Here is a 41,068-nt window from a genome sequence, read left to right as displayed (position 1 = left end):
TTGAACTCGCCGAAGTACTTCGTGATCGCTGCCGTCAGCGACGTCTTGCCATGGTCAACGTGGCCAATCGTGCCAATGTTAACGTGCGGCTTGTTGCGCTCAAATTTGCTCTTTGCCATGGGTACGTTTCCTGTGGTCAAGTATGATTGATCAGCCGGCGGGGCCGGTTTGTGGAGCCGTTTAAGGGTTTCAAGGGATTTGCGCAAGACTTAATTGCGTGCGCCCGGACCAGCCACGGCGGCCTCTTCCTACCATCATGTAGGAACGGCGCATCAGAGATGCAAGTTGGACAGATTCCCGAATCATCTCGTCGAGCGACGAAAGAACAAACAACGGCTTACGAAGAGCAATTGAAGCGTAACGTTAAATAGCAGAAGAAGGTCAGCGCTGCTGGAGCGGGTAGCGGGAATCGAACCCGCGTATTCAGCTTGGAAGGCTGCTGCTCTACCATTGAGCTATACCCGCGGGCCTTCGATCCAGAAGCAGAATGGTGGAGGGAGTTGGATTTGAACCAACGTAGGCGAAGCCAACGGATTTACAGTCCGTCCCCTTTAACCACTCGGGCATCCCTCCATTATTCTGTCGGGATCAAGTCGACCAAGCATTTGAGATCGTGAGACATCCAGCGATTTGTCGTTGCCGCCTCTCAATCTGCGCCGGGTATATGACCGCCCGCCCTGCTCCTGTCAACACGCCAAAACCGAATTTTTGTGAAATTCTCCACAGGCCCCCTTTGTCCACTGCCATCGAATTCCGTTCCCAGGCCAAGCGAAGCGCTCTATAAGGCGGGCATGAGCAAAGATAACGCAGGCGACAAGAGCGCCAAGAACACCCATTACGCCACTCTCAGACGCGCGCATCGCGACGCCAAGCGCGAACGCGGGGAAATCCCGACGCCAAAGCAGGAGCGTTGGCGCAAACAGCCAGGCGACTGGAAGCCGCCGGCGCTCGCGCCCGAGCAGGTGCTTCTCTACGGCCTGCACACCGTGCGGGCCGCCCTCGACAATCCGACGCGCCAGATCGTTCGCCTGTGCGTGACGCAGAACGCTGCGGCGCGGCTCGAACTCGGCGAACTCTCGGAACTCCCCTTCCCGGTCGAGACCGTTGCGCCGCAGGATATCGACAAGATTCTCGGTCCAGACGCGATCCACCAGGGCGTGATGCTCGAAACAAAGCCGCTGCCACTGCGCAAACTTGAAGCGCTCAGCGAATGCCGGCTGATCCTCGTGCTCGATCAGGTCACTGACCCGCATAATGTCGGCGCGATCATGCGATCGGCCGTGGCATTCGATGCGGGGGCGTTGATCACCACGATCCGCCATAGTCCGACCGAATCGGGCGTTCTTGCAAAATCGGCCTCCGGCGCTCTGGAAATGATCCCCTATATCCAGATCACCAACCTCGCCGACACGATCGAGGAGTTGCATCGGCTTGGCTTCCACACGATCGGGCTCGATTCGGAGGGACCGGCCCCGCTTGAAGGCAGCTTCGCGGGCGACAAGGTCGCGCTGGTGCTCGGATCCGAGGGCAAGGGCCTCCGGCAGAAAACACGATCGACCGTCAAGGCGCTCGCCCGCCTCGACATGCCCGGCGCGATCAAATCGCTCAATGTTTCGAATGCGGCTGCGATCGCCATGTATGCGGCGCGCCAGTTCCTGAACAAGTAAGTCCCGGTCGTTACAGCGCCGCGCGTCTATTTAGACGCGCAAAGGTCGCTGTAACACTTTGAGTTGATGCATAATTTTGTCCTTAAATCGATTCCGATTTAAGGAATTATGCAGTAAGGCCGCCGAACACCTGCAAATCTCTCCGGCTGCGCGCAACCGGAGAGATTGGGGCATCTGTCGTAACGGTTGATTGGGTGTGTTCGACCGATTTACGGGTCTCTGCACCGATGCAGCACGACGCAATCCTCGCCTCGCAGCCGATTGTCGTGCAAGCCGTCGCTGTCGTCAGAAACGCATCGCTATATCTTTATCCACGCGAAGCCATAGGGTCTGGCTGTTCGCCGTGGGGCAGCCGTCGCGAAGTTTCTTCCATGTGGTGACGTTGAGGTTCATCTCGCAGCGGGCGAGATAAGAGATGCCGCCGACGCGAAGGCAGGCGATCTGGCCGAGCTCGTATTTGGCGCCGTCCCGGTTGCGGCAGGTGCAACGCGTGTCAGGTGGCGACGCATAACCGACGTCGGCAGCCACCAGTGCGACCACCGCAGCGATGACAGCCAAGGGCCTTCTCCGCCGGTCTCTCATGAGCGCATCATAATACAAATCAGCCCATGCGAAAACGGACAATGCCGGCTGCATGTGCAACCGGCACCGTCCGCAATGGGGGCCAACGCCCCTTCACCGGACCACTGACGTGATCCGCTGAACCCTTGTTTTAGCTTGCCAGGCGAAGGACGGTGCCTTCGGCAATGGTCTTTTCGGCTTCGGCGATCGCGAACTGCTTGGAGTCGGCGCTGAGGTTCAGGCCTTCGGCGCGGACGAATTCAACATCGGTGATACCGAAGAAGCCGAAGACCGTCTTCAGGTAGGCTTCCTGGTGATCCATTGCAGAGGCGGGGCCGGCGGAATAGTGGCCGCCACGCGTCGAAGCGACGATTACCTTCTTGCCCTTGGCGAGGCCTTCCGGGCCGGATTCGGTATAACGGAAGGTCTTGCCGGAGACAGCCAGGCGATCGATCCAGGCCTTGAGCTGGCTCGGAATGGAGAAATTGTACATCGGCGCACCGACGACGACCGTATCGGCAGCAAGGAATTCTTCGAGCATCTCGCGGCCGATCTTGACTTCGGCAGCCAGGCCGGCGTCAACACCTGCGAGATCGGCAGGCGCCATGATCTGGGCGCCAGTCAGATGCGGGATCTGGCTGGTGGCGAGATCGCGATAGGTGACGTTGGCATCCGGGCGGTCTGCCTTGATCTGGGCGGTGATCGCCGCGGTCAGGCGACGGGAAACGGAGTGATCACCCAGGATACCGGAGTCGATGTGAAGGACGTTCATGTGGAGCACCTTTGTGTTGGCGTTGCGGTGCATCACATATGATTGGAAAACAATCGCGCGATAAGTCAGCGGTTGTTTGACATACTGTTTCCAAATGGAAACAGTGAGACCGGCGATCCGGCGATGGGAGACGAAAAACAGATGCAGGACCTGAACGACCTCGCCCTCTTCGCGGCTGTGGTGCGCAACAACGGCTTCAGTGCCGCCGCGCGCGATCTGAATATCCCTAAATCCAAGCTCAGCAAACACGTAGCACGCCTCGAAGAGCAGCTCGGCGTCCGGCTGCTGGAGCGCTCGACCCGCAAACTTCGCGTCACCGAGATCGGGCAGGTGTTCTACGAACATTGCCAGGGCCTGCTCGATGGCATCGCCATGGCGGAAGCCGAGATCGCCGCCGTCAAGGCCGAGCCGACCGGCACGGTCAGGCTCGCCTGCCCGCTCGGCTTCACGCCGATGCTTGCCGACATCCTGCCCGCCTTCCATCGCCGCTATCCCGGCGTCCGTCTGCTGATCACCGCCACCAACCGGCGGATTGATCTTATCGAGGAGCGGATCGACGTGGCGCTGCGCGCCCGCGATCAACTGGACACCGACAATCAGCTGATCATCCGCAGATTCGGAGAGGTGCGTCAGAGGCTGGCGGCAAGCCCCACCCTGCTCGCGCGCTTCGACGACGTCACGATCGACAATCTGAGCGAGATGCCGACGCTGTCGATGAACGAGCAGCACGCCGCCGATGTCTGGCGCCTCGTCGATGGCGAAGGAAATGCCACCGAAATTTCGCACCGGCCGATCATCGGCTGCAGTGATTTCCTCATCCTCGAACGCGCAGCGATCGAGGGCATGGGCGTGGCGTTGCTGCCCGACCACATCTGCGAGCGCGCCTTCCGCGCCGGCGTGCTTGCGCCCGTGCTGCCGGAATGGAGTTCCGGCGACGTCGTCGTCCATCTCGTCTTTCCGTCGCGTCACGGCATGCTGCCGGCGACGCGTGCCCTGATCGACTATCTCGCCGACAATCTTCTGAACGCCCTGCAAAAGTGCCGGGAGATTACGCCGAGGAGCGCCGGATCGTTCGAGATCTGAGCAGGCACGTGGCGCCGCAGGCAGGCGCCGCGAAGCGCGTCGCCCAAGGTCAGAGCATCTTTGGTCAAGGCGCGGTCAAGATACGGCAAACGTTCGGCCAACTTCGCCCTGCCGGCGTCCGCCAAACACCACCTATGCGCCGGATCGAGGCGGCGCAAAGACAAATACTATCTTGGAAAAAAGTGGTGCCCCCAGAGAGACTCGAACTCCCGACCCTCTGATTACAAATCAGATGCTCTACCAACTGAGCTATAAGGGCACTTTCAGCGGTGGGAGTTATCACAATCTCACGGCGTGTAAAGCAAAATTGCGAATTCTCCCAATTTTTCAGATGCGTTTAGGGCCATGTCGTGCCAGAAACGAAGCCTAGGCTCGGCCACCGCGGCGATGCTCAACATGTTGAACGGACTGAAAATTCATGGCCCGCACGTTCACTTCTCTCGCGTTCCTGGCTTCGCCCGCCGAAGAGGCGCAAAAGGCGGCGGCCGATCTGAAGGCGATCTACGGCGATCATGATGCCGACAAGGCCGACGTCATCGTCGCGCTCGGCGGCGACGGCTTCATGTTGCAGACGCTGCACCAGACGATGAACTCGGGCAAACTAGTCTACGGCATGAACCGGGGATCGGTCGGGTTCCTGATGAACCGCTACAGCAGCGAAAACCTGACGACGCGCATCTGCAATGCCGTCGAGAACGCCTTTCACCCGCTGGAGATGCAGACCACCGACAGTGAAGGCTCGACATTCATGGCGCTTGCGATCAATGAAGTTTATCTTTTCCGGCAATCCTACCAGGCGGCCAAGCTGCGCGTCGTCATCGACGGCAAGACCCGGCTCGAAGAACTGACCTGCGACGGTCTGCTGCTCGCCACGCCCGCGGGCTCCACCGCCTACAACCTCTCCGCCCATGGGCCGATCCTGCCGCTGGAAGCGCCCCTTCTCGCGCTGACGCCCGTCAGCCCGTTCCGTCCGCGGCGGTGGCGCGGCGCCCTGCTGCCGAACCATGTCACCGTCGAGATCGAGATCCTCGAGGCCGACAAACGGCCGGTCAACGCCGTGGCCGACCACCAAGAGGTCAAGTCGGTGGCGAAGGTGCGCATCGCCGAATCGGAAAACATGACCGCCCGCATCCTCTCGGATCCCGATCATTCCTGGTCCGACCGCATCCTGGCCGAGCAATTTTCCAATTGAGCCGACGGTCTCAACGCGCGATATGGTATAATTTCTGCGATCGCCGGGCACTCGGCGAAGGATCAATCTTGGAACAAGCACCGCGTCGCGGTTCGAACAGGAAATCAAAGCGATGCACAAGCCTCTCCTCCTTGCGCTTCTTCTCGCCCCGGTCGGCGTGAACGCCAATTCGGAGAATGCGAATGTGGTTTCGCCCGAAGTGACCTTCGTCACCAGCACCGGCTATTGGGAAGAAAGCGGCGATCCACTTTCGGCACTGGACCCGAACGGCACGCAGGCGGAAACACCTGCCGAACCGGGGAGTGCCGAAGGTGCGCGGCGCGGCTACTACAAGCTGATCGCTGTTAGGCAACAGGACGGCACCGCACAGATCCATCTGCAGCAGATCGAGGCGACGCCCGCCGGACCGAAGGTCGTCTCCTCTGCGGAACTCGAGGAGTTCTCGTCGCTGAAGGCTTATGTCACGGACATACGGCCGGAAACGTCAACAGGTGTGACCGCACAACCCGGCATGTTCGCAACCGTCTATCTGAAGACCGACCCTGCCGCACGCGAGCCGGAGAGCTGGACCGTGCTGATCGACGATCTCGGCGACATCAAGGTCGAGCGGGCATCGAACTGATGTCACAAAAAAGGGCCGAATGAAAACACCCGGCCCTCTTCGTCTCGTACTCACTACGTCATGCCGGCGCGAACGCCGCCGCAGTGAGGTTAGTTTAGGTCATCCACGGCGGCGTCAGCACCGCCGCTGACGCGGTGAGCAAGTGCGGCTTCCATGAACTCGTTCAACTCGCCGTCCAGCACATCGCCCGGCGCCGTGCTTTCGACACCGGTCCGCAGGTCCTTGACCAGCTGGTAGGGCTGCAGCACGTAGGAGCGAATCTGATGGCCCCAGCCGATATCGGTCTTCGATGCCGCCTCGGCGTTGGCCGCGTCTTCGCGCTTCTTCAGTTCGGACTCGTAAAGACGGGCGCGCAGCATGTCCCAGGCCTTGGCCCGGTTCTTGTGCTGCGAACGTTCCTGCTGGCACTGCACGACAATACCGGACGGCATGTGGGTGATGCGCACGGCGGAGTCGGTGGTGTTGACGTGCTGGCCACCGGCGCCCGACGAGCGATAGGTGTCGATACGGCAGTCGCTCTCGTTGATGTCGATCTGGATCGAGTCATCGACGACCGGGTAGACCCAGATCGAAGAGAACGACGTATGGCGACGCGCGTTGCTGTCATAGGGCGAGATGCGCACCAGGCGGTGAACACCGGATTCCGTCTTCAGCCAGCCATAGGCATTGTGGCCCTTGACCAGCAGGGTGGCCGATTTGATGCCCGCCTCTTCGCCGTCCTGAATTTCCATCAGCTCGACCTTGTATCCCTGGCGCTCGGACCAACGGGTATACATGCGCAACAGCATGTTTGCCCAGTCCTGGCTCTCGGTGCCCCCGGCACCGGAATGCACTTCGAGATAGGTGTCGTTCTGATCGGCTTCGCCGGACAGCATCGCCTCGACCTGCTTCTTGGCCGCTTCGTTGCACAGTTCGCGCAGCGCCTGTTCGGCGTCGGCAACGATGGCTGCGTCGCCCTCTTCTTCGCCGAGCTCGATCAGTTCGATGTTGTCGCTCAGCTGCTGCTCGAAACGGCGCAGGCCGTTGATGCCATCGTCGAGCTGCTGGCGCTCGCGCATCAGCTTCTGCGCCTCGGCAGCATCATTCCACAGCGACGGATCTTCCGCCTTGTTGTTCAACCAGTCCAGTCGTCTTACCGCCTGATCCCAGTCAAAGATGCCTCCTCAGCAGGCTTATGGCCTGCTTGATCTCGTCGACAATATTCTCGATTTCGCTGCGCATGATCCTGCTTCTTGTGAACCCGATTTAACGTGAGCGTCAAATAGCGATGCCCGCCGCTGATGTAAAGGCGGCGGGCATCGCAAGACGGAGGATAGGTCTAGAACAGGCCGTTGGAACCGGAGGTAACGGCCTGGTTAGCCTGCGGGGAATTCTTCAAGATTTCCTCCGGCGGCACATACTGGTCGAGGCCGCCGATGACCGAGAAGGTGTCGGCCGGTCCGGTGCCGGGCTTGAAGGCCTCGATGATCGTGTCCGGCTCGCCTTCGTAGGCGGCCATGCCTGTCTTGCGGTTGACGGCGATCATGTTCATGCCTTCCGGAACCACGAACTTGCCTGGGCGCGTGCCCTTGACGGCTTCCTGCATGAAATTGTTGAAGATCGGCACCGCAAGGCTGCCGCCGGTCGCGCCGCGGCCGAGCGGAGCGGGGTTGTCGAAGCCGAGGTAGAGGCCGGCAACGAGATCGGGCGTGTAACCCACGAACCAGGCGTCCTTCTCGTCATTGGTGGTACCGGTCTTGCCTGCAACCGGACGATCGAGCGTGATCTTGCCGGCCGCCGTGCCCCTGAGAACCACGCCCTCCATCATCGAAGTGATCTGATAGGAGGTCATCGGATCGAGAACCTGCTCGCGGTTGTCGGTGAGCACAGGCTCTTCCTGGTTACCCCAGTCAGCCGCGTTACAGTTGTCGCAGGTCCGGTCTTCATGACGGAAGATCGTCTTGCCGTAGCGGTCCTGGATCCGGTCGATCAGCGACGGCTTGATCTGCTTGCCGCCATTGGCAAGAACCGAATAGGCCGACACCATGCGCAGAACGGTCGTTTCGCCCGAGCCCAGCGACATCGCCAGCAACGGCGGCATCTTGTCGTAGATGCCGAAGCGCTCGGCATATTCGGCAACGATGTTCATGCCCATGTCGTTGGCGAGGCGAACCGTCATCAAGTTACGCGATTTTTCGATGCCGAGGCGCAGCGTCGACGGGCCGGCCGAGCCGCCGCCATAGTTTTCCGGGCGCCAGACCTGGCCACCGGCGACGATTTCGATCGGCGCATCGAGAATGACGGATGCAGGCGTATAGCCATTGTCGAGCGCGGCAGCGTAGACGAACGGTTTGAACGAGGAACCCGGCTGGCGCATTGCCTGGGTCGCGCGGTTGAATTCCGACTGACCGTAGGAGAAGCCGCCGACCATGGCCAGCACGCGGCCGGTCTGCGGGTCCATCGCGACGAGACCGCCCTGGACCTTCGGCGGCTGACGCAGGCGGTATTCGCCCTTGTCCGCCAGCGGCTCGACATAGACGACGTCGCCCGGGCCTAGGATACCTTCCGGCGACTTGGCGGATTTGCGCTCGCCGCCGGCCGAGCGGTAGGCCCACTGCATGTTCTTTGCGGAGATATGGCCGGTCACGCGCTCGGCGATGATCTTGCCGGACGCTTCCTTGTCCGGCTGGATGCCGATCTCGACACCCCGGCCATCGGCCGAGAGGACGACGGCCAGCTTCCATTCCGGCACGTCGGCCAAGGCCACGACCTTGCCGAGCGGCTCGCCCCAGTCGCCGCCGATCTCGATCGACTTGACCGGACCGTGGAAACCACGGCGCTCGTCATAGCTCAGCAGCCCTTCCTGCAGTGCCTTGCGCGCCGCGATCTGCATGCGCGGATCGAGCGAGGTGCGGACCGAAAGGCCGCCCTCATAAAGGGCGTTGTCGCCGTATTTCTGGATGATCTGCCGACGCACTTCCTCGGCGAAGAAATCGGAGGCGAAGAGATGCGCGCCACCGCGGCGCGGATTGACGCCGAGCGGCTGCTTCTTCGCGTCTTCGCCATCCGTCTTCGTGACGTAACCGTTTTCGACCATGCGGTCGATGACCCAGTTGCGCCGCTCGATCGCAGCATCGGCCTTGCGGAACGGATGGTAGTTGGCCGGGCCCTTTGGCAGAGCCGCCAGGTAGGCGGTTTCGGCAACGGTCAGTTCCGTGACCGATTTGTCGAAATAGGTCAGCGCTGCGCCGGCGATGCCGTAGGAATTCAGGCCGAAGAAGATCTCGTTGAGGTAGAGTTCGAGAATACGGTCCTTGCTATAGGCCTGCTCGATGCGGAAGGAGAGGATCGCTTCCTTGACCTTGCGGTCGATCGTCTGGTCCGACGAGAGCAGGAAGTTCTTGGCGACCTGCTGGGTGATCGTCGACGCGCCGACAGGACGGCGACCCGATCCGAAATTCTGGAGGTTGACGGCGATGGCGCGCGCGAGACCGGTGATATCGACGCCGGGATGCTGATAGAAGTTCTTGTCTTCAGCCGAAATGAACGCCGCCTTGACGCGGTCGGGGATCGCCTGGATCGGCAGGTAGAGGCGCCGCTCGCGGGCGTATTCCGCCATCAGCGCGCCGTTGCCGGCGTGAAAGCGCGTGGTGACCGGCGGTGAATACTTCGCCAACACCTCGTAATCCGGCAAATCTTTGGTGACGCTGCCGAGATAGATGGCAACGGCCGCGGCGACACCGAGCAGCAAGAACGCACCAATGCCGAAGAAATATCCAATCAGTCTGATCATCAGTCAGATACCGGTACCTTATTATCGTCCAATCGCCAGGCCACATAAACCGATCGAGACGCTTCCCGTCCCAACGGTCCGCATTTCGTCGGCCTGGCCAAACGCTTCTATCAGAAATCGTCTGGCATTGCGGCTACACGCGCCCACCCAGTTCCTCATATGGCGAGGGGCACCGGGCATCAACACTGTTTCCCAACAAATCCGGGCGCAATTCGGGTTAGGTCCCGGATTGTGCGTAAAATAGGGCTTGTTTCCGATTATCGAGTGCGCATCCTGTTGAAAAGCATATCGCTGTTACCGGAGCGACACAAATCACTTCGTTCGCCGCGCCGTCAAGCAGATCGTCGCGATCAGACGTCAGCCGCCATTTGCGACCGCTTGTTCACGGTAGCGCTTGATGGCAACGGCAAGCAGACCGGACACTTTCTTGCGCCACTCCGGATCGAGCAACAGCTTCTCGTCGTCCTTGTTCGACATGAATCCGAGCTCGAGCAGGATCGACGGAACATCCGGCGCTTGTAGCACGCGGAAGCCCGCGTGACGGTGCGGATTGTTGATGAGATTGATCTGTCCCTCGAAAGACGACACCACGGTACGCGCCATGTTGACCGAGAAAGCCTGGGTCTCGCGACGCGTCAGATCGATCAGGATATCGGCGACTTCTGCCGGCTCGCTCTGGAGCGGTACACCGGCTATCTCGTCGGAGAGGTTTTCACGCTGCGCCAGGTCGGCGGCCAGATGGTCGGACGCCTTGTCGGAGATCGTATAGACCGTCGCGCCGCGGATGTCCTTCTGCCTGAGCGTGTCGGCATGGATCGAAATGAACAGATTGGCGCCCTTGTTGCGGGCGATCTGCACCCGCTGCGGCAGCGACAGGAACACATCCTTGTCACGCGTTAGAAAGGCTTCGGCGCCGCTTTCGCGGTTGAGGGTGGCGACAAGCTCCTGCGCGAAGGCAAGCGTGACGTGTTTTTCCTCAGTTTTCGTGCCGCTGCCGATCGCGCCGGTGTCGATACCGCCATGGCCGGCATCGATGGCGATCACGAAGGCGCCGGTCCTTTGCGCCGGGGCAATTGTCGGCCTGTCCGTCTTGGCGGCGACGACCGAGCCGGTCCACTGCTGGTCGCCCAAAAGCGCGTCGAAACGGGTCTGGTCCACCTTCTCAGCGTCGACGACGAGGCGATAACTTTTGCCGCCCTCCTCCTCGATGACTTCGGCACGGGTCACCGCGACCGGCCCTTTGGCCGACAGCACGAGGCGCGAGCTGCCGGCGCCCATGCCGCCATATCGAATGGCTTCGAACAACCCACGGGGCTCGAGGCTCTCGGGCTTCAGGCCGAAGGCGGTTTCCGGCAGATCGACGACGACACGCACCGGGTTTGCCACATAATGAATGGAAAAGTCGGGTTTCCGATCGAACTCGACGACGACGCGCGTGCGTGCGTCGTCACCGGCAACCCGTGCACCGAATGCCAACAACGGCACGGGCTCGGCCGCGTATGCCATCGGCAAAGTCCCCAGCAAGGTGCCCGCAACGAACACTGAAGCCACGATGCGCGCGCCGCCGCGCAGCAGTGCCGACAATAGCGAAGCGCGCATATGAATAGCCGAAGGCTTCACGCCGGTCTCTCCGTCAATCCACGAAATCCGAGCGGCAGATGCGTCGGGCGTCCGCCCGCGCACACCGCGACATCCCTTGATCAATGAACCCTTATGGTTAACCAAAGCTTGACAGCGCTCCTTCAGCAACGCGGCCAAGGCATGCGATTCGCCGTCCCCCGACCTACTCTACCGGGGCAAGCGAATCGATCATTATTGTGGCGGCACAGGCTTTTCCCTTGCCAATGTGACATAGAAAACATAAAAGCATCACAAGGAGAAAGTGTTGACGGGATAGAATCGTCGGCCGGGCAGCCGGAGCTTTCCAGAGCTTGGCGCCAGGGAGTGATCGAGCCGGAATTGCCGGTTGCAACCGTATCATCTTTCCGCGGCCGCAAGGTGTTCATCCGCCGTCGCTGCATTTCCTCCCTGTACACTGGATCGTAAATTTCCGGCGGTGGCCGGAGTTCTTAGCGGTGATTTTCACCGGCAAGCCCGCAAGCGGGCGCATTCATCGGGTCTTTATGAGGCCTTTGACATTGGCATTCTTGTTTGGTCATTGATGTTGACTCAGCGGTATCGGTCAGAAGTAGAGAGGCCCCGGAACGTAACCGTTCCGGCTGCCATCTGGCTGCTGCACCATCACCTGCACCAGACAGGACCTTTCACATCCGGCGCAACCTCTGACGCGAGTGGCAGTCTTCCCATGGAAGAACGTCTGCCGCCCGTTCCGTTGTCGCGCCGAGGAGCACAACTTAGATGGCAGAGAAAATGCTTATCGATGCGTCTCACTCTGAAGAGACGCGCGTCGTTGTCGTTCGCGGGAACCGCATAGAAGAATTCGACTTCGAATCGGAACACAAGAAGCAGATCCGCGGCAATATCTACCTGGCAAAGGTGACGCGAGTGGAGCCTTCGCTCCAGGCGGCCTTCGTCGACTACGGCGGCAACCGCCACGGGTTCCTGGCCTTCGCCGAAATCCACCCTGACTACTACCAGATCCCCCTCGCCGACCGTCAGGCGCTGTTGAAGGCGGAAGCCGAAGAAGCGCGCCGCGACGACGATGTCGAGCACGTCGAAACGGCAACGCCGACCCAGAGCGCGCTCAGCGTGCCGGTTGATCTGGAGATTGCGGCCGAAACGGAAGTCGTCGCCGAAGCCACCGAGACGGCAGTTGAAGCTGTCGTCGAGGCCGAGGTGCCCGCCGAAAAGCCCAAGGCAAAGCCGAAGCGCCCGCGCCGCACGAAGGCGAAGATCGCTGAAGAGGCCGCTGCAGCTGCGGCAACCGAAGAGGCGGAAGCAAGCGAAGAAGGCAATGGCGGCGAGATGGCCGCCATGGTCGATACCGATTCGATCTCCGAGGACGTCGACAGCCGTCGTCGCCGCGATGACGACGACGATGATGACGACAGCCACGACGGCGAGAAGGAAATCATTGAATCCGTCGGCGCTGAAGACGCGATGGAAGAGGTTCCGGATCGCCAGGTTCGCAAGCCGCGCAAGCAGTACCGCATCCAGGAAGTCATCAAGCGCCGCCAGATCCTGCTCGTTCAGGTTGCCAAGGAAGAACGCGGCAACAAGGGCGCAGCGCTGACGACCTACCTGTCGCTTGCCGGTCGCTACTCGGTATTGATGCCGAACACGGCACGTGGCGGCGGCATTTCCCGCAAGATCACCAACCTGCAGGACCGCAAGCGCCTGAAGGAAATTGCACGCGGCCTCGAAGTGCCGCAGGGCATGGGTGTCATTCTGCGCACGGCCGGTGCCAACCGCACCAAGGTCGAGATCAAGCGCGACTTCGAATATCTGATGCGCCTTTGGGAGAACGTCCGCACGCTGACGCTCAACTCGACTGCCCCCTGCCTGGTTTACGAGGAAGGCAGCCTGATCAAGCGCTCGATCCGCGACCTCTACAACAAGGACATCAGCGAGATCGTCGTTTCCGGCGAGGAAGGCTACAAGGAAGCCAAGGGCTTCATGAAGATGCTGATGCCGAGCCACGCCAAGGTGGTTCAGCCCTACCGTGACGTGCACCCGATCTTCTCGCGCTCCGGCATCGAAGCACAACTTGATCGCATGCTGCAGCCGCAGGTAACGCTGAAGTCGGGCGGCTACATCATCATCAACCAGACGGAAGCTCTGGTTTCGATCGACGTCAACTCCGGTCGTTCGACCCGCGAGCATTCGATTGAGGACACGGCACTTCAGACCAACCTGGAAGCCGCGGAAGAAGTCGCCCGCCAGTTGCGCCTTCGCGACCTTGCCGGCCTCGTCGTCATCGACTTCATCGACATGGAAGAAAAGCGGAACAACCGCTCGGTCGAGAAGCGGCTGAAGGATTGCCTGAAGAACGATCGCGCCCGCATCCAGGTCGGCCGCATCTCGCATTTCGGTCTGCTCGAGATGTCGCGCCAGCGCATTCGCGCTTCGGTTCTCGAATCGACGATGCAGACCTGCCCGCATTGCAACGGCACGGGTCACGTCCGCTCGCAGTCTTCGGTCGCGTTGCATGTGCTGCGCGGTATCGAAGAGCATCTACTCAAGAACACCACCCACAACATCACCGTTCGCACGATCCCCGATATCGCGCTCTATCTGCTCAACCAGAAGCGCGGCACGATCATGGATTACGAACAACGCTTCGGCGTCTTGATCATCATCGAGGCTGACGCCCATGTCGGCGCGCAGCACTTTGCGATTGATCGCGGCGAGCCGGTTGAAAACCCCGTCAAGATCGAACAGATCCTGCACTTCGAGCCGGAGCCAGAGGACGACGACATCGTGATCGAAGAGGATCTCGATGAGGAAGAAGCAGAAGAAGTTGTCGCCGAACAGCGCCAGGAGCAGCCGAAGGCCGCCGCCCAGGCCGACGACCAGAACGGCCGCAAGCGCAAGCGCCGCCGCCGTCGTCGTGGCAAGGGCAGCCAGCAGGCGGAAGGCGCCACCGCGCAGGAAGCCGATGCTGCGGATGACGCCGATGACGCCGCCGAGACCGATGGCGACGAGGACGAAACCGATACGGATGCGCTGACCGCCGACGGCGAACAGAAGCGCAAGCGTCGCCGTCGCGGCAAGCGTGGCGGTCGCCGCAATCGCCCGGAACTGGGCGAAGGTGAAGTCGAGGGCGAAGAGCAGACTGCTGCATCCGGCGATGGCGAAGCCGGCGAGCAAGGCGACGTGGAAGCACCGGCGGCAGCCGAGGTTGAAGCAGTAGCCGTGGTTGCCGAAGCCGAGGTCATCGCGGAAACCGTAGAACCGGTCGTAGAGAAGGCCGCCAAGCCGAAGCGCACACGCAAGAAGGCCGTCAAGGCCGAGGAGGCTGTCATCAGTGTCGACGAGGCAGCGCAGACCGCGGTCGAAGCACAGCCGGAAGCGGCTGAGCCGGTGCCGGCAGCAATCGAAGACGCTGCCGCTGACCTCGAAGAAGGCAAGCCCGCCCGGGCAAACCGCGACCTTTCGACGATCGCATCGGAACCGGTGCTGACCTCGACGGTCACGAACAAGAACGAAGGCACCGAAGAAGACCAATCCAAGCCCAAGAAGGGCGGATGGTGGCAGCGCCGCGGCTTCTTCTAAGCCACGCCTGAACTTCGGACGAACAGAAAAGCCCGGACCTCGGTCCGGGCTTTTTCGTTTCCATTTGGCGACAACCGCAAGCGCCCATTCAGCTGCGAGTTTGAATCAAGGGCTTCTCAAAAAGAGTCCGGCAACGGCCGCAAGTTCCTGAAACTGCAGAAGATCAGGCGATCCAGCGGGCGATCCTGTCCATCGCTTCGCTCATGTCGGCCATCGACCCGGCATAGGAGAAACGCATCGTGCGATGCCCTTCAAGCGGATCGAAATCGAAGCCGGGTGTTGCCGCGACGTTGATTTCCGCCAGCATGCGGCGGGCAAGGGCCATGCTGTCGTTGGTGAAGCGACTGACATCCGCATAGGCGTAGAAAGCGCCATCCATCGGTGACGCGATCGAAAAGCCGATCTCCGGCAGGCGCTTCAGCAGCATGTCGCGATTGGCCGCGTAGGCCGCCTTGTAGCCGTCGAGTTCGATCGTTGCACCGAGCGCAGCCTCCGCCGCAATCTGCGACAATTCCGGCGGCGAGATGTAGAGGCTCTGGGCGATGCGCTCGAAGCCGCGAACCTGCGTCTCCGGCAGTACCATCCAGCCGATCCGCCAACCCGTCATGCAATAATATTTGGAGAAGGAGTTGATGACGAAGACGTCGTCGGTCACCTCCAGAGCGCTTGCCTCTTCGCCGGCGAAGGTCAACCCATGATAGATTTCGTCGGAGATGAAGGCGATGTTTTCGGCGCGACAATAGTCGGCCAGCGCCTTGAGACCCGCCCTGCCGGTGACCGTTCCCGTCGGGTTGGCCGGGCTTGCCAGAAGAACCCCCTTCAGCGGCCGCCCTGCCTTCGCGGCTGCACGCGCCAGATTTTCCGGCGTCAGCGTGAAGCCGCTCTCGGCATTGGCTTCCACCTCGACGACCGTCAGGCCGAGCGCTGCGAGGATATTGCGGTAGGCGGGATAGCCGGGCCGGGCGATCGCCACGCAATCGCCGGGATCGAAGAGCGCGAGGAAGGCAAGATTGAACCCGGCCGACGATCCGGTGGTCACGGCAATGCGCTGTGGGTCGAGCGCGATACCATGGCGCTTCTGATAGTGGTGGGCGATCGCGGTTCGCAGCGACAATGTGCCAAGCGCATCGGTGTAGCCGAGCCGACCATGCTCGAGCGCCTTGCGCGCCGCATCCAATGCGGCCTTCGGCGCAGGGTGCGCTGGTTGCCCGACCGCCATTGAGATCACCGGGTGCCCGGCGTCGCGTCGACGCGTCGCCTCTGCCAGTACGTCCATGGCATGAAAGGGTTCGACGGCGCTGCGGTTCGACAATTCTACCAAGGCAATATCCTCAAAAAGCGGCTCACATGTCGCCCCTTTGCCCGATCGCTTAGAGCTTCACAAGTGCGCGAGCGCCGTATTTCCGCCGATTTTGCCGTTTCGTTTCACCGGGGCCCACCCTATGCTGCCCGCGTGTTGCGGTGTTGGAGATTCCTGTTGTCTTTTACAAGCGCGCATTGACGCCGTATCGCGACATGGACGACAGACAGGGCAGGCAGAGACAACGAGGTAAAAATGAATTTCAGCACGAAAATGATTGCCGCCGGAACGCTTGCCGCGTTCATGGCAGGGGTGAGCTTGCCGCAAAGCGCACTCGCGCTCGACCAGAAACAGAAGGAAGAGTTTGGCGCCTTCATCAAGGAGTACCTGCTCGCCAATCCGGAAATCATGCTTGATGTCCAGGAGGCGCTGGCCACAAAGCAGCGTGCCAAGCAGCAGGAAGCGGCTGAAGGTGCGATCACCGAAAACAAGAAGGCGATCTTCAACTCAGACTACGACATGGTGCTTGGCAATCCGGACGGCGACGTCACGGTCGTTGAGTTCTACGACTACAACTGCGGCTACTGCAAACGGGCACTGACGGACATGGACGAAATCCTGTCCAAGGACAAGAATGTCCGCTTTGTGCTGAAGGAACTGCCGATCCTCGGCCCGGATTCGCTCGCCGCCCACAAGGTCAGTGCCGCGTTCCGGCTGGTTGCACCCGAGAAGTACGGCGAGTTCCACCGCGCCCTGCTCGGCGGCGAGGACCGCGCAACCGAGGAAACGGCGATCGCCGTTGCGGGCAAGCTGGGCGTCACTGAAAAGCAGCTGCGTGCCAAGATGGAGAAGGAGCCGCATGACGCGGCCGTGCGCGAGGCCTACACCCTTGCCAACGATCTCGGCATCACCGGCACGCCGTCCTACGTGATCGGCAACGAGGCCGTGTTCGGCGCAGTCGGCGCCGAGGAAATCAGCACCAAGGTGTCCAATATGCGCAGCTGCGGCAAGACCGCCTGCTGACCGCCTGCATTGGACGACCAGTCCCAACTGTGGACAAATCCCGCGAGGACCCAAAGGGCTTTTCCTCGCGGGACCATCAGTCTATAGGTAACCCTCTATCACTGGACCGGAATCCCGCATGCCCACCAAAATTTTCGTGCTGAACGGCCCCAACCTGAATGCGCTCGGCAAGCGCGAACCGGGGATCTATGGCGGCCAGACGCTCGCCGACATCGAGGCGATGTGCACCGCGGAAGGCAAGGCATTGGGACTGGAAGTCGATTTCCGGCAATCCAACCATGAAGGCACGCTCGTGGACTGGCTGCATGAGGCCGGCGAAAAGGCGGCAGGCGTCGCGATCAATCCGGCTGCCTACGGCCATACGTCGATCGCGCTGCACGATGCCATCCGCGCGATCGGCATCCCGGTGGTCGAACTGCATCTTTCCAACATCCACGCGCGTGAAGAATTCCGCCACAAGTCGATGATCGCCCCGGCGGTCAAAGGCGTCATCTGCGGTTTCGGCGCGCAGAGTTACATTCTGGCGCTGCATGCGCTAAAGAACCTGACAGAAACGTCGAAATAAAAAGAACACGAGGCTCATATCCCATGGCTGACAAGAAACCCGGTATCGACCAGGCGCTGATCCGCGATCTCGCCAATATCCTGAATGACACCGACCTCACCGAGATCGAAGTGGAGCAGGAAGACCTTCGCATTCGCGTATCGCGCGCCGGCACGCCCGTCGCCGTCTCGATGCCGACCTACCAGGCCCAGCCGGCGGTCAACGCTGCGCATCCCGTCGCGGCTGCCGCTCCGGCCGAGACCAGCCGCAACTCCAAGAACGCCGTCACGGCCCCGATGGTCGGCACTGCCTACCTCGCACCGGCTCCAGGCGCCCGCCCGTTCATCGAGGTCGGTACCGTGGTCAAGGAAGGCCAGACAGTCCTGATCATCGAAGCGATGAAGACCATGAACCAGATCCCTGCCCCGCGTTCGGGCAAGGTGACAGAAATCTTCGTCCAGGACGCAGCCCCCGTCGAATATGGCGAGCCGCTGATCGTAATCGAATAAGGCGCCGCTGCGATGATCTCGAAAATTCTCATTGCCAATCGCGGCGAAATCGCCCTTCGCGTGCTGCGCGCCTGTAAAGAGCTCGGCATCGCGACGGTGGCCGTCCACTCCACGGCCGACAGCGACGCCATGCACGTGCGCCTCGCCGACGAAAGCGTCTGCATCGGTCCTCCGCCGTCGCGCGATAGCTATCTGAACATTCACCAGATCGTCGCCGCCTGCGAAATCACCGGCGCTGATGCCGTGCACCCGGGCTATGGCTTCCTGTCGGAAAACGCCAAGTTCGCCGAAATCCTCGACGCGCACGACATCACCTTCATCGGGCCGACGGCGGAACATATCCGCATCATGGGCGACAAGATCACCGCCAAGAAGACGGCGCAGGAACTTGGCATCCCCGTGGTTCCGGGCTCGGACGGCGAAGTGAGGCCGGAAAATGCGCTCGAAGTCGCGCGCAAGATCGGCTTCCCGGTTCTGATCAAGGCGACTGCTGGCGGCGGCGGCCGCGGCATGAAGGTCGCAAAGACCGAGGCTGACCTCGACGAGGCTGTGTCAACCGCTCGTTCCGAGGCGCTTGCCGCCTTCGGCAATGACGCGGTCTACATGGAGAAGTATCTCGGCAGGCCGCGCCACATCGAAATCCAGATCGTCGGCGACGGCGAAGGCAATGCCATCCATCTCGGCGAGCGTGACTGCTCCTTGCAGCGACGCCACCAGAAGGTCTGGGAAGAGGCAAACTCACCTGCCCTTAACGTCGAACAGCGCATGAAGATCGGTCAGGTTTGCGCCGATGCCATGAAGAAGCTGAAGTACCGCGGTGCAGGCACGATCGAGTTCCTCTACGAGAACGGCGAGTTCTATTTCATCGAAATGAACACCCGCCTTCAGGTAGAGCATCCCATCACCGAAGCAATCACCGGCATTGACCTTGTGCACGAACAGATCCGTGTCGCATCGGGCGGCGGGCTTTCGGTCAAGCAGGAAGACATCGTGTTTTCCGGCCACGCGATCGAGTGCCGCATCAATGCCGAAGATCCGCGTACCTTCGTCCCCTCGCCGGGCACGATCACGCATTTCCACGCACCGGGCGGTCTCGGCGTTCGTGTCGATTCGGGCGCCTATCAGGGCTACCGGATCCCGCCCTATTACGATAGCTTGATCGGCAAGCTTATCGTGCATGGCCGCACACGTGTCGAATGCATGATGCGCCTTCGTCGCGTTCTTGACGAGTTCGTCATCGACGGCATCAAGACGACGCTGCCGCTATTCCAGGACCTGATCAACAATCAGGATATCGCAAACGGCGAATATGACATCCATTGGCTGGAGCACCATCTGGCCATGTCGTCCGAATAGGACCGTGCATTGAAAGGGACGCGCAGCAAGCAACCCGACGTAACACCGGACATGCTGCTGCGCGCCTATTCCATAGGCCTGTTTCCAATGGCCGATTCGGCCGACGATCCGGAGCTTTTCTGGGTCGAGCCGGAAATTCGCGGCGTCATTCCGCTTGATGGCTTTCACGTCTCGCGCAGTCTCGCAAAGACAATCCGCAAGAGCCACTTCGACATCCGCTTCAACACGGCCTTCGAGGCCGTCATGGAAGGCTGCGCCGCGCCGGCGCCCGATCGTCCGACCACTTGGATCAACAACAAGATCCGCAGCCTCTACGCCACGCTCCACTCGATGGGCTACGCACACAGTGTCGAAGCCTGGGAGGACGACGTGCTGGTCGGCGGCCTCTACGGCGTCTCTCTGGGCTCGGCATTCTTCGGCGAAAGCATGTTTTCCCGACGCACGAATGCCTCCAAGATCTGTCTCGTGCATCTGGTGGAACGCCTGCGCGCCAGGGGCTTTGAACTGCTGGACACCCAGTTCACCACAGAGCATCTGAAATCCTTCGGCGCGATCGATGTGCCGAAGGCCGAGTACGAGATCATGCTCGCCAACGCGATGAACTCGCCCGATCTATCGTTTTGAGCGCATGGCCGATATTGGCCATCCCAACGGATAAGTCGTTTCGATTGCGAGCGCGCCCTGTTCAGGCATCCAGCAAGGAGACGCACGCCTCAGTGAGCGCGCTCCTTGCTGCACGCACGACCCCGCGTGCCGCAGGCGTTTCAGGACAGAGCGAGTGCAGGAAAATCGATGGAGGATATCGGTGCCGCTTTCGATCGCGGCGGGCAAGACAACGCTATTTCTTGGAGGCGGTGTCTGGTGGCGGCAGGTCCGACGTTGCCTTGCAGGACTGCAGCCAGACGTCATAGACCGGGTGCTCGACGGCGTTAAGGCCGGGGCTGTCGGCAAACATCCAGCCGGTGAAGATCCGCCTGATCTTGCGGTCGAGCGTGATCTCGTCGACTTCGACGAAGGTCGTGATCTTCTGGGCTTCGGTGTCGTCCCGGTTATAGCAGACGCGTGGCGTTACCTGCAGGGCGCCGAACTGGACGGTCTCGCCGATATAGACGTCAAACGTCGTGATGCGGCCGGTGATCTTGTCGATGCCGGAAAACACGGCGACGGCGTTGTTTATCCGCGCGGCCTCGGCCGTACCGGTCGCGGAAACCAACGGCAGCGCGGCAAGCGCGGCGACACAGAGCCGGCTCGACATCTGGCCGATTGTTTTCCGCAGATAAGAACCCGCCATTCCCGCCTGTCTCCCGCGCGCTTTTCATTCACCGTTGATGGATATCAGGCGCTAAACATGAAATGTGGCCGCCCCGTGGTCACTGGACCTTTTCACGGGCGGCGCACCTTCTCCGACGACAAGCGTCTCAGGAACCCGGCGTCCAGGCGTCGTAGTCGCCCGTCACGCGCGGGCGTGCTCCAGCACCTGCAATCGAGCCCTGCGGCCGGTAGGCGTTGGCCGTACCGGTCGGGTTCGGGCGATGCGGCTTCTGCCACTCGCGAGCGACGTATTTTTCGTCTGCAGGCGAAATGTCGGTGCGGTGATGCATCCAGCCGTGCCAGCCGGCCGGAATGGCAGAGGCTTCGGCATAACCGTTGTAAATCACCCAGCGGCGCGTACGGCCCTCGGAGTCCTTGCCGCCCTGATAATAGACGTTGCCGAGCTCGTCTTCGCCGACACGTTGACCGTTACGCCAGGTATGAAACCGCGTTCCGATCGTCTGTTGGTTCCACCAGGTGAAAATCTGCAGCAGGAGCTTCATGGATGCCGTCCTCAACCGACCGTTGGGAAGGCGGCCGGATACCAAAACTATGTCCCCGCTTATGCCCCGCCACTCCAGGCTTGTCCAGTGATTCCGAGGCAACCGCGGTCATTTCAACGGCATGTGAAAGCTGAAATGGCTGCGCACAAAACCGAGACGCTCGTAGAAGCGATGCGCAGCCGTTCGCGTCGCATTCGAGGAGAGTTGCACCTTTCCTGCCCCCTCCTCACGTGCACGCTCGATCGCGTGGCGCATCATGCACGCGCCAATGCCGCGGCCGCGCATGTCTTCTCGGGTTTGCACCGCCTCGATCACCAGTCTTGGCTGGCCGCGCCCAGGAAGAGACGTCAACAATGCCGTCTGGAAAGTACCGACCACTTCTTCGCCGAGGCGGGCAACATAAAGCGTCTGAAGCGGCGATGCTTCGATCCGCGCGAAAGCGGCGAGATAGTCAGCGAAAGCCTCAGGCTCGGTCGTATCTCCGTGTCCACCAACCTCGTCGGCGGCAAAGAGCGAGATGATGGCAGGAAGATCCGCTAGTTCGGCCTTGCGGATCTCGAAGTCGGTTGTCGCGTCCATGTGTCCTCTCGAGGCTTGGCAATGAGCGCCAAGCGTCAATCATCACAAGGCTACAGGTTCGTGACAGCGACATTGTTCCGCGCTTTTTTTTCCACAGAACAAGGCCACGGCCGTAAATCTGCAGCCCAGAGTCAGAAGGAATGGCGCGTCAGACCAGCGGCTTTTCGAGAATGAGTGCCGGAAGTCCCGACTGATCGTCACCGCAATTGCTCGTTTGACCAACTTCAGAGAAGCCGTGCGCCCGATAGAATGCGAGCGCATGGAGGTTCTGCGGCTCGACTTCGACCCGCATGCGTTCGGCATCGGGGAAGCAGGTTTCGAGTTCGGCGAAAATGTCGCGTCCGATGCCCTGCCTCTGGAGTTTCGGCAGAACGTAAAGCTGGTGGAGTACAATGGTCTTCTTCAACGTATCGGACATGGACGCATAGCCCATGCCACCGATGCTGCGACCATTGTCGGCGACGAGGAACTCCGCGTTCTTGCGCTCCAGGCGAGCCTTCAGCGCCGGCAGAGAATGCCAGCGCCCTGTCAGTTCGTTGACCTTCTCGACACCATAGAAGGTCTCATAGGTCGCGTGCCACGTTTCGACCAGCAGCGCGCGAACCTTTTCCAGATCGCGCTCGCTCGCTGTGCGGACGAAGAACATCGCTTATTCCTCGATGCCGAGCTTGGCCTTGACCAGAGCCTGGACGGCCTGCGGATTGGCCTTGCCACCGGTCGACTTCATCACCTGACCGACGAACCAGCCGGCCAGCGACGGCTTTGCCTGCACCTTGGCGACCTGATCCGGGTTGGCGGCGATGATCTCGTCGACTGCCTTCTCGATGGCGCCGGTGTCCGTCACCTGCTTCATGCCGCGCGCTTCGACGATCTCCGCGGGATTTCCGCCTTCGTTCCAGACGATTTCGAAGAGATCCTTGGCGATTTTGCCGGAAATCGTCTCTGCCTTGATGAGATCGATGATGCCGCCGAGCTGAGCGGGGGAAACCGGAGTCTCTTCAATGGTTTTGCCGGCTTTGTTCAGGGCACCGAGCAGGTCGTTGATGACCCAGTTTGCGGCAATCTTGCCGTCACGGCCTTCGGCCACGGCCTCGAAATAATCGGCAATCGACTTTTCGGATACGAGTACCGAGGCGTCATAGACCGACAGGCCCATGTCGCTGACAAAGCGTTCCTTCTTGTCGTCAGGCAGTTCCGGCAGGTCGGCCTTTAGCGCATCGACGAAGGCCTGGTCGAACTCGAGCGGCAGCAGATCCGGATCCGGGAAGTAGCGGTAGTCGTGCGCATCTTCCTTGGAGCGCATGGAGCGCGTCTCGCCCTTGTTCGGGTCGAACAGGCGCGTCTCCTGGTCGATGGAACCACCATCTTCGAGAATGCCGATCTGGCGACGCGCTTCGTACTCGATCGCCTGACCGATGAAGCGGATAGAGTTGACGTTCTTGATTTCGCAACGCGTGCCAAAGCCTTCACCGGGGCGGCGGACCGAGACGTTGACGTCGGCCCGCATCGAGCCTTCGTCCATATTGCCGTCGCAGGTGCCGAGATAGCGCACAATCGAACGCAGCTTGGTCATATAGGCCTTGGCCTCGTCGGACGACCGCATGTCGGGCTTGGAGACGATTTCCATCAGCGCGACGCCAGAGCGGTTGAGGTCGACATAGGACATCGACGGATGCTGGTCGTGCATGGACTTGCCCGCGTCCTGCTCGAGATGCAGGCGCTCGATGCCGATCTCGACGTCTTCGAACTGACCCTGGCGATCGGGCCCAACGGAAATGATGATCTTGCCTTCGCCGACGATCGGATCCTTGAACTGCGAGATCTGATAGCCCTGCGGCAGGTCGGGGTAGAAATAGTTCTTGCGGTCGAAGATCGAGCGGTTGTTGATTGCGGCCTTGAGGCCGAGGCCGGTGCGCACCGCCTGCTTGACGCATTCCTCGTTGATGACGGGCAACATGCCAGGCATGGCCGCATCGACCAGCGATACGTTGGCGTTCGCCGGCTTGCCGAATTCGGTCGATGCACCCGAGAAGAGCTTCGAATTGGAAAGCACCTGGGCATGGACCTCCATGCCGATGATGACTTCCCAGTCGCCGGTGGCGCCAGGAATGAAGCGTTTGGAATCGGGAGTGCGGACGTCGACAATGCTCATATCATGCTCTTCTTTGAAGCCTGAATTCTTGGTTTCTCGGTAGAGCAATTGCCGCAATGGTGCAAGTTGTTAGGCGCGATCAGCCATCCCGCGATGACAGGGCGCACGGTTTAACCGCCGCTTAGCGCCTCCCATGGCAAAAGGCGAATATGCCCGTCACCACGGCCACGCTCGTGTGCTTCCTTGTCGCGATCAACGCCACAACCTTCTGTCTCTTTTGGTACGACAAGCATGCGGCGCGATCAGGCTGGCGCCGCATCCGTGAGCGGACATTGCTGTCGTCGGCGTTTTTCGGCGGCAGCATAGGTGCGATGGCCGGCCGCCAGGTCTTCAGGCACAAGACGCGCAAGGAGCCGTTTCGAACACGGCTCATTCTGATCGTCCTGTTTCAGACGATCGCGGTCATCGCCTGCACATTCGCTGCCGGCGGATATCTTGACGCCTTTGCCGGTCTCTTCTAGGAAACGTTCGTTCGAATGGAGTTTTGATGTTCTCTTCTTCTGAGTCCCGGTAAGGGCCCTTGCCCGCTTTCTCCCAGAGATTGCGCGCACGGGCCGGAAACGTAACCCCGCTTTTCCCAAGATTTGCGGAACGTTTTTTTGCGTTCTCACGAACGCTATTCCGGAACATTCAGAAATGGATATCTCACGCGCTGAGCAGCGCATTCTTTATCATTTGGCCCAAGGCGGCCGTATCGAAATCATCCGTGACGGCAAGGCGATCAGCGAAATCCGATGCTTCACACGCGACGGATGGGTCTATCCAGGCTTCGACCTCGAGCTCTTCCGCAAACTGAAGCGCAAGAAAGCGATCTCGTCATCGGCCGGCAAACCCTATCGCATCACCGAGCGGGGCCTGCATCTGGTCCGATCGGAACTCAACAATCGCTGATCGGGGAAACCCATGGAGATGCCGGGCGCACGCTCGGCATCTCGTCCGAGACCTCTAGCGAATTTCGGGAATGGTCGCGGTTCTATCACAAAGAGAAAATCGACAAAGGCATTCTCCGCCAGGCGCCTTCATCCGGCCGACATCGGCAGCGCCGACGATCGCCGCTTCCCTGGCGCAAAGACCTATGCCGGCAAGCACACCCACCTCATCCAGACGAGCATGACGGATCAAAGGCAAAGGACGGCTCTCGTCTCCGCATCACTACAGCGCCGCGCGTCATGCGTGACGCTCGGCGCTGTAACGCTTCAAGGCGGCGCAGCACGCGTGTAGTGCTACGCCCTCAGTGCTTTACCACCACTTGGTGGGCGTGAAACGACCAGCCGCCTGTTCGATCACATGGGCGGTCTTGAAGAGGGTTTCTTCCTCGAACGGCTTGCCGATCAACTGCAGACCAAGCGGCAGGCCCTTATGGTCGACGCCGCCGGGAACGGCAATGCCCGGCAGGCCGGCCATGTTGACCGTCACCGTGAAGATGTCGTTCAGGTACATCTTGACCGGATCGGATGCGAGATCCTCGTCGGCAATACCGAAGGCGGAGGACGGAGTGGCGGGCGTCAGAATCGCGTCGACACCAGCGTGGAAGGCCAGTTCAAAGTCGCGCTTGATCAGCGTGCGGACCTTCTGGGCGCGCAGGTAGTAAGCATCGTAATAGCCGGCGGAAAGCACATAAGTGCCGATCATGATGCGGCGCTTGACCTCCTGGCCGAAGCCGGCGGCACGGGTCTTTTCGTACATATCAACGATATCCTTACCGTCGACACGCAGGCCGTAGCGGACGCCATCGTAGCGGGCAAGGTTCGAAGACGCTTCGGCCGGAGCGACGATGTAATAGGCCGGCAGCGCATATTTGGTGTGCGGAAGCGTGATGTCGACGATTTCGGCACCGGCGTCCTTGAGCCACGCGATGCCCTGCTGCCACAGGGCTTCGATCTCTTCCGGCATGCCGTCGACCCGGTACTCCCGGGGAATGCCGATCTTCATGCCCTTGATCGACTGACCAATCGAGGCTTCATAGTTCGGCACCGGCAGATCGACGGAGGTCGTGTCCCTGGCATCGACGCTTGCCATCGACTTCAAAAGGATCGCGGCGTCGCGCACATCGCGGGCAATCGGCCCGGCTTGGTCCAGCGACGAAGCGAAGGCGACGACGCCCCAGCGCGAGCAGCGGCCATAGGTCGGCTTGATGCCGACGGTGCCAGTGAATGCAGCCGGCTGACGGATGGAGCCACCGGTGTCGGTTGCTGTCGCGCCGGCGCACAGATGCGCGGCCACCGCAGCGGCCGAACCGCCCGACGATCCGCCCGGGACCAGATCGAGGTTGGAGCCCTTGGCCCGCCAGGGGTTCTTCACGACGCCATAGTAGGACGTCTCGTTGGAGGAGCCCATGGCGAACTCGTCCATGTTGAGCTTGCCGAGCATCACGGCACCGTCGTTCCACAGGTTCTGGGTCACGGTCGATTCGTAACGCGGGGCGAAACCATCGAGAATGTGGCTGCAGGCCTGCGTGTGCACGCCTTCGGTACCGAAGAGATCCTTGATGCCGAGCGGGATGCCTTCGAGCGCGCCGGCCTTGCCTGCCGCGATGCGCGCATCCGATGCCTTGGCCATTTCGCGCGCCTTGTCGGGCGTGACGGCGATATAGGCATTGATCGCTTCGTTGGCGGAATCGATCGCCGCGATATAGGCGTCGGTCAGTTCAACGGCGGTGATCTCCTTGGCGGCAAGCTTGGTGCGGGCTTCGGCGATCGTAAGGCTGGTGAGTTCGGTCATGATGAAATCGGACTTTCGCAATCAGGGACGTCGGGGCGGCAGGCGGTCGGATTATTCGACGACCTTCGGGACGAGGAAGAAGTTGCGATCGGTATTGGGCGCGTTGGCGACGATATCGTCGGCCTTGCTGCCGTCTGACACGACGTCCAGGCGCTTCTTCATCTCCATCGGCGTCACCGACGTCATGGGCTCGACGCCATCGACATTCACTTCGGAGAGCTGCTCGACAAAACCAAGGATGCCGTTGATTTCGCCCACCATCCGCGTGGCTTCATCTTCACTGACGGCGATGCGGGCGAGGCGCGCAACGCGCTTCACGGTGGCAAGGTCTACGGACATGGTCGTCTCCGGTATCTGGAACTTTCCCCCGCTATAATGGTGCGCGGCGAGGCGCGCAACGGGGGAATCGCCCGATCACTCGCCTGCCGCAGTGCTGACGGTCTTCGCCGTCAGACGCTTACGACGCCGCCGACGGCCGGTGTCGCCACTTTGGTCGAGGCGCTATCCATGCCCACAACGAAGTTTTCCGGCGTCTGGTCGATGATCGGGAAGGATCCGTAGTGGCAGGGAATGGCGGTCGAGAACTTGAAGTAGCGCTGGCAGGCAAGTGCCGCCACGGCGCCCCCCATGGTGAAGCGGTCGCCGATCGGAACAAGGCCGATCTCGGGCTGGTGCAGCTCTTCGATCAGCGCCATGTCCGAGAAGATGTCCGTGTCGCCCATATGGTAGAGCGTCGGTTCGTCCTCGAAATGCAGGACGAGGCCGTTGGCATTGCCGAGCGAATGCGAAACGCCGTCTTCGGTAATCTGCGCCGAAGAATGCAGCGCGTTGACGAAAGTGGCGGAAAAGCCGGAGAGGTGGATGGTGCCGCCGGTATTGCCCGGCTCCATCGCCGAAACGCCCTGGCGACCGAGCCACATGCAGAGATCGAAGTTGGCAACGACCACCGCTCCCGTTTCCTTGGCGATGGCGACGGTGTCGCCGACATGGTCACCATGACCGTGCGTCAGGAGAATATGGGTAAGCCCGGCAGTCACCTCCTTGCGTTCGCTGTCAAGGAATGCCGGGTTGCCGGTAAAGAAGGGATCGATCAGGATCTTCGACGTTGCCGTTTCGATGTGAAAGGCGGAATGGCCGAGCCATTTGATCTTCATGACATTCTCCCAGATGATTTGTGCTTTGGAGCAGCTATATGGAACGAGACGAACACCTGCAAAGATCGAATCGGCAAATCAAATGACAATTCTGACCATCGAAGAGCTCGCGAGCCAGCTTCAGCCCAACCAGGCCATCGCCGGCCTCGATCTTGGCACCAAGACGATCGGCCTCTCGGTATCCGATCTCGGACGCCGGATCGCGACGCCGCGCGAAGTGATCCGGCGCGTCAAGTTCGGCATCGACGCGGTGGCGCTCCTGGCGGCGGCCGAGAAGGAAAGGGTCGCCGCCTTCGTCATCGGCCTGCCGGTCAATATGGACGGCAGCGAAGGTCCTCGGTGTCAGGCGACCCGCGCTTTCGTGCGAAACATGGTCGAGAAGACGCCCCTGCCCTTCGTTTACTGGGATGAACGGCTTTCGACGGTCGCGGCCGAGCGGGTGTTGATCGAGATGGACGTGTCACGCAAGAAGCGGGCCGAGCGCATCGACTCGGCCGCCGCATCCTTCATTCTTCAAGGCGCGCTCGACAGGCTGGCGTCTCTTGCCAGGGACGGCGCACCAGCCGAATGAACGGCGCCTGCACCGAAACGGCGGCGATACCAGGCAGCAAGCTCGCGACGCTTGCGGAAGGCGACGATGCCGAGAACGATGAAGCTGTCGACAATGATGGCCCGCGCGACGAGCGGTGGAATGCTTTCCGGCGGAAAGCCGAGCACGTTGCCATAGATCTGGAAGACCAGGTCATGGGTCTCGCGCGTCAGCATGAAGAAGCCGAAGCTCATGTCGTAATAGGAAAGGCCGTACCAGGCGGCCAAAAGCATGACGGGGCATGCCCACAGGATCAGAAACCACTTCATGCGGCCCCCCTTTCCGATATGCGTCGATAGAACAATGGATAGATCGCGCGATCTGCCAATACCAAGGCAAGCAGCGCGATCGCGGGGACCACGATATCGAGCGCCAGTCCGGCGAAAAACATCATCATGATGATCATAAGACCAGTTCGCACCGAACCGCTCCGTTCCGGATTTCTTTGCGTTACCCAGCCACTGTCCACGCTCGCCGGCGAACGCGCAATGTAAACCATTCGTTAAGGTTAATTTTCACAGGCTCCTGCCCGGCTGCGGTCAGCGCGGCCTCCTTCCAATGCGCCGTCCGTCAAACCTGATGGGCGAAGGACGCTGCAAAGCTTGAAACTCGCGGCATGATTTCGTCTTAAATCGATTCCGGTTTGACGGATTATGCAGTAACGGTGGGCCCTCTTCCCGCGCAGGCCCTGCCATGATCATCGTCTTTGAAAGTATCCTACCCATCTTCCTTTTGGTGCTGCTCGGCGCATGGCTGAAACGCACGACGCTCGTCGATCAGAAGCTCTGGTTGGGCTTCGAACAGTTCGGCTATTACATTCTCTTCCCCGCCCTCTTGTTTTCGACGCTGGCCCAGGCCGATTTTTCCGGCATGAAGGCGGACGCCACGGCGATCGCCACGATCGGCAGCGTCAGCCTGATGTCGATTTTCGTCCTTTTCCTCTGGCCGCTGTTTCGCAACAGAGGGGTTTCGGGCGCCTCCTTCACCTCCGTCTTCCAGACGGCGACACGGTGGAACGGATTCATGGCACTGGCGATCGCCCAAAAGCTCTACGGACCGATCGGACTGACGCTGACGGCACTGGTGATGACGCTCGTGATCATCCCGATCAATCTCTACAACGTCGGCGTGCTGGTTTGGTTCGGCGGCGGCAACCGGGATTTCCGGCGTTTCTTTGCCAAGATCGTCACCAATCCGTTAATCGTCGCATCAGTGCTGGGCATACTGTTCAACCTGACCGGCATAACCGTTTACGGGCCGGTGATGACGACCATCGACATGCTTGCGAGCGCCTCGCTCAGCCTCGGGCTGGTGATGGTCGGAGCAGGACTGCGGGTGTCCGACGCGTTGAAGCCGAGCGGGTCGGCGCTGCTGGCCGTCTTCCTGAAGCTGATCGTCATGCCGGTGTTCATGGTGGGCGCCAGCTTCCTGCTCGGCATCCGCGGCGACGCGCTGTGCGTTATCGCGCTCGGCGCGGCCGTGCCCACCGCGATGAACGGCTATCTGCTGGCCAAACAGATGGGCGGCGACGCCGAGCTTTATGCGGCGGTGGCGACGGTCCAGACCGTCGTCTCCTTCTTCACGATACCGCTGGTGCTATCGGTGACCGCTTACGTGGCAGCCGGGTAGAGCAGATCGAGGATGTAGGCCGAATCGAAGCGCGAATCGAGCATGCCGTAAGTCGACCGCCATCCGGCGGCAAGGCGCGATTCGAGAAAGGCATCGGCGATGCGGCCGGCGCCAAGGCGATAGAGTTCGGCGGCAGCGGCAGCCAGAGCCAGTTGCTCGACGAGCATGCGGGCGGCCCCCTCGTCGCGCTCGCAGAGCGACATCGCCGCGCGCAGCACGTCGATGGTCTTGCGCCCCGCAGGCCCGAGATCGCGGCTGAGGACGGCAAACAGCTGCTCGAAAAGATCCTTGCGCTTGAGCAGCACACGCAAGACATCCAGCGCCATGACGTTGCCGGAGCCTTCCCAGATGGCATTGACCGGCGCCTCGCGATAGTGCCGGGCCAGCGCCCGCTCTTCGACATAGCCGTTGCCGCCGAGGCATTCCATCGCTTCATAGATCAGTGCCGGGGCGATCTTGCAGCACCAGTATTTCGCAACCGGCGTCATGATGCGGGCATAGGCGGCCTCTTCGGCACTGCCGTGGGCCTTGTCGAAGGCATCGGCGAGGCGGAACGACAAGGCACTGGCAGCAGCAACGTCGAGCGCCATGTCGGCGAGAACCCGGGTCATCATCGGCTGGCCGACGAGCGGCTTGCCGAAGACCTTGCGGCCACGCGTATGGTGGACGGCCTCAGCGAGCGATGCCCGCATGATGCCGGCGGACGCCAGCGCGCAATCGAGACGGGTCAGCGTCACCATGTCGAGAATGGTGCGGATGCCGGCATCAGGCGCGCCGAGCACGAAACCGAACGTGTCGGAAAACTCGACTTCGGAGGATGCATTGGAGCGGTTGCCGAGCTTGTCCTTCAGACGTTGGAAGCGCAGGCCGTTGGCGGCACCGTCTTCCAGAAGCCGCGGCACGAGGAAGCAGCCGAGCCCGTCGCGGGTCTGCGCCAGCATGACGAAAGCATCGCTCATCGGCGCCGACATGAACCACTTGTGGCCGTTCAGACGGTAGATGCCCTCGCCCACCCGCTCGGCGGTCGAGGTGTTGGCGCGCACATCGGTACCGCCCTGCTTTTCCGTCATGCCCATGCCGACGGTGACCGCAGACTTCTGCATCCACGGCTTGTTCGACGAATCATATTTACGCGAGAGGATCTTCGGCGCCCATTCCTTCTGTACGGCTGGCGAAGCAGTGATCGCGGCCAGCGAGGCGCTGGTCATCGTCAGCGGGCAAAGATGGCCGCATTCCAGCTGAGCCGTCAGGTAGAAACGGATCGCTCTTGTCTTGTGCGACTGATTGCGTTCGTCAGGCAGGTTTTCCCAGGCGGATGCATGCAGGCCCGAGGTCATGGAGCGGCGCATCAGGGCATGCCAGGCCGGATGGAACTCGACGACATCGAGGCGCTCGCCGCGCGGTCCATGCGTCTTCAGCTTCGGCACGCCTTCGTTGGCCATGCGCGCCAGTTCCTGCGCCTCCGGCGAGGTCACATAACGCCCGAGCGTATCGAACTCGTCGCGCAGGGCCTTCGTCATGCCCGACGTGATGTCCACGGTCAGCGGATCGGAACGATAGGCATTGATGCCGGACCAGGGCTTGGGCTGGTTCAGCTCGGCGAGTTTCTGTTCGGTCCGGTTCATCTGATTCATGGGCCGGTTCTAGCGCAAGTTTGCCGACCACGAAACCGGGCCAGGGAAAGATAGGATGCCGCACCCAAGTTTTCCGCGGAAGGGCTCGCGCACCGCTTGCCGTACCGGGGGGCAAGTCTTATAGAGCGAGCCACATTCCAGAGCGCAAGGGCGGCCCATGACCACTTTCCCGCATCGCCACCTGCTCGGCATCAAAGGTCTCACGGAGCAGGACATCACCTACCTGCTCGATCGCGCCGATGAAGCCGTCAAGATCTCCCGTCAGAGGGAGAAGAAGACGTCCACCCTTCGAGGGCTGACGCAGATCAATCTCTTCTTTGAAGCGTCCACGAGGACACAATCCTCCTTCGAACTTGCCGGCAAACGGCTTGGCGCCGACGTGATGAACATGTCGGTCGGCAACTCGTCGGTGAAGAAGGGCGAAACGCTGATCGATACGGCAATGACGCTGAACGCCATGCACCCCGACGTGCTGGTCGTGCGCCATTCCTCGGCGGGTGCCGCCGCACTTCTGGCGCAGAAGGTTTCCTGCTCGGTGGTCAATGCCGGCGATGGCCAGCACGAGCATCCGACCCAGGCCCTGCTCGACGCGCTGACGATCCGCCGCATCAAGGGCAAGCTCTCGCGCATCATCGTGGCGATCTGCGGCGACGTGCTGCATTCGCGCGTCGCGCGGTCCAACATCCTCCTGCTCAACCAGATGGGCGCACGGGTGCGCGTTGTCGCACCGGCGACCTTGCTGCCCTCAGGGATCGCCGACATGGGCGTCGAGGTCTACCACTCGATGGCCGAGGGACTGAAGGATGCTGACGTGGTGATGATGCTGCGCCTGCAGCGCGAGCGCATGGCCGGCTCCTTCGTGCCGTCGGTGCGCGAGTACTTCCACTACTACGGCCTTGATGCCGAAAAACTGAAAGCCGCGAAGGACGACGCGCTCGTCATGCATCCGGGACCGATGAACCGCGGCGTCGAAATCGCGTCCGAAATCGCCGACGGGCCTCAGAGCGTGATCGAGCAGCAGGTCGAGATGGGTGTCGCCGTGCGGATGGCGGTAATGGAAACGCTTCTTCTTTCCCAGAACCAGGGGCCGCGCGTATGACCAGACCGCTCGTTCTTAGAAACCTTCGCATCGTCGATCCGTCCCGCAACCTCGACGAAACAGGCACGATCATCGTCGGCGACGATGGCCGCATCCTGGCAGCAGGCAAGGATGCGCTCAATCAGGGCACGCCGGATGGCGCCTTCGTCAAGGACTGCGATGGGCTGACAGCCGTCCCGGGCCTCGTCGACGCGCGCGTGTTTGTCGGCGAGCCAGGTGCCGAGCACCGCGAAACGATCGAATCGGCATCGCGCGCAGCAGCCGTCGGCGGCGTCACCTCCTTCATTTCGATGCCGGACACGGATCCTGTGATCGACGACATCGCGCTTGTCGAGTTCATGCAGAAGACCGCACGCGACAAGGCACTCGTCAACGTCTATCCGGCAGCGGCGATGACCAAGGGTCTTGCCGGCGAAGAGATGACCGAGTTCGGCCTGCTGCGCGAGGCTGGTGCTGTCTGCTTTACCAACGGTCGCAAGGCGATCCACGATACGCTGATGCTGCGCCGCGCCATGACCTATGCCCGCGAGTTCGGCGCGGTGATCGCGCTTGAAACGCGTGACAAATATCTCGGCGCCAACGGCGTGATGAACGAGGGGCTGCTTGCAAGCTGGCTCGGCCTTGCCGGTGTGCCGCGCGAAGCGGAAATCATCCCGCTCGAGCGCGACCTGCGTATCGCCGGCCTGACCAAGGCTGCCTACCACGCTGCCAACATCTCGGTTCCCGAATCCGCCGAGGCCGTTCAGACCGCCCGCGACCGCGGCGCCAACGTCACCTGCGGTATCTCGATCAATCATCTGACGCTCAACGAGAACGACATCGGCGAGTACCGGACCTTCTTCAAGCTCTCGCCGCCGCTGCGCCGCGAGGACGACCGCGTCGCGATGGCGGAAGCTCTAGCCAACGGCACCATCGACATCATCGTTTCCTCGCATGATCCGCAGGACGTCGACACCAAGCGCCTGCCCTTCTCCGACGCGGAGAACGGCGCGATCGGGCTCGAGACGATGCTTGCCGCAGCGCTTCGCTTGCATAACAGCGGCCAGGTTCCGCTGATGCGGCTTATCGATGCGATGTCGACGCGCCCGGCGACGATCTTCGGCCTGGATGCGGGCACCTTGAAGCCCGGCGCCAAGGCCGACATCACGGTCATCGATCTCGAAGAGCCCTGGGTCCTCTACAAGGAAGCGATCGTTTCGCGGTCGAAGAACACGCCATTCGAAAATGCGCGCTTTACCGGACGGGTTGTGCAAACCTATGTTGCCGGCGAGCTTGTGCATTCGGCATAGGCGACAGCGGTCGCGCGGGAGGAATCGGTGGATCTTTTTTCCTGGCAGCTCGGACTGCCCTCAACAGTCTTGAGCCTTGCTTTCGGCTACCTGCTCGGCTCGATCCCCTTTGGGCTGATCCTCACGCGCATGGCCGGCCTCGGTGACGTCCGCAAGATCGGCTCGGGCAACATCGGCGCCACCAACGTTCTGCGGACCGGCAACAAGAAGCTTGCCGCCGCCACCCTGCTGCTTGACGCCTTGAAGGGCACGGCCGCAGCCGCGATCGCCTCTCTCTGGGGTATCGAAGCGGGCATCGCCGCGGGCCTTGCCGCCTTCCTCGGCCACCTCTTCCCCGTCTGGCTCGGTTTCAAGGGCGGCAAGGGCGTCGCCACCTATATCGGCGTGCTGCTCGGCCTCGTGCCGCTGATGGTTCTCGCCTTTGGGGCGATCTGGCTGGCGATGGCGAAAATCAGCCGCTACTCCTCGCTGTCGGCACTGGTTGCAACCGCAGTCATTCCGGTTGTACTCTATGTCACGGGACACGAGAAAGTCGCCCTGCTGTTTGCGGTCATGACCCTGATCACGTGGGTGAAACATCGCGCCAACATCCAGCGGCTGCTTGCAGGCACCGAAAGCAAGATCGGAGACAAGCGATAATGTTGGACGTCAGTGCACGACGAACCGGAGTTGCGCTGACCGAACGACAGAAGATTTCCTGGCTGCGACTGATCCGCAGCGACAATGTCGGCCCCGCCACGTTCCGCGACCTCATCAATCACTTCGGCACCGCCGAGGCAGCGCTCGACGCTTTGCCCGAACTGTCCCGGCGCGGCGCTGGAGCGCGGACGTTCCGCGTCGCCACCATGGCGGAGGCGGAGCGAGAACTCGAAGTCGCCCACCGTTTCGGCGCGGCCTTCGTCGGCATCGGCGAACCAAACTACCCTTTCGCCCTTCGTCAGATCGATGGTGCTCCTCCTCTTCTCGCCGTCAAAGGCAACCTCGACGCCGCGACGCGATCCTCCCTCGGCATCGTCGGCTCGCGCAACGCCTCGGTCAGCGGCGCCAAGTTCGCTGCGATGATCGCGCGCGATGCCGGGCGAGCCGGCTATGTGATCACTTCAGGACTTGCGCGCGGCATCGACACCGCCGCCCACCGGGCAAGCCTGGAGAGTGGAACGATCGCTGTGCTTGCCGGCGGTATCGACCGGCCATATCCGCCGGAGAATGTCGGACTGCTCAACGATATCATGGCGGGCCAAGGCCTGGCGGTCAGCGAGATGCCGTTCGGCTGGGAGCCGCGCGCTCGCGATTTTCCCAGGCGCAACCGACTGATTGCCGGCATCAGTCTCGGCGTGACGATCGTTGAGGCAGCCAACCGCTCCGGCTCCTTGATCACTGCCCGTTATGCCGCCGATTTCGGTCGCCTGGTGTTTGCCGTTCCCGGCTCTCCACTCGATCCGCGCTGTCACGGAACCAACGACCTGCTCAAACAGGGCGCCATCGTCACGACGACATCGGACGATGTAATCGACGCGCTTGCGCCTCTCAGTCAATACAAGCTGCCGTTGTCGGCAGGAGCCGAGGAGCCGGGCTTTGAAACCCCGTCGAGACAGGCGGGGCAGCTCGGTGACGGCGACCGGGCAGCGATCATCGACGCACTCGGCCCGACACCGGCCGAGGTCGACGATGTCATTCGCCACACCGGATTGCCTGCAGCTGAAGTCTACCTCGTGCTGCTTGAACTTGACCTCGCCGGACGCCTTGGCCGCCATGCAGGCGGACTCGTGTCGCTTAATGCGGAGCAATAAAACTTCTTGTTTGTGCGCTGTCCAGTCGGCAACCGACGACACAAAAGCACATTCGCAGATACGACGGAAACACGGCCGACTCAATCGGAAAGCGATATAATTATCTATTCTCGCGATGGCTGCATAACGCAGCGCTGTCGCTATTTTGAATGAAACCCCTTGACCCCGCTCGAATCCCTGTCCATTTCGGGGCATCGATATTCGGCGACGCTCGGTGCGAACAGCGCTGACGCAAGACCAAACCCGGTTGTCTCAGAAAAATGACGATGAATGTTGTAGTGGTGGAATCGCCTTCGAAGGCAAAGACGATCAACAAGTACCTCGGCCCCGGCTACAAGGTTCTTGCCTCGTTCGGCCATGTGCGGGATCTGCCTGCCAAGGACGGCTCGGTCCGTCCTGACGAAGATTTTGAGATGTCCTGGGAGGTCGACGCCGCGTCGGCCAAACGCATGAAGGATATTGCCGATGCCGTGAAGGCATCTGATGGCCTCATCCTCGCGACCGACCCGGATCGCGAAGGCGAAGCGATCTCGTGGCATGTGCTCGATCTTCTCAGGAAGAAGAAGGTGCTGGGCGACAAGCCGGTCAAGCGTGTGGCCTTCAACGCCATCACCAAGAAGGCTGTGCTTGACGCGATCGCCCATCCGCGCGACCTCGACATTCCCCTCGTCGATGCCTATCTCGCCCGCCGCGCACTCGACTATCTCGTCGGCTTCAACCTGTCGCCGGTGCTTTGGCGCAAGCTGCCCGGCGCCCGCTCTGCCGGCCGCGTCCAGTCGGTCACGCTGCGGCTGGTTTGCGACCGCGAAGCGGAAATCGAACGGTTCATCTCCGAAGAATACTGGAACCTGTCTGCGCTTTTGAAGACGCCCCGCGGCGATGAATTCGAGGCGCGCCTTGTTTCGGCGGATGGAAAGCGGCTGGCACCGCGTGCGGTGGGCAACGGCGAAGAAGCCAACCGGCTGAAGACCCTGCTCGACGGCGCCACCTATGTCGTCGACAGCATCGAAGCAAAGCCGGTCAAGCGGAACCCCTCGCCGCCGTTCACGACATCGACGCTGCAGCAGGCTGCGTCGTCGAAGCTCGGCTTCTCCGCTTCGCGCACGATGCAGGTCGCCCAGAAGCTCTATGAAGGTGTCGACATCGGCGGCGAAACCGTCGGTCTCATCACCTATATGCGTACCGACGGCGTGCAGATGGCGCCGGAATCGATCGAAGCCGCACGTTCGGCTATCGGAAGCCAGTTCGGCGACCGCTACCTGCCGGAAAAGCCACGCTTCTATTCCACCAAGGCGAAAAACGCCCAGGAAGCGCACGAGGCCATTCGCCCGACTGATTTCAACCGCACGCCGGACCAGGTCCGCCGTTTCCTCGACGGCGACATGCTGAAGCTTTACGACCTTGTCTGGAAGCGTGGCATCGCCAGCCAGATGGCCTCCGCCGAGATCGAACGCACGACAGCCGAGATTACCGCCGACAACGGTGGCAACAAGGCCGGCCTGCGCGCCACCGGTTCCGTCATTCGTTTCGATGGCTTCATTGCAGCCTATACCGACGCCAAGGAAGACGGCGAACAGACTGACGACGGCGACGAAGATGGCCGCCTGCCGGAGATAAACGCGCGCGAAAGCCTGGCAAAGCAGAAGATCAATGCCTCGCAGCATTTCACCGAACCGCCGCCGCGCTACTCGGAAGCAACACTGATCAAGAAGATGGAAGAGCTCGGCATCGGCCGGCCTTCCACCTATGCCGCTACGGTAACGACGCTGCTCGACCGCGACTACATCACCAACGACAAGCGCAAGCTCGTGCCCCAGGCCAAGGGGCGGCTCGTCACGGCGTTTCTGGAAAGCTTCTTCACCCGTTATGTCGGCTACGACTTCACGGCATCGCTCGAAGAAAAGCTCGACCAGGTCTCGGCCGGCGAGGTCAACTGGAAGGACGTTCTTCGCGACTTCTGGAAGGATTTCTTCGCGCAGATCGAGGAAACCAAGGAGCTGCGCGTTACCAACGTGCTCGACGCCCTGAACGAGGAACTGGCACCGCTGGTCTTCCCCAAGCGCGAAGACGGCGGCGATCCGCGCATCTGCCAGGTCTGCGGCACCGGCAAGCTGTCGCTGAAGCTCGGCAAGTACGGCGCCTTTGTCGGCTGCTCGAACTACCCCGAGTGCAACTTCACCCGCCAGCTTTCCTCTGATGGCAACAGCGACGCTGAGGCTTCGGTCTCGAACGAGCCTCAGGCACTGGGCAAGGATCCGCATACCGGCGAAGAAATCACGCTGCGCAGCGGCCGCTTCGGCCCCTATGTCCAGCGCGGCGACGGCAAGGAAGCCAAGCGCTCAAGCCTGCCCAAGGGCTGGACGCCATCGTCGATCGACCACGAGAAGGCTGTCGCCCTGCTCTCGCTGCCGCGCGATATCGGCGCGCATCCCGAATCAGGCAAGATGATTTCGTCCGGTCTTGGCCGGTACGGCCCCTTCGTGCTGCATGACGGCACCTATGCGAACCTCGAATCGATCGAGGACGTCTTCTCAATCGGCCTGAACCGTGCCGTTTCGGTGATTGCCGACAAGCAATCCAAGGCCGGTGCCGGCCGCGGCCGCGCCGCGGCGGTTGCGCTGAAGGAGCTGGGCGATCACCCCGAAGGTGGCGCAATTACCGTTCGCGACGGACGCTACGGCCCCTATGTCAACTGGGGCAAGGTCAACGCGACCTTGCCGCAGGGCAAGGATCCGCAGTCCGTCACAGTCGAAGAGGCGCTCGCACTCGTTGCCGAGCGCGCCGCCAAGAGCGGCACGGGCAAGGGCAAGGCGACGAAGGCAAAGGTGACGAAGTCGTCCAAGGCTGCGGCTGACGGCGCGGCCAAGGCCAAGAAGACGACAAAGGCAAAGGCGCCCGCCAAGACAAAACCAAAGACGGCCGCGAAGGCCAAGAAGGACTGACCTTGACCAGAATACCGCGCGACCCGACCGAACGATCCGGAAAAGGTTCCGGCAGGAAAGAGGGCCGCGCGGCAAGGGTCGCGCCGGCACCGGAGAAAACCTCGATCATCCACGGTGCGGTTCCCCCGCGCGACGTGCTGATGCGCTTCATCGCCGAGAACCCGGACCGTGCCTCCAAGCGTGAAATTGCCAAGGCCTTCGGCCTCAAGGGCGACACGCGCGTCGAACTCAAAGCCTTGCTGCGTTCGCTGGAAGCAGACGGTCTGGTCGAGAAGAAGCGCAAGTCGCTCGTGCGTCCGGGCGCCCTTCCCCCGGTTACCGTGCTCGATATCACCGTGCGCGACGTCGACGGCGAACTGATCGGCCGCCCGGCCGAGTGGCTGGACGATGACGGCGTCGCACCGGCGGTGCTGATCAAGCAGTCGTCTGTCGGCAAGGACAAGGGCAAGATGCCGGTCGGCGGCCTCGGCGACCGTGTGCTTGCCAAGATCTTCCCGGCCAAGGACCGTGGCGGTCCGGCCTATACCGCACGTATCATCAAGGTTCTCGACAAGCGCAGGGACGCCGTCCTCGGCGTCTTCCGCGCCACGCCGGGCGGCGGCGGGCGCCTGATGCCGATCGAAAAGCGCGGCGAGGAAATTCTGGTCGATCCGGACTTCGTCGGCGACGCCAAGGATGGCGATCTCATCGAAGTCCAACTGACGCGCCTTGGCCGCTACGGCCTGCCGCGCGCTCAGGTTCAAAACGTCGTCGGTTCGGTCGCCTCGGAAAAGGCGATCTCGATGATCGCCATCTATGCCCACGGCATACCGCACGTCTTTCCGGAGCGCGTGCTGAAGGAAGCGGAAGACGCCGGCCCGGCTACCATGGCGCACAGGGAAGACTGGCGCTCGCTGCCGCTGATCACCATCGATCCGGCCGATGCGAAGGACCACGACGACGCGGTCCACGCGGAGCCGGACCCAGCGGAAGACAACCCCGGCGGCGTGATCGTCACCGTCGCGATTGCCGACGTCTCCTGGTATGTCCGGCCGAAGTCGGCCCTCGACCTGGAAGCGTTGAAGCGCGGCAACTCGGTCTATTTCCCGGATCGCGTCGTGCCGATGCTGCCGGAACGGATCTCCAACGACCTCTGCTCTCTCAAGGAAGGGGTCGAGCGGCCGGCACTCGCCGTGCGCATGCGCTTTTCCAAGGAGGGCCGCAAGGCGGGCCATACCTTCCATCGCATCATGATGAAGAGCGCGGCCAAGCTTTCCTACCAGCAGGCACAGGCGGCCATCGACGGCAATCCCGATGACAAGACCGGCCCGATCCTCGACACGATCCTGAAGCCGCTCTGGGAGGGATATCGCATCTTGACGCGCGGCCGTGACCGCCGCCAGCCGCTCGAGCTGAACATGCCCGAGCGCAAGATCATCCTGAAGCCCGACGGCACGGTCGATCGCGTCTTCGTTCCGGACCGTCTCGACGCACACAAGCTGATCGAAGAAATGATGATCCAGGCGAACGTCGCGGCCGCCGAGACTCTCGAGCAGAAGCGTCAGGTGCTGATCTACCGCGTGCACGACCAACCGTCTCTGGCCAAGCAGGAGAGCCTGCGCGAATTCCTCGCCACACTCGACCTCTCGCTGGTCAAGGGCGGCAGCATGCGCTCGAACCACTTCAACGGCATCCTGGCCAAGGCCGAAGGCAAGCCCTTCGAAACGATGGTCAACGAGATGGTGCTGCGCTCCCAGAGCCAGGCGATCTACAGCCCCGAGAATATCGGCCATTTCGGCCTCAACCTCATGAAATACGCGCACTTCACCTCGCCGATCCGGCGTTACGCCGACTTGATCGTCCACCGGGCGCTGGTCGGCTCGCTCGGGTTTGGCGAAGGCGGGCTCACGCCGCAGGAAGAAGGCGTGCTCGACGATATCGCCGCGGAAATCTCGACCTTCGAGCGCCGGGCGATGGCCGCCGAGCGCGATACCGTCGACCGGCTGATCGCCCATCACCTGAACGGCCGCATCGGCGAAGAATTCGAAGGCCGCGTTGCCGGCGTCACCAAGGCGGGACTTTTTGTCACCCTGCCGGCCTATGGCGCCAACGGCTTCGTGC

The 41,068-nt window shown here is 61.6% G+C and carries 38 protein-coding genes and 3 tRNA genes (1 of these 41 cut by a window edge); 20 read left to right on the top strand and 21 right to left on the bottom strand.

From position 1 onward, the window contains the following. The 3 genes from BC363_RS33765 to BC363_RS23545 form a co-directional block, all read right to left on the bottom strand. Nucleotides 1-119, bottom strand: a 119-nt coding sequence (locus BC363_RS33765; RefSeq protein WP_139108845.1) for a GTP-binding protein, incomplete at its 3' end; no start/stop codon positions are given. Between the two features lie 272 nt (nucleotides 120-391). After that, nucleotides 392-465 (bottom strand) — tRNA-Gly (locus BC363_RS23550). A 23-nt stretch (nucleotides 466-488) separates the two neighbouring features. Next, nucleotides 489-573, bottom strand: a tRNA-Tyr gene (locus BC363_RS23545). A 218-nt stretch (nucleotides 574-791) separates the two neighbouring features. On the opposite strand from BC363_RS23545, the gene BC363_RS23540 reads away from it, so the two are divergent. After that, nucleotides 792-1,667: an RNA methyltransferase gene (locus BC363_RS23540; protein ID WP_065787081.1), complete on the top strand. Its 876-nt coding sequence runs from the start codon at nucleotides 792-794 to the stop codon at nucleotides 1,665-1,667. Between the two features lie 285 nt (nucleotides 1,668-1,952). On the opposite strand, the gene BC363_RS23535 is transcribed toward BC363_RS23540, so the two are convergent. Both BC363_RS23535 and BC363_RS23530 read right to left on the bottom strand, forming a co-directional pair. After that, nucleotides 1,953-2,249 (bottom strand): hypothetical protein, encoded by a 297-nt coding sequence (locus BC363_RS23535; RefSeq protein ID WP_065787326.1) that lies wholly within the window; start codon nucleotides 2,247-2,249, stop codon nucleotides 1,953-1,955. 130 nt (nucleotides 2,250-2,379) lie between these two features. Continuing rightward, entirely contained in the window at nucleotides 2,380-3,000 is a 621-nt protein-coding gene (locus tag BC363_RS23530) for an FMN-dependent NADH-azoreductase (protein ID WP_065787327.1), read from the bottom strand. A gap of 141 nt (nucleotides 3,001-3,141) precedes the next feature. Here BC363_RS23530 and BC363_RS23525 point away from each other — a divergent pair, with 141 nt between their 5' ends. After that, the gene (locus tag BC363_RS23525; RefSeq protein WP_065787328.1) at nucleotides 3,142-4,083 is read left to right on the top strand and encodes a LysR family transcriptional regulator; all 942 of its coding nucleotides are present in this window, start codon (nucleotides 3,142-3,144) and stop codon (nucleotides 4,081-4,083) included. Between the two features lie 183 nt (nucleotides 4,084-4,266). Here the strand turns inward: BC363_RS23525 and BC363_RS23520 are convergent. Next, nucleotides 4,267-4,342, bottom strand: a tRNA-Thr gene (locus BC363_RS23520). A gap of 159 nt (nucleotides 4,343-4,501) precedes the next feature. Here BC363_RS23520 and BC363_RS23515 point away from each other — a divergent pair. Next, nucleotides 4,502-5,275, top strand: coding sequence for an NAD kinase (locus tag BC363_RS23515; RefSeq protein ID WP_065787082.1), 774 nt, complete (start codon nucleotides 4,502-4,504; stop codon nucleotides 5,273-5,275). Between the two features lie 112 nt (nucleotides 5,276-5,387). Continuing rightward, complete coding sequence (locus BC363_RS23510; protein WP_065787083.1) at nucleotides 5,388-5,897, top strand: hypothetical protein; 510 nt, start codon at nucleotides 5,388-5,390, stop codon at nucleotides 5,895-5,897. A gap of 89 nt (nucleotides 5,898-5,986) precedes the next feature. On the opposite strand, the gene prfB is transcribed toward BC363_RS23510, so the two are convergent. The 3 genes from prfB to BC363_RS23495 all read right to left on the bottom strand — a co-directional run bounded on the left by prfB (nucleotide 5,987) and on the right by BC363_RS23495 (nucleotide 11,268). Continuing rightward, nucleotides 5,987-7,118, bottom strand: a protein-coding gene (gene prfB / locus BC363_RS23505; RefSeq protein WP_139109984.1) for a peptide chain release factor 2 whose coding sequence is annotated in 2 segments (ribosomal slippage) — nucleotides 5,987-7,048 and nucleotides 7,050-7,118 — 1,131 coding nt in all. Because the reading frame shifts where the segments join, the coding sequence is not laid out codon by codon here. Nucleotides 7,119-7,215: 97 nt separating this feature from the next. Continuing rightward, nucleotides 7,216-9,669 (bottom strand): penicillin-binding protein 1A, encoded by a 2,454-nt coding sequence (locus BC363_RS23500; protein ID WP_065787085.1) that lies wholly within the window; start codon nucleotides 9,667-9,669, stop codon nucleotides 7,216-7,218. A 357-nt stretch (nucleotides 9,670-10,026) separates the two neighbouring features. Further along, nucleotides 10,027-11,268, bottom strand: coding sequence for an N-acetylmuramoyl-L-alanine amidase (locus tag BC363_RS23495; protein WP_065787086.1), 1,242 nt, complete (start codon nucleotides 11,266-11,268; stop codon nucleotides 10,027-10,029). Between the two features lie 759 nt (nucleotides 11,269-12,027). Here BC363_RS23495 and BC363_RS23490 point away from each other — a divergent pair. Continuing rightward, nucleotides 12,028-14,844, top strand: coding sequence for a ribonuclease E/G (locus tag BC363_RS23490; RefSeq protein WP_065787087.1), 2,817 nt, complete (start codon nucleotides 12,028-12,030; stop codon nucleotides 14,842-14,844). A 163-nt stretch (nucleotides 14,845-15,007) separates the two neighbouring features. On the opposite strand, the gene BC363_RS23485 is transcribed toward BC363_RS23490, so the two are convergent. Further along, a complete protein-coding gene (locus BC363_RS23485; RefSeq protein WP_141690403.1) occupies nucleotides 15,008-16,165 on the bottom strand; it encodes an aminotransferase class I/II-fold pyridoxal phosphate-dependent enzyme in 1,158 nt (385 codons plus the stop codon). A 234-nt stretch (nucleotides 16,166-16,399) separates the two neighbouring features. Here BC363_RS23485 and BC363_RS23480 point away from each other — a divergent pair, with 234 nt between their 5' ends. From BC363_RS23480 to aat, 5 genes are all read left to right on the top strand, one after another. Further along, nucleotides 16,400-17,167: a DsbA family protein gene (locus BC363_RS23480; protein ID WP_065787088.1), complete on the top strand. Its 768-nt coding sequence runs from the start codon at nucleotides 16,400-16,402 to the stop codon at nucleotides 17,165-17,167. A 118-nt stretch (nucleotides 17,168-17,285) separates the two neighbouring features. Then, complete coding sequence (aroQ, locus tag BC363_RS23475; RefSeq protein ID WP_065787089.1) at nucleotides 17,286-17,732, top strand: type II 3-dehydroquinate dehydratase; 447 nt, start codon at nucleotides 17,286-17,288, stop codon at nucleotides 17,730-17,732. A gap of 23 nt (nucleotides 17,733-17,755) precedes the next feature. Further along, nucleotides 17,756-18,220: an acetyl-CoA carboxylase biotin carboxyl carrier protein gene (accB, locus tag BC363_RS23470; RefSeq protein WP_065787090.1), complete on the top strand. Its 465-nt coding sequence runs from the start codon at nucleotides 17,756-17,758 to the stop codon at nucleotides 18,218-18,220. 12 nt (nucleotides 18,221-18,232) lie between these two features. Further along, nucleotides 18,233-19,576, top strand: a complete 1,344-nt coding sequence (gene accC / locus BC363_RS23465; RefSeq protein WP_065787091.1) for an acetyl-CoA carboxylase biotin carboxylase subunit — start codon at nucleotides 18,233-18,235, stop codon at nucleotides 19,574-19,576. A gap of 9 nt (nucleotides 19,577-19,585) precedes the next feature. Then, entirely contained in the window at nucleotides 19,586-20,200 is a 615-nt protein-coding gene (aat, locus tag BC363_RS23460; protein WP_065787092.1) for a leucyl/phenylalanyl-tRNA--protein transferase, read from the top strand. 214 nt (nucleotides 20,201-20,414) lie between these two features. Here aat and BC363_RS23455 read toward each other — a convergent pair whose 3' ends face one another. The 5 genes from BC363_RS23455 to gatB form a co-directional block, all read right to left on the bottom strand. After that, nucleotides 20,415-20,867 carry a DUF2155 domain-containing protein gene (locus BC363_RS23455; RefSeq protein WP_065787093.1) on the bottom strand — a complete coding sequence of 151 codons (453 nt, stop codon included), beginning with the start codon at nucleotides 20,865-20,867 and terminating at the stop codon, nucleotides 20,415-20,417. Between the two features lie 127 nt (nucleotides 20,868-20,994). Continuing rightward, a complete protein-coding gene (locus BC363_RS23450; RefSeq protein WP_065787094.1) occupies nucleotides 20,995-21,390 on the bottom strand; it encodes an NADH:ubiquinone oxidoreductase subunit NDUFA12 in 396 nt (131 codons plus the stop codon). Between the two features lie 108 nt (nucleotides 21,391-21,498). Continuing rightward, nucleotides 21,499-21,969 carry a GNAT family N-acetyltransferase gene (locus BC363_RS23445; RefSeq protein ID WP_065787095.1) on the bottom strand — a complete coding sequence of 157 codons (471 nt, stop codon included), beginning with the start codon at nucleotides 21,967-21,969 and terminating at the stop codon, nucleotides 21,499-21,501. A gap of 148 nt (nucleotides 21,970-22,117) precedes the next feature. Beyond that, nucleotides 22,118-22,615: a GNAT family N-acetyltransferase gene (locus BC363_RS23440; protein WP_065787096.1), complete on the bottom strand. Its 498-nt coding sequence runs from the start codon at nucleotides 22,613-22,615 to the stop codon at nucleotides 22,118-22,120. A 3-nt stretch (nucleotides 22,616-22,618) separates the two neighbouring features. Beyond that, on the bottom strand, nucleotides 22,619-24,121 hold the full coding sequence (gene gatB / locus BC363_RS23435; RefSeq protein ID WP_065787097.1) for an Asp-tRNA(Asn)/Glu-tRNA(Gln) amidotransferase subunit GatB: 1,503 nt from the start codon (nucleotides 24,119-24,121) through the stop codon (nucleotides 22,619-22,621). Nucleotides 24,122-24,270: 149 nt separating this feature from the next. Here gatB and BC363_RS23430 point away from each other — a divergent pair, with 149 nt between their 5' ends. Both BC363_RS23430 and BC363_RS23425 read left to right on the top strand, forming a co-directional pair. Then, complete coding sequence (locus BC363_RS23430) at nucleotides 24,271-24,582, top strand: DUF1294 domain-containing protein (RefSeq protein WP_065787098.1); 312 nt, start codon at nucleotides 24,271-24,273, stop codon at nucleotides 24,580-24,582. A gap of 175 nt (nucleotides 24,583-24,757) precedes the next feature. After that, on the top strand, nucleotides 24,758-25,012 hold the full coding sequence (locus BC363_RS23425) for a YjhX family toxin (protein ID WP_065787099.1): 255 nt from the start codon (nucleotides 24,758-24,760) through the stop codon (nucleotides 25,010-25,012). Between the two features lie 348 nt (nucleotides 25,013-25,360). Here BC363_RS23425 and gatA read toward each other — a convergent pair whose 3' ends face one another. From gatA to BC363_RS23410, 3 genes are all read right to left on the bottom strand, one after another. Beyond that, entirely contained in the window at nucleotides 25,361-26,842 is a 1,482-nt protein-coding gene (gene gatA / locus BC363_RS23420) for an Asp-tRNA(Asn)/Glu-tRNA(Gln) amidotransferase subunit GatA (protein WP_065787100.1), read from the bottom strand. 51 nt (nucleotides 26,843-26,893) lie between these two features. After that, nucleotides 26,894-27,181 carry an Asp-tRNA(Asn)/Glu-tRNA(Gln) amidotransferase subunit GatC gene (gatC, locus tag BC363_RS23415; RefSeq protein ID WP_053247080.1) on the bottom strand — a complete coding sequence of 96 codons (288 nt, stop codon included), beginning with the start codon at nucleotides 27,179-27,181 and terminating at the stop codon, nucleotides 26,894-26,896. Between the two features lie 110 nt (nucleotides 27,182-27,291). After that, nucleotides 27,292-27,996 (bottom strand): metal-dependent hydrolase, encoded by a 705-nt coding sequence (locus BC363_RS23410; protein ID WP_065787101.1) that lies wholly within the window; start codon nucleotides 27,994-27,996, stop codon nucleotides 27,292-27,294. 82 nt (nucleotides 27,997-28,078) lie between these two features. On the opposite strand from BC363_RS23410, the gene ruvX reads away from it, so the two are divergent. Continuing rightward, nucleotides 28,079-28,567, top strand: a complete 489-nt coding sequence (gene ruvX / locus BC363_RS23405; RefSeq protein ID WP_065787102.1) for a Holliday junction resolvase RuvX — start codon at nucleotides 28,079-28,081, stop codon at nucleotides 28,565-28,567. On the opposite strand, the gene BC363_RS23400 is transcribed toward ruvX, so the two are convergent. Together BC363_RS23400 and BC363_RS35585 are read right to left on the bottom strand one after the other, a co-directional pair. After that, nucleotides 28,510-28,854, bottom strand: coding sequence for a DUF6105 family protein (locus BC363_RS23400; protein ID WP_065787103.1), 345 nt, complete (start codon nucleotides 28,852-28,854; stop codon nucleotides 28,510-28,512). The two genes, ruvX and BC363_RS23400, sit on opposite strands and share 58 nt — an antisense overlap. Next, nucleotides 28,851-28,991 carry a hypothetical protein gene (locus BC363_RS35585; RefSeq protein ID WP_202618604.1) on the bottom strand — a complete coding sequence of 47 codons (141 nt, stop codon included), beginning with the start codon at nucleotides 28,989-28,991 and terminating at the stop codon, nucleotides 28,851-28,853. Before BC363_RS35585 ends, BC363_RS23400 begins: the two co-directional genes overlap by 4 nt. A gap of 287 nt (nucleotides 28,992-29,278) precedes the next feature. Here BC363_RS35585 and BC363_RS23390 point away from each other — a divergent pair, with 287 nt between their 5' ends. Next, nucleotides 29,279-30,214, top strand: coding sequence for an AEC family transporter (locus BC363_RS23390; RefSeq protein WP_065787105.1), 936 nt, complete (start codon nucleotides 29,279-29,281; stop codon nucleotides 30,212-30,214). Here BC363_RS23390 and BC363_RS23385 read toward each other — a convergent pair. Continuing rightward, nucleotides 30,196-31,848, bottom strand: a complete 1,653-nt coding sequence (locus BC363_RS23385; RefSeq protein ID WP_065787106.1) for an acyl-CoA dehydrogenase family protein — start codon at nucleotides 31,846-31,848, stop codon at nucleotides 30,196-30,198. The genes BC363_RS23390 and BC363_RS23385 overlap by 19 nt on opposite strands. Before the next feature lie 157 nt (nucleotides 31,849-32,005). Between BC363_RS23385 and BC363_RS23380 the strand changes: the two genes are divergently transcribed. The 6 genes from BC363_RS23380 to rnr all read left to right on the top strand — a co-directional run. Continuing rightward, nucleotides 32,006-32,947, top strand: a complete 942-nt coding sequence (locus BC363_RS23380) for an aspartate carbamoyltransferase catalytic subunit (RefSeq protein ID WP_065787107.1) — start codon at nucleotides 32,006-32,008, stop codon at nucleotides 32,945-32,947. Then, nucleotides 32,944-34,236 carry a dihydroorotase gene (locus BC363_RS23375; RefSeq protein WP_065787108.1) on the top strand — a complete coding sequence of 431 codons (1,293 nt, stop codon included), beginning with the start codon at nucleotides 32,944-32,946 and terminating at the stop codon, nucleotides 34,234-34,236. Before BC363_RS23380 ends, BC363_RS23375 begins: the two co-directional genes overlap by 4 nt. A gap of 27 nt (nucleotides 34,237-34,263) precedes the next feature. Continuing rightward, on the top strand, nucleotides 34,264-34,875 hold the full coding sequence (plsY, locus tag BC363_RS23370; RefSeq protein ID WP_065787109.1) for a glycerol-3-phosphate 1-O-acyltransferase PlsY: 612 nt from the start codon (nucleotides 34,264-34,266) through the stop codon (nucleotides 34,873-34,875). Beyond that, nucleotides 34,875-36,026 carry a DNA-processing protein DprA gene (gene dprA, locus BC363_RS23365; RefSeq protein WP_065787110.1) on the top strand — a complete coding sequence of 384 codons (1,152 nt, stop codon included), beginning with the start codon at nucleotides 34,875-34,877 and terminating at the stop codon, nucleotides 36,024-36,026. Before plsY ends, dprA begins: the two co-directional genes overlap by 1 nt. A gap of 266 nt (nucleotides 36,027-36,292) precedes the next feature. Then, on the top strand, nucleotides 36,293-38,968 hold the full coding sequence (gene topA / locus BC363_RS23360) for a type I DNA topoisomerase (RefSeq protein ID WP_065787111.1): 2,676 nt from the start codon (nucleotides 36,293-36,295) through the stop codon (nucleotides 38,966-38,968). A 2-nt stretch (nucleotides 38,969-38,970) separates the two neighbouring features. After that, nucleotides 38,971-41,068 carry the 5' portion of a ribonuclease R gene (gene rnr / locus BC363_RS23355; RefSeq protein WP_065787112.1) on the top strand. It continues 272 nt past the right edge of the window, so the window shows 2,098 of its 2,370 coding nt (coding positions 1-2,098); its start codon is at nucleotides 38,971-38,973; the stop codon falls past the right edge of the window.

Origin of the sequence: Ensifer sp. LC384 (genome assembly GCF_001695865.1) — a bacterium.
Taxonomy (GTDB): Bacteria; Pseudomonadota; Alphaproteobacteria; order Rhizobiales; family Rhizobiaceae; genus Ensifer.
This window is presented reverse-complemented; position numbering and strand designations above follow the sequence as displayed.

Bases quoted from the DNA above. Each gene is read 5' to 3' on its own strand.
- BC363_RS23540 (WP_065787081.1), top strand. From the start codon at position 792: ATGAGCAAAGATAACGCAGGCGACAAGAGCGCCAAGAACACCCATTAC.
- BC363_RS23535 (WP_065787326.1), bottom strand. From the start codon at position 2,249: ATGAGAGACCGGCGGAGAAGGCCCTTGGCTGTCATCGCTGCGGTGGTC.
- BC363_RS23530 (WP_065787327.1), bottom strand. From the start codon at position 3,000: ATGAACGTCCTTCACATCGACTCCGGTATCCTGGGTGATCACTCCGTT.
- BC363_RS23525 (WP_065787328.1), top strand. From the start codon at position 3,142: ATGCAGGACCTGAACGACCTCGCCCTCTTCGCGGCTGTGGTGCGCAAC.
- BC363_RS23515 (WP_065787082.1), top strand. From the start codon at position 4,502: ATGGCCCGCACGTTCACTTCTCTCGCGTTCCTGGCTTCGCCCGCCGAA.
- BC363_RS23510 (WP_065787083.1), top strand. From the start codon at position 5,388: ATGCACAAGCCTCTCCTCCTTGCGCTTCTTCTCGCCCCGGTCGGCGTG.
- BC363_RS23500 (WP_065787085.1), bottom strand. From the start codon at position 9,669: ATGATCAGACTGATTGGATATTTCTTCGGCATTGGTGCGTTCTTGCTG.
- BC363_RS23495 (WP_065787086.1), bottom strand. From the start codon at position 11,268: ATGCGCGCTTCGCTATTGTCGGCACTGCTGCGCGGCGGCGCGCGCATC.
- BC363_RS23490 (WP_065787087.1), top strand. From the start codon at position 12,028: ATGGCAGAGAAAATGCTTATCGATGCGTCTCACTCTGAAGAGACGCGC.
- BC363_RS23480 (WP_065787088.1), top strand. From the start codon at position 16,400: ATGAATTTCAGCACGAAAATGATTGCCGCCGGAACGCTTGCCGCGTTC.
- aroQ (WP_065787089.1), top strand. From the start codon at position 17,286: ATGCCCACCAAAATTTTCGTGCTGAACGGCCCCAACCTGAATGCGCTC.
- accB (WP_065787090.1), top strand. From the start codon at position 17,756: ATGGCTGACAAGAAACCCGGTATCGACCAGGCGCTGATCCGCGATCTC.
- accC (WP_065787091.1), top strand. From the start codon at position 18,233: ATGATCTCGAAAATTCTCATTGCCAATCGCGGCGAAATCGCCCTTCGC.
- BC363_RS23455 (WP_065787093.1), bottom strand. From the start codon at position 20,867: ATGGCGGGTTCTTATCTGCGGAAAACAATCGGCCAGATGTCGAGCCGG.
- BC363_RS23450 (WP_065787094.1), bottom strand. From the start codon at position 21,390: ATGAAGCTCCTGCTGCAGATTTTCACCTGGTGGAACCAACAGACGATC.
- BC363_RS23445 (WP_065787095.1), bottom strand. From the start codon at position 21,969: ATGGACGCGACAACCGACTTCGAGATCCGCAAGGCCGAACTAGCGGAT.
- BC363_RS23440 (WP_065787096.1), bottom strand. From the start codon at position 22,615: ATGTTCTTCGTCCGCACAGCGAGCGAGCGCGATCTGGAAAAGGTTCGC.
- gatB (WP_065787097.1), bottom strand. From the start codon at position 24,121: ATGAGCATTGTCGACGTCCGCACTCCCGATTCCAAACGCTTCATTCCT.
- BC363_RS23430 (WP_065787098.1), top strand. From the start codon at position 24,271: ATGCCCGTCACCACGGCCACGCTCGTGTGCTTCCTTGTCGCGATCAAC.
- BC363_RS23425 (WP_065787099.1), top strand. From the start codon at position 24,758: ATGGATATCTCACGCGCTGAGCAGCGCATTCTTTATCATTTGGCCCAA.
- gatA (WP_065787100.1), bottom strand. From the start codon at position 26,842: ATGACCGAACTCACCAGCCTTACGATCGCCGAAGCCCGCACCAAGCTT.
- gatC (WP_053247080.1), bottom strand. From the start codon at position 27,181: ATGTCCGTAGACCTTGCCACCGTGAAGCGCGTTGCGCGCCTCGCCCGC.
- BC363_RS23410 (WP_065787101.1), bottom strand. From the start codon at position 27,996: ATGAAGATCAAATGGCTCGGCCATTCCGCCTTTCACATCGAAACGGCA.
- ruvX (WP_065787102.1), top strand. From the start codon at position 28,079: ATGACAATTCTGACCATCGAAGAGCTCGCGAGCCAGCTTCAGCCCAAC.
- BC363_RS23400 (WP_065787103.1), bottom strand. From the start codon at position 28,854: ATGAAGTGGTTTCTGATCCTGTGGGCATGCCCCGTCATGCTTTTGGCC.
- BC363_RS35585 (WP_202618604.1), bottom strand. From the start codon at position 28,991: ATGATCATCATGATGATGTTTTTCGCCGGACTGGCGCTCGATATCGTG.
- BC363_RS23390 (WP_065787105.1), top strand. From the start codon at position 29,279: ATGATCATCGTCTTTGAAAGTATCCTACCCATCTTCCTTTTGGTGCTG.
- BC363_RS23385 (WP_065787106.1), bottom strand. From the start codon at position 31,848: ATGAATCAGATGAACCGGACCGAACAGAAACTCGCCGAGCTGAACCAG.
- BC363_RS23380 (WP_065787107.1), top strand. From the start codon at position 32,006: ATGACCACTTTCCCGCATCGCCACCTGCTCGGCATCAAAGGTCTCACG.
- BC363_RS23375 (WP_065787108.1), top strand. From the start codon at position 32,944: ATGACCAGACCGCTCGTTCTTAGAAACCTTCGCATCGTCGATCCGTCC.
- dprA (WP_065787110.1), top strand. From the start codon at position 34,875: ATGTTGGACGTCAGTGCACGACGAACCGGAGTTGCGCTGACCGAACGA.
- topA (WP_065787111.1), top strand. From the start codon at position 36,293: ATGAATGTTGTAGTGGTGGAATCGCCTTCGAAGGCAAAGACGATCAAC.